The organism is Marisediminicola senii (genome assembly GCF_011057645.1).
In the GTDB taxonomy this organism is placed as follows: domain Bacteria; phylum Actinomycetota; class Actinomycetes; order Actinomycetales; family Microbacteriaceae; genus Marisediminicola; species Marisediminicola senii.
Genome location: NZ_JAALGE010000025.1, coordinates 1 through 41,597, shown reverse-complemented (window position 1 = coordinate 41,597; position 41,597 = coordinate 1). Strand labels below are relative to the sequence as shown.

General features: G+C 63.9%; 38 protein-coding genes and 2 pseudogenes. 7 read left to right on the top strand and 33 right to left on the bottom strand.

The window, feature by feature from the left end:
• Positions 1–499: 499 nt before the first annotated feature.
• The gene (locus G5S38_RS09400) at positions 500–997 is read left to right on the top strand and encodes a hypothetical protein (RefSeq protein WP_165067732.1); all 498 of its coding nucleotides are present in this window, start codon (positions 500–502) and stop codon (positions 995–997) included.
• Positions 998–1,091: 94 nt separating this feature from the next.
• Here G5S38_RS09400 and G5S38_RS09395 read toward each other — a convergent pair whose 3' ends face one another.
• From G5S38_RS09395 to G5S38_RS09380, 4 genes and pseudogenes are all read right to left on the bottom strand, one after another.
• Positions 1,092–1,433: a ribbon-helix-helix domain-containing protein gene (locus G5S38_RS09395; RefSeq protein WP_165067729.1), complete on the bottom strand. Its 342-nt coding sequence runs from the start codon at positions 1,431–1,433 to the stop codon at positions 1,092–1,094.
• A gap of 13 nt (positions 1,434–1,446) precedes the next feature.
• On the bottom strand, positions 1,447–1,659 hold the full coding sequence (locus G5S38_RS09390) for a hypothetical protein (protein ID WP_201276642.1): 213 nt from the start codon (positions 1,657–1,659) through the stop codon (positions 1,447–1,449).
• A 1,605-nt stretch (positions 1,660–3,264) separates the two neighbouring features.
• Positions 3,265–3,528 carry a hypothetical protein gene (locus tag G5S38_RS09385; RefSeq protein WP_201276641.1) on the bottom strand — a complete coding sequence of 88 codons (264 nt, stop codon included), beginning with the start codon at positions 3,526–3,528 and terminating at the stop codon, positions 3,265–3,267.
• 68 nt (positions 3,529–3,596) lie between these two features.
• Positions 3,597–4,561: pseudogene (locus G5S38_RS09380) on the bottom strand (IS481 family transposase).
• A gap of 376 nt (positions 4,562–4,937) precedes the next feature.
• Here G5S38_RS09380 and G5S38_RS09375 point away from each other — a divergent pair.
• Positions 4,938–7,055, top strand: coding sequence for an RICIN domain-containing protein (locus tag G5S38_RS09375; RefSeq protein WP_235928989.1), 2,118 nt, complete (start codon positions 4,938–4,940; stop codon positions 7,053–7,055).
• A gap of 77 nt (positions 7,056–7,132) precedes the next feature.
• Here G5S38_RS09375 and arfA read toward each other — a convergent pair whose 3' ends face one another.
• From arfA to G5S38_RS09360, 3 genes are all read right to left on the bottom strand, one after another.
• Positions 7,133–8,659: an arabinosylfuranosidase ArfA gene (gene arfA / locus G5S38_RS09370; protein WP_165067724.1), complete on the bottom strand. Its 1,527-nt coding sequence runs from the start codon at positions 8,657–8,659 to the stop codon at positions 7,133–7,135.
• Between the two features lie 72 nt (positions 8,660–8,731).
• Positions 8,732–9,586, bottom strand: coding sequence for a carbohydrate ABC transporter permease (locus G5S38_RS09365; RefSeq protein WP_165067721.1), 855 nt, complete (start codon positions 9,584–9,586; stop codon positions 8,732–8,734).
• Positions 9,586–10,536: a carbohydrate ABC transporter permease gene (locus G5S38_RS09360; protein WP_165067718.1), complete on the bottom strand. Its 951-nt coding sequence runs from the start codon at positions 10,534–10,536 to the stop codon at positions 9,586–9,588. The genes G5S38_RS09365 and G5S38_RS09360 overlap by 1 nt, the downstream gene beginning before the upstream one ends.
• A gap of 238 nt (positions 10,537–10,774) precedes the next feature.
• On the opposite strand from G5S38_RS09360, the gene G5S38_RS09355 reads away from it, so the two are divergent.
• Together G5S38_RS09355 and G5S38_RS09350 are read left to right on the top strand one after the other, a co-directional pair.
• The gene (locus tag G5S38_RS09355) at positions 10,775–12,031 is read left to right on the top strand and encodes an extracellular solute-binding protein (protein ID WP_165067716.1); all 1,257 of its coding nucleotides are present in this window, start codon (positions 10,775–10,777) and stop codon (positions 12,029–12,031) included.
• 75 nt (positions 12,032–12,106) lie between these two features.
• The gene (locus tag G5S38_RS09350; RefSeq protein WP_235928988.1) at positions 12,107–13,315 is read left to right on the top strand and encodes a family 1 glycosylhydrolase; all 1,209 of its coding nucleotides are present in this window, start codon (positions 12,107–12,109) and stop codon (positions 13,313–13,315) included.
• A gap of 11 nt (positions 13,316–13,326) precedes the next feature.
• Here the strand turns inward: G5S38_RS09350 and G5S38_RS09345 are convergent, their stop codons facing one another.
• The 6 genes from G5S38_RS09345 to istA form a co-directional block, all read right to left on the bottom strand.
• Positions 13,327–14,361, bottom strand: a complete 1,035-nt coding sequence (locus G5S38_RS09345) for a LacI family DNA-binding transcriptional regulator (protein WP_165067711.1) — start codon at positions 14,359–14,361, stop codon at positions 13,327–13,329.
• 149 nt (positions 14,362–14,510) lie between these two features.
• Positions 14,511–15,032, bottom strand: a complete 522-nt coding sequence (locus G5S38_RS09340) for a prepilin peptidase (protein ID WP_165067709.1) — start codon at positions 15,030–15,032, stop codon at positions 14,511–14,513.
• A gap of 133 nt (positions 15,033–15,165) precedes the next feature.
• Complete coding sequence (locus G5S38_RS09335) at positions 15,166–15,411, bottom strand: hypothetical protein (RefSeq protein ID WP_165067707.1); 246 nt, start codon at positions 15,409–15,411, stop codon at positions 15,166–15,168.
• Positions 15,412–15,828: 417 nt separating this feature from the next.
• Positions 15,829–16,794, bottom strand: coding sequence for a DUF2599 domain-containing protein (locus G5S38_RS09330; RefSeq protein WP_165067704.1), 966 nt, complete (start codon positions 16,792–16,794; stop codon positions 15,829–15,831).
• Positions 16,795–16,955: 161 nt separating this feature from the next.
• Positions 16,956–17,765: an IS21-like element helper ATPase IstB gene (istB, locus tag G5S38_RS09325; protein WP_165067702.1), complete on the bottom strand. Its 810-nt coding sequence runs from the start codon at positions 17,763–17,765 to the stop codon at positions 16,956–16,958.
• Positions 17,762–19,426, bottom strand: a complete 1,665-nt coding sequence (gene istA, locus G5S38_RS09320; protein ID WP_165067699.1) for an IS21 family transposase — start codon at positions 19,424–19,426, stop codon at positions 17,762–17,764. The genes istB and istA overlap by 4 nt, the downstream gene beginning before the upstream one ends.
• A gap of 178 nt (positions 19,427–19,604) precedes the next feature.
• Here istA and G5S38_RS09315 point away from each other — a divergent pair, with 178 nt between their 5' ends.
• The gene (locus tag G5S38_RS09315) at positions 19,605–20,075 is read left to right on the top strand and encodes a hypothetical protein (protein ID WP_165067697.1); all 471 of its coding nucleotides are present in this window, start codon (positions 19,605–19,607) and stop codon (positions 20,073–20,075) included.
• Between the two features lie 58 nt (positions 20,076–20,133).
• Here the strand turns inward: G5S38_RS09315 and G5S38_RS09310 are convergent, their stop codons facing one another.
• The 12 genes from G5S38_RS09310 to G5S38_RS09260 all read right to left on the bottom strand — a co-directional run bounded on the left by G5S38_RS09310 (position 20,134) and on the right by G5S38_RS09260 (position 30,965).
• Positions 20,134–20,709 (bottom strand): recombinase family protein, encoded by a 576-nt coding sequence (locus G5S38_RS09310; protein WP_165067695.1) that lies wholly within the window; start codon positions 20,707–20,709, stop codon positions 20,134–20,136.
• Between the two features lie 327 nt (positions 20,710–21,036).
• Positions 21,037–21,333 carry an ArsR/SmtB family transcription factor gene (locus G5S38_RS09305; protein WP_201276640.1) on the bottom strand — a complete coding sequence of 99 codons (297 nt, stop codon included), beginning with the start codon at positions 21,331–21,333 and terminating at the stop codon, positions 21,037–21,039.
• A gap of 40 nt (positions 21,334–21,373) precedes the next feature.
• Positions 21,374–22,654, bottom strand: coding sequence for an MFS transporter (locus tag G5S38_RS09300; protein WP_165067691.1), 1,281 nt, complete (start codon positions 22,652–22,654; stop codon positions 21,374–21,376).
• A 209-nt stretch (positions 22,655–22,863) separates the two neighbouring features.
• Positions 22,864–24,168 (bottom strand): M23 family metallopeptidase, encoded by a 1,305-nt coding sequence (locus G5S38_RS09295; protein WP_235928987.1) that lies wholly within the window; start codon positions 24,166–24,168, stop codon positions 22,864–22,866.
• Positions 24,169–24,271: 103 nt separating this feature from the next.
• Positions 24,272–25,156, bottom strand: coding sequence for a WD40/YVTN/BNR-like repeat-containing protein (locus tag G5S38_RS09290; RefSeq protein WP_165067689.1), 885 nt, complete (start codon positions 25,154–25,156; stop codon positions 24,272–24,274).
• 68 nt (positions 25,157–25,224) lie between these two features.
• Entirely contained in the window at positions 25,225–26,094 is an 870-nt protein-coding gene (locus tag G5S38_RS09285) for a M23 family metallopeptidase (RefSeq protein ID WP_165067687.1), read from the bottom strand.
• A 115-nt stretch (positions 26,095–26,209) separates the two neighbouring features.
• Positions 26,210–26,809, bottom strand: a complete 600-nt coding sequence (locus G5S38_RS09280; RefSeq protein ID WP_165067685.1) for a DUF305 domain-containing protein — start codon at positions 26,807–26,809, stop codon at positions 26,210–26,212.
• Positions 26,810–26,895: 86 nt separating this feature from the next.
• Positions 26,896–27,297, bottom strand: a complete 402-nt coding sequence (locus tag G5S38_RS15940) for a DUF6153 family protein (protein ID WP_407943839.1) — start codon at positions 27,295–27,297, stop codon at positions 26,896–26,898.
• A gap of 131 nt (positions 27,298–27,428) precedes the next feature.
• Positions 27,429–29,732, bottom strand: coding sequence for a heavy metal translocating P-type ATPase (locus G5S38_RS09275; RefSeq protein WP_165067683.1), 2,304 nt, complete (start codon positions 29,730–29,732; stop codon positions 27,429–27,431).
• A complete protein-coding gene (locus tag G5S38_RS09270; protein ID WP_165067681.1) occupies positions 29,732–29,977 on the bottom strand; it encodes a heavy-metal-associated domain-containing protein in 246 nt (81 codons plus the stop codon). Before G5S38_RS09270 ends, G5S38_RS09275 begins: the two co-directional genes overlap by 1 nt.
• 35 nt (positions 29,978–30,012) lie before the next feature.
• Entirely contained in the window at positions 30,013–30,294 is a 282-nt protein-coding gene (locus G5S38_RS09265) for a metal-sensitive transcriptional regulator (protein ID WP_165067679.1), read from the bottom strand.
• 104 nt (positions 30,295–30,398) lie between these two features.
• Positions 30,399–30,965 carry a manganese efflux pump MntP gene (locus G5S38_RS09260; protein WP_165067676.1) on the bottom strand — a complete coding sequence of 189 codons (567 nt, stop codon included), beginning with the start codon at positions 30,963–30,965 and terminating at the stop codon, positions 30,399–30,401.
• Positions 30,966–31,314: 349 nt separating this feature from the next.
• Here G5S38_RS09260 and G5S38_RS09255 point away from each other — a divergent pair, with 349 nt between their 5' ends.
• On the top strand, positions 31,315–31,965 hold the full coding sequence (locus G5S38_RS09255) for a dihydrofolate reductase family protein (protein WP_165067673.1): 651 nt from the start codon (positions 31,315–31,317) through the stop codon (positions 31,963–31,965).
• Positions 31,966–31,986: 21 nt separating this feature from the next.
• On the opposite strand, the gene G5S38_RS09250 is transcribed toward G5S38_RS09255, so the two are convergent.
• The 4 genes from G5S38_RS09250 to yczE all read right to left on the bottom strand — a co-directional run bounded on the left by G5S38_RS09250 (position 31,987) and on the right by yczE (position 36,345).
• Complete coding sequence (locus tag G5S38_RS09250; RefSeq protein WP_165067670.1) at positions 31,987–33,015, bottom strand: CNNM domain-containing protein; 1,029 nt, start codon at positions 33,013–33,015, stop codon at positions 31,987–31,989.
• Positions 33,012–34,439 carry a hemolysin family protein gene (locus G5S38_RS09245; RefSeq protein ID WP_165067668.1) on the bottom strand — a complete coding sequence of 476 codons (1,428 nt, stop codon included), beginning with the start codon at positions 34,437–34,439 and terminating at the stop codon, positions 33,012–33,014. Before G5S38_RS09245 ends, G5S38_RS09250 begins: the two co-directional genes overlap by 4 nt.
• Positions 34,440–34,648: 209 nt before the next feature.
• Positions 34,649–35,710 carry an alpha/beta fold hydrolase gene (locus G5S38_RS09240; RefSeq protein WP_165067666.1) on the bottom strand — a complete coding sequence of 354 codons (1,062 nt, stop codon included), beginning with the start codon at positions 35,708–35,710 and terminating at the stop codon, positions 34,649–34,651.
• Positions 35,707–36,345, bottom strand: a complete 639-nt coding sequence (yczE, locus tag G5S38_RS09235) for a membrane protein YczE (protein ID WP_165067664.1) — start codon at positions 36,343–36,345, stop codon at positions 35,707–35,709. The genes G5S38_RS09240 and yczE overlap by 4 nt, the downstream gene beginning before the upstream one ends.
• 61 nt (positions 36,346–36,406) lie before the next feature.
• On the opposite strand from yczE, the gene yczR reads away from it, so the two are divergent.
• Positions 36,407–37,891: a MocR-like transcription factor YczR gene (yczR, locus tag G5S38_RS09230; RefSeq protein ID WP_165067662.1), complete on the top strand. Its 1,485-nt coding sequence runs from the start codon at positions 36,407–36,409 to the stop codon at positions 37,889–37,891.
• A 21-nt stretch (positions 37,892–37,912) separates the two neighbouring features.
• Here the strand turns inward: yczR and G5S38_RS09225 are convergent, their stop codons facing one another.
• The 4 genes and pseudogenes from G5S38_RS09225 to G5S38_RS09210 form a co-directional block, all read right to left on the bottom strand.
• The gene (locus tag G5S38_RS09225) at positions 37,913–39,805 is read right to left on the bottom strand and encodes a glycoside hydrolase family 127 protein (protein WP_165067660.1); all 1,893 of its coding nucleotides are present in this window, start codon (positions 39,803–39,805) and stop codon (positions 37,913–37,915) included.
• A gap of 92 nt (positions 39,806–39,897) precedes the next feature.
• Entirely contained in the window at positions 39,898–40,773 is an 876-nt protein-coding gene (locus G5S38_RS09220; protein ID WP_165067658.1) for a carbohydrate ABC transporter permease, read from the bottom strand.
• Positions 40,770–41,444, bottom strand: coding sequence for a carbohydrate ABC transporter permease (locus G5S38_RS09215; RefSeq protein WP_165067656.1), 675 nt, complete (start codon positions 41,442–41,444; stop codon positions 40,770–40,772). Before G5S38_RS09215 ends, G5S38_RS09220 begins: the two co-directional genes overlap by 4 nt.
• Positions 41,445–41,485: 41 nt before the next feature.
• Positions 41,486–41,597, bottom strand: a pseudogene (locus G5S38_RS09210) (IS982 family transposase); the annotation flags it as partial.

Here is a 41,597-nt window from a genome sequence, read left to right as displayed (position 1 = left end):
GTCATCGTGATGATGCCTTTCGAGTGGGATGTGAGAGTTTCCTCGAAGGATCACGCGGTGGCCGCCTTCATGTCCATCAGTACGACGAACCCGGCAACCGCGCTACACCACTATGCGGGACGCAACTGATCCTTCGAGAGGAGCTCCGCACTGGTCGGGCGCGTCTGGTGGGCTGGCGTGATGACCCTCTCGACCAGAGACTATTGCTCGGTCAAGTCCGAAAAGATCGGGTGTATGTCGTTCCGGGCGTCGCTTTTGGGTCTCTCCTTCACTGTATGACGTGAGCGGTGTCTCCTCTCGTTCGGTAGCGGAGGCGCTGGATGTCACAGGGGTTCCGCTCGTGGTCCGTGACGGGAAACGCTCGGTGCCGAGACGGGTCATGGGCAACATGATGCGCGTGTGGGATCTGCCAGCCGAGTATCTATTGGCGGGGCTCTCGTAGCTCTTCGGGCCTCAACAGCTCGGCGCTATACAATCGTGAATAGGAGGTGAGGTGCACATGACGAACATCCACACAGCACCCGCGTTGGATTGGCGGAGCGAACTCGCTCGAGCGCGCACGCACCGAGACCACGGCAGCGAGGAGTTCCTCACGGCCGTTGCTCGGATTGCTGAGTCCATCCCCCAGACCGAGATCGCAGTGCAGCTCCAGGCGTCCCAGCCCCAGGTATCTCGGTGGGCGGCGAAGGGCCGCTCGCTCCTCGAACTCGTCGACGGCGGCAAGCTCGGGCGGTCTCCGTACCACGTAGCCGAGCGGTACTCCCGTGGTGAGATCACTCGCGACCAGGTCATCGACGCCCTCGCGCATTGGGAGTATGTGGCGGGTGAAACGACGACTCGGGGCCTCGACGATGATCTCCTGAATTACGTGTCTGGTTCGTTTGATGACGTAGAGGCGGCATTGCTTGACGAGTTGATTGACGGTGAGATTTACGCCGCTGCGCTCAACGGCTTGAAGGCTCAGCTCATGGCGGCTCGTCAGACCAGCGGTGGGTAGCAGCGGCGATCAGGTTGACGACTGGCGCGCGGTTCTGCGGGATCTCACGAGCGCGAACGGTGCCGTCAACGCTCTGAGACCCCCGATCGACTGATTAGTTGGCTTGGTGGGTGAGGGCGTATTCAGTGACGGCGTGACGGATCAGGGCACTTCGGGTGCGGCCCTCGTGCTTGGCGAGCTCGGTGACGATGGTGTCGAGGTTTGAGGGGGCGCGAACCTTCCAGGTCACGTTCTCGTCGCCCTCCGCTGCGAGCCGGGGCCTTCCCAAAGCGATGTGTCTCGCCTCGTCGATCGTGTCGGCGCCGGTTGCAGTGAGCAGTGCGTTCCGGCCGGCGTTCGCGGCGTCCGCGCCGTGCAGCGCGGTTCCCTCGACGGGGGCGAGCTTGCCCGCCTCCGCCTGCTTGGAGAGGTTGCTCCAGTCGTAGTTGTCGGTCATGGCGGTTTCCCTTCTAGGTGATCAAGTGGCGGTGCAGGTCGGAGAGCGGCATGGCGTGGAAGATCACGAACTCCGATCCGCGCGCGGCGGCGATGACCTCGATGTAGCGATCGGTCTGCGCGTGGGGGTGTCCCACCCAGACGCGGGTCGTCCAGCCTGGGCGCCCGTCTACCTTTTCCGAGCCGGTGGCGTGCTCCAGAGCCCAAAGGATGTCGTTGCGAGGCACGTCATGCTTCGCTGCTGTCTCAGTCCAGATCACGCCCACAAGAAAAGAGTACCACAAAAAGAGGGTTACAAAAAGAGGGGTTACAAAATGCGCGTGGGCGATTTTGTTGTCTTGCTAGATGGGAAGGCTCTGCGCGATCGCGATGAGCGCGCCTCCGATGAAGGTACGGGCCGAAAGCGATGTGGGTGTTGTGCCCCTCACGTCGCGGAGCGATACTTGCGTGGCGAGATCACTCGCGACCAAATCATTGATGCGCTGACGCACTGGACTTACGTGCCCGCCGAGACCAGGACTCAGGACTTCACGACGACGCGCTGGACTACGTCGAGGGTTCCTTCGACGATGTCCTGGCGGCGTTTGACGACGGGCTAATTGACGAGGGCATCTATGCGCTGGCTCTGACAGCTCGCGATGCTCAGACGCTCTCGTTTCAGCGCTAGCCGAGCGTCCGCTACCTCCGGTTCCAGCCGTTCGGCTCGTTCTCCGTGGTCAGCCAGGGCTCAGTTCCCTCGAGGTCAGCCAATTCGTCGACGTCAGATCTTGGTAGCCCGATCACGTTCGATTCCGCGTCGGAGTAGTGATCCGGCTCGTCCGTGTCATCGCGCCGTGCGCTGCGTACGCTGTCGAGGTAATCCTCGAATGCCGTGCGCGCGATCTCCTCGAGCGATATTCCAAGTTCGGCTGCGAGGTCGAGTGCCTCTTGCCGGGTAGCTGCGGGGATCTCGAAGCTGATGGGGGAACATGGTTCACAGTATCTGCGGACATTGACGGCCGGCCAGGTGTTCGATTTCTGCGTTAGGCGTCTCCACTCGCGGTTTCTATTGTGTAGGAATGAAGCCCGTGAGCATCACCGCCAAGGAGGAAGCTCGTCTGGTCGAGTGGATGGTGGAGCAGCTGTCTTCTGTCGGGCATGTTCAAGCCGACGTCGACTCGTTGAGCGTCCCAGTCGCGACGTTCCGGAAGGTTGCGCGTGCTGCTGGGCGTGAACTGCAGCGTCCCGTGCGCACCTGGTCTGCGGTGCACCTGGTGGGTGCGGGTTTGCAGGATTGGCCAGCGAACAAGGCGGAGGAGGAGACCCAAATGCGGCTCCTGCGGGCCGGGACCGAGAGCGTGCCTCCTCCGTGCTGGGAGGCTTTGGCTGGCCGACCCTCCGACAATGTAGGGGCTTCAAGCCCCGCGCGCCCGCACTCAGTCTCCAGCTCGAGCAGGCTCGATTTGGATCGCGAACCATGACGGTCGAGTGTCAGCAGCCGGCGAGCTGTCCCTATGACACTCTCCGGGTTTCGATGTATGCGGCTACTGCGTCGCGAACGATGTCCGACTCGGCGCGGTGCTCCCGCTCGGCTAGCGCGGTCACGTCGTCTTTGAGAGCTTGAGTTACTCGCGCGCGTATTACCGGAGATTGTCCGGCTGGAGCTCCCACCCGCGGGCGTCCGACGGAGATTCTAGCGGCTTCTTGCACAGTGCTCGCGTCAGTCGCCTGGATCAGGAGGCGCTGGATCTCGTGGTGCGCCACCTCATCACCGCGGCGTATGGTTCCGGCCTTTACAGCCAGCTCCCCGCGCTCAGCGCGATCGGCCAGCGCGTCGTGTTTCGCGCTCATATCTAATCTCCTTTGGACAGTAGGTGACGGAATGCGTCGGTGAGGGGCATGACGTCAAAGATGATGATCGTCCGTGGAGCGCGGTGCGCTGCGATGACTTCGAGGTAGCGCTCGGTCTGCCCGTGCGGGTGCCCGACGTAGACGATTGTCGTCTCGCCCGGCTCCCCCTCGACCTCTGCTGAGACCTGGAAGTGCATCATCACGTAGAGTGCGTCTTCGCGTGGCACATCGTGCTTGTCAGCGCTGCGCGTCCACTCGACTCCCATATTTAAAGTGTAGCACAAAATGCGGCTACATAGTGTGTAAGCCTCTGAAATCCACCAGTCGGGTCGAGCTAGCTGTAGTTCCCGGGGAGGTTGTGGACGCGTTCGATGGGTGTTTTGCCTTTGATGCCGGTGTGGGGTCTGTGGTGGTTGTAGTGGTGGATCCAGTTCGCGTAGGTCGCAGCTCTCGCTTCGTCGCTGGGGTAGGTCGCGGCGTAGGCCCATTCCTCGGCGAGGGTGCGGTTGAAGCGTTCGACCTTCCCGTTGGTCTGCGGCCGGTAGGGGCGCGTGAACTTGTGGGCGATGCCGTCGCCTAGGGCGGCGGTGAACGCTGCCGACCGGTAGCAGGAGCCGTTGTCGGTGATGACTCGTTTGACGGTGATGCCGTGGGCCTGGAAAAAGGCATTCGCCCGGACCCAGAACGCGCTGGCGGTCTCCTTCTTCTCGTCGACGAGGATCTCGGAGTACGCGAGCCTGGAATGGTCGTCGACAGCATGGTGCAGGAACGAGTAGCCGCGGCCTTGCTTTTTGTTGTTGCGATTCCCGATCGTGCGGCCGAGCATCCGGTGGCCACCACCATCGGGGATGCGGCCCTGCTTCTTGATATCGACGTGGACCAGGTCGCCTGGGGTCGGATGCTCGTAACGGACCGGTTTCCGTCGCCTCACCGGCAACCCGGTGGCCTGGTCGAGATATGACAATCGCGGCATCCGGTAGCGGGCCAGCACCTGCTCGACTGTGGAACGGGCCACGTGGAGGTGATAGCCGATCCGGTGGGGCCCCCACCGGCGGGTGAACCGCAAAGCGATGATGCGGTGCTCCAACCGGCGACTGGTGCGGTTCGGCGATCGGTGCGGGCGGGAGGACAGATCAGTCATCGGCAGGCCGGCACGATGCCGGACACCCACCGCGCCGCCGTCGCGGGCGACACCTGGAACCGCTCCGCGGCACGCCGAAGCGACCAACCTTCAACAGTTATCAACAGGACAAGCCGTCGACGCCCCTCCGGCGTCAAGGGCGCGTTAGCGTGAGTCACGAAGACCTCCGGTTCAGCAGTGTGAGTGTGGTAACCCACATCCTGGCCGGGGGTCTTCGCTATGTCACCCGTTCACAACCTCCCGAGGAACTACAGCTAGCGCATGACATTGATCGAGGATTGTGTGTTGTATGGGGCACCGATTTTTTACCGAGTAGACAACCTTGTCGGGAAATCTTGATCCATTTACAACGTTGTGCGAGTCTGGCTTTTTACGACGTTGTAAGAACGCGCGTGATTTTCATGGGTGACCTTTCGGGAGGATGCAATGATGCAGTCAAAAACACGGTCCAGACGAGCGGGAGCGCTTGCCTTAGCGGCTTTTACAGCCGCGGCTCTGCTGGGCTCGGGGCTATCGGCGGGGCCGGCTTTCGCTGTGACGACAGGAAACGGGTCGCTGGTGTACGCACCACCGAACGGGTCCTCGTTTAACGACGAGGGAGGCGACGCCACTGGAACTGCCTATGCGAAGATCGTGTCGTTGAAGTACAACGGCTCCTCCAATGGGCAGCTGATCTCGTCTTTCGACGATGCGCGGCTGATCCGTGACGTCAACCCGAGCACCAACCCGACGACAGACACGCAAGCTTGCCTCGCCAATCCTTCGCTCGCGTGCCATCAGGAGTGGCCGATCTTCCGAAGCACCAACAACGGAACGAGTTGGCAGAAGGTCTCATCGATCAACCCGGGTCTCCAATTTCCGGGAACGCCCGGTCAAGAGTCGAGCACTCAGCTTGACCGCACAGCGCAGCCGTACATTTACGAGCTTCCGCAGGCAACAGGTGGCCTCGCTGCGGGGACCCTTCTGTTCACCGGCCAGATCCGGCCGGCAGATCGTTATGCACCTAACTCGATCACCAAGCTGGTCGTTTACAAGAGCACTAACCAGGGAACGTCCTGGTCCTATGTCAGCACCATTGATACCGGCGGTGCGGCCATCTACGATCCCTCGTCGACGTCGACAACGACGACCGTATGGGAGCCGACCCTCATCATCGATGGCCAGGGCGGGCTGACGGCGTACTTCTCTGATGAGCGGCAGAAGGCGAACGGCGTCTTGCAGGCGGTGTCGTACCGGCGGTCGACGAACGGCGGACTCACGTGGGGCGCGCTCAGTAACGTTTCGGCGCCCAATGACAATACGCACCGCCCGGGCATGATCACGGTGGACAAGCTTCCTGATGGCACCTACATCGCAACATATGAGGTCGTGAATGCTGTTGGGTACGCGTTCTCGAACGCGTCACCGGTGTTCTTCAAGAAGTCGGTCGACGGTTTGAACTGGGGCACGACGACCAGCCTGGGAACGCCGGTCGAGCTTGCGAACGGCCGCGGCATCGGGTCCTCCCCGACGCTGAAGTGGGTGCCCACCGGTGGACCCAAGGGCATGGTGGTCGTGGCGTCAAAGTGGGGTCTGGATGCCGCGGGTAACCTCGATGGCGGTCAGAACTTCTTCGTCAACTACAACCTTGGTGTCGGCCCCTGGGAGCGTCTCCCGTTCGCCGTAACGTTTGCCGGGACCCAGTCGATCACCGGGTTCGCTCAGGGTATCGACTACAGCGCCGACGGCCGCACGCTGTATCAGGCGGTGAATGTCGAGAACTATCGACCCAACCCGAACAATCCGAGCCAGACGTACCTTTACAACGACATCCGAGTCGGCACGATCCCACTGAACGCGATTTCCTACGAGGCCGAGAAAGCCGCCCTGGCGAACGTCAGTCTGGTGCAGCAGGGTGACGCGTCTAATGGTTCGAAAGTCGGCAACATCAATTTCGCGAATAGTACGGTGACGTTCACGGTCAAGGCTCCGACGGCGGGCAGCTATACCGTGAACGTTCGCTACGCGAACGGGACTGGTGCCACGAGCAGCCACGCTGTTTCTGTGAATGGCGGCACCTCGACCTCGGTCAGCTATCCGAGAACGGCCGATTGGGGTCGATTCCTTTGGGCTCAGACCACTGTGAATTTGAACGCGGGTAACAACACGATCCGCTTCGGATACCAGGGGACGTTCGCGGAGATCGACCAGATCCAGGTGTACCAGTCGACCGTAACTCCGCCGGCGGAGTTTCAGGTGGTGAACCGCAACAGCGGCAAGCTCCTCGAGGTGTTCGGTGCAGCTACGACCGACGGAGCACCGGTGGGCCAGTACGGACCGACGAACAACCCGACGCAGATCTGGAAGATCGAGAACGTGTCGTCCAATACGCATCGGCTAATCAACAAGAACAGCCTGAAGCTGCTCGAGATTCCCGGGGCGGCGACCGGCGACGGTGTCGATGCAGTGCAGTTCGGCCCAACCGGGAATGCCACGCAGGTCTGGCGTCTCGCGCCCAACACGGCCGGGTACTGGACTATGACGAATACGAACAGCAACAAGCTGCTCGAGATCGACACCTGCTCAACTGCTGACGGGGCGGTGGCTCAGCAGTTCGGACCGACCGGGGCGGCGTGCCAGCAGTGGCGACTCGTCAAGGAAGGCATCCAGTAGGAAGCATTTATGGGCCCGGGCGGTGCGGCAAGCGTGAGCTTGACCGTACCGCCCGGGCCTTTTTGTTCGGGAGTCGCTTACGCGTTTGGCGCGACCGTCAGAGTGATGACGGTCCATGAAACGGGCGGGAGTTCGATGTTGATTTGCTCCCCGTTGAACGTGAGCGACCCGTTCGATGCCATACCCACTCGGTACGGGTCGGCCATGGTGTTGCTGGCGTAGGCATCGTCATCGGAGAGGGTTTGCGCCGTTGCCTCCGAAACTTGCCCGAGCGAAACTGTGTCGAAATTCATTTGTACGGGGCCGGACACGGATCGGTTGACGACGAAGATTGTGGTTTGCCCTGACTCCTTGTCATGGGTGGTGACCGCGTCGAGAACAGGCACGGTCCCGTAGGTCTTCGTGGCGTAGTCGTCGCACTGCAGCTGGGTCTGTACGACGTCACCCTTTGCGAGGGCTGAGGTCAGCGCGAACGGGAAGAAGGTTGTTTGGCGCCAGGCGATCCCGCCGGGCTCGGTCATGATGGGGGCGATGACGTTCACGAGCTGAGCGAGTGAGGCGCTCGTGACACGGTCCGCTCTTCTGAGAAGGGAGATGAGCAGGTTACCGACGACGACCGCATCGGCCACGGTGTAGGTGTCTTCGAGTAGCCGTGGTGCGGTCGGCCAGTTATCCGCGCCGGTGATTTTGTCCACCTGCTCGAATCGGTCGTTGTACCAGACGTTCCATTCGTCGAAGGAGATGTTGACGGTGTGGTTGCTGCCTTTGACTGCTTTGACGTGGTCGATGGTGGAGACGACCTGCTCGATGAACGCGTCCATGTCGACTGCTGAGGCTAGGAAGCTGCCGAGGTCGCCGTTTCTTTCCTCGTAGTAGGCGTGGCAAGAGATGTAATCGACGTCGTCATAGGCGTGAGTCAGTACGACGCGTTCCCACTCGCCGAAGGTGGGCATGTGTCGGCTCGATGATCCGCACACCACCAGTTCGAGCGACGGGTCGAATGCTCGCATCGCTTTAGCGGTCTGGGAGGCGAGCTTGCCGTAGTCGTCTGCGGAGCGGTGTCCAAGCTGCCATGGCCCGTCCATTTCGTTGCCGAGACACCACATGCGCACGTTGAAGGGTGAAGTGCGCCCGTTCTCGGCCCGCTTTTTGGCAAGCGCGGTTCCCGTGGTCAGGTTCGTGTATTCGAGCAGTTGTAATGCTTCGAGAGTGCCTCGGGTGCCGAGGTTCACTGCGAGCATCAGCTCGTTGCCGGTCGTCTCGAGCCAGTCCGAGAACTCGTGCAACCCGACCTCATTCGATTCCGTGGAATGCCAGGCGAGATCGAGTCGCGCCGGTCGTTCAGCCTGAGGGCCGACGCTGTCCTCCCATTGGAACCCGGATACGAAGTTGCCGCCGGGATAGCGGATGGCGCTCACTCCGAGCTCCCGCACAAGCTCCTGGACGTCTGTACGGAAGCCGCGGGCGTCGGCAGTTGGATGTGTCGGTTCGTAGATGCCGTCGTAGACGGCGCGCCCGAGGTGCTCAATGAAGGAGCCGAACAGTCGGCGGTTGATCTTCCCGATGGGGTTTGCGGTGTCGAAGGTCAGTCGTGCGGTGGCCATGTGCGCCTTTCGTGGGTCATCTGTGCTGGGTCGCGTACCGCGAGCGTGCTATTCACCGGTGGATGGTGGCTTCTATTTGAGCCCGGTGCTGGCGACGCTTTCGATGAATCGCCGCTGCACGAGAAGGAACATGATCGCCAGGGGGACGACCGCGATCAGGGAGCCGGCCATCATCACGCCGTAGGGGATGATCCCGCTGGGGCCGGTCAGGAGCGTCAGCCCGGAGGTGATGGTGCCCATCTCTTGCTCCGTGGTGAATACGAGTGGCCAAAGTAGGTCGTTCCAGTTGTTCACGAACGTGTAGATGCCCAGTGTGATGAGCGCTGGGATAGCGTTCGGCAGCACAATGCTGCGGAAGATCCGCACCTCGGAGGCGCCATCGATCCGCGCCGCGTTGTCGAGGTCGCGGGGTAGCGAGAGGAAGAACTGACGGAGGAAGAAGATGCCGAACGCGTCAGCTGCCCTCGGGATGATGAGACCCCAGAAGGTGTTGATCCACCCGAAATCCGCCACTAGTTGGTAGATGGGGATGAGGGTCGCCTGGAAGGGAATCATCAGGCTTGCGACGATGATCAGCAGCAGGACGCGGTTGCCCTTGAAGTCGACGCGGGCGAGCACGTAGGCGGCCAGCGAGTCGAAGACGAGAGCGCACAGCGTTACACCGCCGGCGAAGACGAAGCTGTTCACGATCAGCCGGGCGAAGGGTAACTCGGTGAAGATGCGGGTGAAGTTGTCGAGCGTCCATTGGCTGGGCACCAGGGATGGCGGAAATGCATTGACTTCAGCCACCGGCTTGAAGGCCGTGAACAGGATGATCAGAATCGGAAGCAGCACCAGTAAGGCGATGACGAGCATTCCTGCGAAGAAGACCCAGCGGATGAGTGCATCGCGGCTTGATCGGCGACGGCGGGCGTTGACGAGAGTCATCAGCTGGCCTGCTTTTCGCCGCGGCCGGTGAAGAAGAACTGGATGAGACTGAGGATCAGGGTTGCGATGAGGAGTATGTAGGACAGGGCTGAGGCGAATCCGAGCTCGAGGTCTTGGAAGCCGGACTGGTAGATCTGCATCACTACCGTCTGTGTGCTCTGGTACGGACCACCACTGGTCAGCACGTAGATCTGGTCGAATGCTTGGAGGGCGGCGATTGTCGCGATGATGAGAACGAAGCCGGTGGTGTTGCTAATCAGCGGGAGCGTCACGTTCTTGAATCGGGACCACGGCCCGGCCCCGTCCATACTTGCCGCTTCGTACAGGCTCGCGGGAACGTCTTGCAGGCCCGCGAGGAAGACGATCATGTAGAAGGAGAAGTTCTTCCACACGGCCACCAGCACCACGGTGGGCATGGCGAGCACTGGGTCCTGTAGGACGTTGCCGAGTCTGATCCCGAAGCCCTGCAGCCAGTAGTTGAGAAGCCCGACTTGAGGGTCGAGGAGGTACTGCCAGGCGAATGCGGCGACGGCGAGGGAGACGATGAATGGGAGAAACAGCCAGGTGCGCAACACTCCGCGGAACGGCAGCTTCGGACTGTTCAGGGCCGTCGCTAATGCCAATGCGACGCCGACGGCGACTGGTGTGAACATCACCGAGTAGAGCACGGTGTTGCCCATCGCTCGGACGATCTGTGGGTCGGTGAAAACGTTCAGGTAGTTCTCGAAGCCGACGTATTGCTCGAGCCCGAACCCGCTCGCGTCGGTGAATGAGAGGCGCAGCGCGGACAGCATCGGCCAGAAGACGAAGAGTCCCAGGATGGTGAGGGCCGGCAGAAGGAAGCCGAGGATGGTGAGCCGACGTTTCGCTTGCCCGCGTAATGGTCCCCGTCCTCCGAGCTGTGGGGCTGGTCGGTAAGTGCGGCGATCCCGCAGGGTCGTGGAGGTCATCGCTACTGTCCGCTCGTTCAATTTCTTACAACGTTGTAAGAGAAAGATATGGAAGACAGCACGGACTAGTCAAACCGGGGTCATCCCGGCTCGGTCACATTGCTCGGCGTCGTCTTGACAATTTAGAGCTCGCCACAGACCATATAATTCGTAGTTCTTACAACGTTGTACTAAAGCGATGACGAGGACGTCTTGTCCTCCCCGCGACAGAGCAGTCGAAAGTGGAAGGTCCCGAACCATGAAGAAAGCAGCAATCGGAGCGACGGTCGCATTCTGCGCCGTGCTCGCAGTGTCCGGATGTTCGTCGGCCAGCCCCGAGGCCGGCGGAAAGGTCGAATTGGCCTTCTGGCATGGCTACAGCGAGGCAGACGGTGACGTTCTGAACGACCTCGTCGGCGAGTTCAACGCATCGCAGGATGAGATCGAGATCACGCCCTCTGTCAAGCCGTGGGCGACCCTGCTTGACACGGCGCTCCCGGCGCTGAGCTCGGGGAACGGCCCAGAGCTTGTGGCGCTGCCGCCGGAGAACATTCCTGTCTTCGCGTCGAAGGGGGCATTGCAGCCACTCGATAGCTGGTATGACAGCGCCGATAGCGGCTCATCGACACTCAACGAGCAGGCTGTCGAGACCGGGGCCGTCGATGGGGAGCGCTTCGGGGTGCCGCTGAGCTTCACCCCGTTGACGATGTTTTACAACAAGGCGATGTTCGACGCAGCGGGTGTTGCCGTGCCGACCACGTGGGACGAGTGGGTCGCAGCTGCGAAGACGCTCACCGTTGACGACAACGGTGATGGCACCCCTGAGCAGTACGGGTTGGCGCTGCAGGACAACGTCACTGTCGGAAACGGTGTGTGGCCTTCCCTGTTTAAGAGCGGCGGCGGCGATGTTGTCACCGGTGACGGCGACGTCGTGATCGACTCCGAGGAGAACGTCGCGACTCTTTCGTACTGGGCTGACGCGATGCAGTCCGGCGCTTTCTCGCCGACAGGCATTTCCGGCGCCGACGCCGACGGTCTCTTCAGCGCCGGCAAAGTCGCCATGACCCTCGGCGGTCCGTGGATGGCCACCGTCTCGAAGGAAGCCGGGATCGATTACGGCATCGCTGCGCTTCCCGCAGGTCCCGCTGGGGTGAAAGCATCCGCCCTGGCGGTCGATATGAGCGTCACCACACAGGCCACTGAGGAAGAGAAAGCCGCAGCGGAAACCTTCTTCACCTGGTTCTACCAGAACGACAACATGGTCACCTGGTCCCTCGCCTCCGGATGGCCGCCGCTCACCTCGGACGTCACCCCGGACGAGGTTGCTGAGAACCCGGTCGTCGCCGCCCTCACCGAACAGTCGCCTGACGGCGTCGCCCTCCTGCCCGGAGTGATTGCGACCACCGATGTGCTGACCGCTCTCGACACTGCCACGCAGAAAGCCCTTGCCGGCGGAGACCCCGCAGAGCTTCTCGCCGCCGCGCAAGACGAGATGACCGCTGCCCTCGATTCCTGATCTATCGACTACCGACTGGAGAAGTCAGCACAAATGAAGTGGTTCGATGAAAGTGTCCTCCGTTTCGCTATAGGGGTGGAGGACACTTTCATCCCACAAACCCGGCCAGGAGAGCGGGCGCTGGACGAATACGACCTCATGCAGCACTACCGGTTCTGGAAAGAGGACCTTACGTACTGCGCCGAAGTCGGCAGCGAGATGGTCAGGTGGGGTATCCCTTGGTACCGCATCAACCCCGAACAGGGGAAGTGGGATTGGGACTGGCTCGACCGTGTCATCGACACGTTCGATGACCTACAGCTCGACCTCGTTGCTGACCTTGTGCACTATGGCACGCCGCTCTGGGTGAAGGACGAGTTCGTCAATCCGGACTATCCGCAGCGAGTTGCCGAATACGCTGCGGCGGTGGCTGATCGATACCGGGGGCGCATCAAGCACTACACGCCGCTGAACGAGCCCCTGCTCAACATCATGTACTGCGGGGAGTTCGGGCAATGGCCCCCGTACCGCACCGGCGACCGCGGCTTCGTCGACGTGCTTCGTGGTGTGTCTCGCGGCATCGTCACAGCCCAGACTGCCATCGAGGAGACGGATGCTCATGCCGACTTCATGCACGTGGAAGCATCATTCCGGTTCGCCGGCGACTTCGACGCCCACCGTGAGACGCACGAGCACCTGAAGCACCGCAACTACTTGGTGCAAGACCTGGTCATGGGTCTCGTGGGGCAGGACCATGCGCTCGTCCCCTACCTCGAGCGCCACGGTTTTTCCGATAACGACCTGGAGTGGGCACGGACGAATACGGCGCAACCAGATGTTGTCGGCGTCAATTACTACCCGCAGCACTCGACCGAGATCTTCGAGAACGGTGTCACTCACAGCGGCGGGCCAACGGACCTTCGCCCTCGGTTCGACGCAGGCACCGACGGGATGAAGGACGTTCTCACCTCCTTCGCCGAGCGCTATAAGAAGCCGGTTTTCCTCACCGAAACGAGCTATACGGGTACGGAAGAGCAACGGATTGACTGGATGAACCGGTCTCTTGCAGCTGTGCACGAACTCCGGAGTTCGGGAGTCAATGTGCTCGGTTACACATGGTGGTGCATCACCGACATGATGGAGTGGTCCTACCGCCCGGGCACCGGACGTCCGATGGACTACCTACTCAAGATGGGACTCTGGTCACTCGAGGAAGATGACGCGGGAGTTCTACAGCGCGTGAAAACTCCGGTTGCAGATAACTTCTTGCGTCACGCGGTGATCGCTCGGCAGCCCGCCAGCTAGCTGGCCCGACGCTAAATCCGCCGGGCAGTTGCGGAGACGTCGCTAGTCGACTCCCGCGCGACGACTTTGAAGTCGACCAAGATCTCCTGCGGATCGGCCCGGCTTCCACTCTCTTCATCGATTCGACGGATGAGCAGATCAACGGCGATAGCGGCGATTTGGCCTCGGCCAGCGTCCACCGACGAGAGGCTAGGCATGGCGTACTGGGATTCCTCAATGTCGTCGAAGCCAATTACGGCAATTTCTGGCACCCGGGCGCCCTTCTCCTGGAGCGCGCGCATCGCGCCGAGTGTCAGCGCATCGTTTAGGCCGAAGACCGCGTCAAACTCGACTCCGCTGGCGATCAAGGCTCGCATCGACTCTGCACCGTTGGACCGGTGCCAAAGCGTTGTGTAACTGACCAGGGCGGGGTCGAAGGGAATTCCCGCTGTTTCAAGCGCCTGGCGGTACCCCTGCAAGCGAAGAGCTGCAGACCCGACCACCTCTTCGAGATGGGCACCAATGACCGCGATTCGCCTGCGTCCACCCTGGATCAAGAACTCGGTCGCCGCGCGGGCAGCTTCGACATTGCGCATCGTGACGTGGTCAACCTGACTGCCGAAGATCCGCTCCCCGAGAAGTACAAGGGGATAATCCAGAGGGAGCAGGTGGGCGTCCTCCTGACTCATTCCGAGAGGGCTGAAGATAAGGCCGTCAGTCAACTGCATCCGTGGGCTGGAAAGTACTGCAAGCTCACGATTGCGGTCACCGCCCGACTTCTCGAGCAGCACGAAAAGTCCGTGCCTTTCGGCCTCCGCAATGACATCGTCCGCGAGCTCCGCAAAATAGCTCAAGCTCAGCTCCGGGAGCAGCAATCCAATCACCCCGGTACGCCCCGACCGTAGATTTCGTGCGGTGATGTTGGGCCGGTAGCCGAGCTCGTCGATGGCGAGCTGCACTCGCTCACGCGTTCCAGGCTTCACATACCGATAATCGTTGACGACATTGGACACGGTCTTAGTCGATACACCAGCCAGGCGCGCAACGTCATGAAGTGTGGCTGACAAAATGCTCCCTGCTACGAAGATGTTCGCTTGAGACTTTTAACAATAGTTGGGACGAGGAGTCGCCGTCTGCGGTTGAGTCTTCTCAGCCTCTTGAGAGCAAGCTGTGTGGAGCCGGTCCCGAGGCGGATCGAAAACAGCGTCGGTAGACATCAACGGTTCCCGAGGTGCTGAGCGATCGCTATGAGCGCCCCACCGATGAGGTACGGGCCGAAAGCGATGTGGGTGTTGCGCCCCTTCCCGGCGATGAGTAGGACGATCGCGACGACGAAGGCTAGGAGGAAGCCGAGGACGGGGCCGGCGATCGCTGCACCCCAGCCAGCCCAGCCGAGGATGAGGCCGAGCAGGATGCCGAGCTTCACGTCGCCCAAGCCCATGCTGCCCCAGCGGTTCATCACGGCGTAGAGGAAGCCCGTGAGCGCCGCTGTGATTGCTGCGCGCCCCAGGGCGGCGACATCTGACCCTGACAGCACATGAAACGCCAAGAGAGCCGCCAGGACGCCGTACGAGGGGAAAACGATGCGGTCGGGGAGTCTGTGAGTGCGGAGGTCGATGATCGCGAGCCAGGCACCCACCAGGGCGATGTATGCGGCAGCGACGAGGAAGATCGTCTCCGACCCGTTTCGGGTGATCGCGAGGGTCCCTCCGACTGCGAGGGTGACTGCTGCGAGCACGGGGGTGGCCCAGTGAGTGAGAGCTGGAGGGCGCTCCCGATCGATGGGCGTGACGGATAGCTCGGTGCGGCTGGGAGCTGGGGGGGTGTTCGTTGTGCGCCGTCATGGGCTTGTCGGTCGTGGTCATTCTGGTCTAGCTCGCGATCCGCTGGCTACGGAGTTCGTCGATGAGCTGCTGGGTCTCTTCCTCGGGCTCTTCCTCGTCCAGCTCGGCGAGGTGGAGATCCAAGCGGGCGATGACGCGCTCGACGCCGTCGACGTCGTTCGCGAGTGCTTCGGCGCGGAGTCGATCGCGAACGGGGATTTCGCTGGCGGGGTCGACCTTCTCCCCCACGATCGAGGCGAGGCTGGTTATATCAACTCGATTCGGTACCACCATGACGGCTTGTTTCGGACTCACCCACATCGAAGGAAGGGGGCTCCGACGGAGCGATCTTGCCCGCTACCCGCTTCGGGTGTCCTCTAGGCCGAGCGGGTTTTGCTGTGTGCTTGAGCAAAGAAAACTGCCCCACTCGAAGCCGAGGGGGCAGTCTCTTCGGTTTAATCAGGTCGTCCGGCCTCGCCTCTTTCGCATGAGGATTAAAGCCGTTATCACGCCAGCAAGGAGGAGAGCGAGCCCGCCATAGAAGAGGGAGTTTTCTAGGGCGGTTGCATACCCGGTAGTTCCGGCGGCATCGACTTCGATGCCGCGCATAAACCACACGACGCCCATGGCCGCTACCAACATCGCTCCGAGAGTGACAGCGGCGATGTCACTCGTGAGGAGCATTTTTCGCGTTGATCTCTTCATGATTACTTAGCCCCAATTACATTGGTGGGCGAGGGCACTGGCGCCCCAGTCGCTCTTATTCGGTCGCCATTTCTCGAGGTTCCAGGAGTCGGGCTTGAGAAGAGCGTAGATGGAGTGGCAGTCGTATTGCTCGTGCAGGCTTGTTTTCGAGAGAAGAACCGGCCACTTATTCTTGGCCTCGTCCCATCCAGGGCCAAGGAACACTGGAACGGCGCTGGTGCTCGTGCTCATTGCCGCTCCCCAGCCACTGCGGAACACCAGGTAGCGAGGTTGACCCCTATCCGACGACGTCGTCATCTTGTTGAACAGATCCTGGCCGAGCCACGGGTCTGCGACGATGGGATAGGTGTATGAGCCGTTGGCGTGGTCAACGACCTGCGTGACGGTTGAGCCACTCGCCTCGTAGTGGGTGGGAACTGCCGTTCCGGCGGCGTCCATTGCCCATGCCGGTGCAATCGCCCCTGCGAACTGTCCCTGATCATCACGCACGACGATGATGTCGCCGTCTGCTTGCAACGTCGCTGCTCCGCCGACGTCGTAAGAGTAGCGATCCGGTGCGTCGGACGATTCGAGGACAGTTGCGACCTGAACCGAACCATCAATTTTCGCGATGGGAACCGTGTGAGAGCCGTCTCCGTTGTCGTAAGCAACGATTCCGGGCTGCAACTCCGTGGCGTCTCCTGCTTCATCCGCTCGGGGTAGGCCTACAGTGAGCTTGCTTCCCGTCGCGGACACAACTCGCAGTCCTAAAGAGGGATCCTCAGGGATCGACGCGAGGGGAAGCCGGCCTGATGGCTTGCTGGTGGAACTTATCCCGAGGTTGCCAGTGAAGAGCCCCGCTGAAGCCGGTATGGACTTCAACGCTGCAAGGACCGGATCAGCAGAGGCAGCGGTCGCTGCTGGTGCCGCCATGCTGACCAGCAGCACGGAAGCGCTGGCTATCGCCGTCGTCAGCATCAACTGACGTTTCATAGAGCCGGGCCGAAACCTATTTCGCATGATCGGTTCCATTCGTGAGCCGCGCCTGCACCGATGCAGACGCTCTATATGACTGAAACTAGCGTTTCATCGAGATAAGTGAAGTCGGCGTTTAGGGGGACACAGACAAGAAAGGTGTCAGACAGTGACGATCGCTATTCCGTTGTCCTCATTCGCTGACGGGTGTGGGCGAGGCGGTAGGAGTCGGTGCCGGTTTCGATGATGTTGCCGCCGAAGGTGAGTCGGTCAACGATCGCGGCGCAGAGTCTGGGGTCGGTGAAGGTCTTGGTCCAGCCGGAGAACGATTCGTTAGATGCGATCGCGACGGAGTTCTTCTCCTCGCGTTCGGTGAGGACTTGGAAGAGGAGCTCGGCGCCGCGGCGGTCAAGTTCCATGTAGCCGAGCTCGTCGATCATCAGGAGATCTACCCGTCCGTAGCGGGCGATCGTTCGAGCAAGTGTCTTGTCGTCGGCGGCTTCGACGAGTTCGTTGACCAGCCGAGTGGCGAGGGTGTATCTCACCCGGAATCCTTTCTCGGCCGCGGCTGTGCCGAGGCCGATGAGGAGGTGAGACTTCCCGGTCCCGGAGTCACCGATCAGGCAGAGGGGTTGTCCTTTCCGGACCCAATCCCCGGTGGCGAGGGTGTTGATGGTTGCAGGGTTGATGTTTGGGTTTGCGTCGTAATCGAAATCTCCGAGCCATTTGTCTCTCGGGAATCCGGCGGCTTTGACCCGGCGGACGGAGGAGCGTCGGTCGCGGTCGTCGCACTCCGCGAGGAGCAGTTCGGCGATGATCCCGTTATAGGACAGCTGCTCTTTCTGAGCGATCGCGACTGCATCGGCAACCAGGGCGCGGATCGTTGGGAGCCGCAGTCGGCGGCAGGCCCCGTCGATCGCAGCGATCGCAGCTTCCTCGGTCATCCCTCGCCGACGCCGGAACGGTGGCGGTGGGCTAGTGGTGGTCATGAAGCAGTTTCCTTCTTCAGCGTCGATGAATCGATCGAGGAACGGCGGAGAGTGAGCAGCTCGTCGTAGCCGGCAACCGACGGCGCCGGTCGTGTATCGGCAGGGAGTCCGGCGATCACCGCGGCGGGATCGGTGAGCCGGCGCTGGGTGAGACTGACAACACGGTGCTCGACGACCGGAGCCTGATCGACACGATGACGGTCTGATCCGGACCCACCGGCGGCGGCATGCCGCCGAGCCTCGACAGCGACGACATCCGCTGTCACGGCGCCGACCCGCAGAGCTGCGACCAACCCAGCAATGACATCATCAACAGCCATCGAACGGTGTAACAACAGCACGTCGATCAGCTCGCGGGTTCCGGCCGCGTCGCCGTTACTCTTCCGTGTCGAGGCCCAGAATGCTTCATGCGCTGAGGTGAACGCGCCGGTGGAGCGGGCGTGCGCGAGGGCTGTCGAACCCGGCAACGCCCCGGGCTTCATTTTCAGCACTTCAAGGTAGTGATCCAGATTCATTGACTCGCCGCCGCGGGCGACGATCCGAGGATGCCTTGCGATGGGGGTGCGTCCGTCGAAGACGACCAGCTCCGATGCGCGAAGAGACACTCGAACCTGGCGTCCGATGAACCGTGCCGGCACCGAATATCTCGCCATCCGGACGGTGATCAGAGCAGACCGGTCGACCCGTGGATGCACCGTCAGGCCGGGATCAAAGCTCTCAGCAGGCAACGGCCTCAGCAGTGATCGTTCGGCAGTGAAGTCCGCCGCCACCGATCTCAGCCGCGAGCCGATCCGCCTGATGTCATCCGCTTCATCCCATTCCCGGATCTTCTCGTTCAGGTCCGCCAGGGTCTCCACGACCGGCATTGGGGACAAATGGGTCCGGCGGAACCTGCCGACGTCTCCCTCGATGCCGCCCTTCTCATGCGCACCCTTAATGCCGGGCTGGCAGTAGAACGCGTCGAACCCGTAATGCGAGCGGAACAGTAGCCACCGTTCGTTCTCTGTCCGTCGCCTGTTCGTCCCGTAGAGCACCGTCGTGACCGCGGCGGTCAGATTGTCGTAGCGGATGTGTCTGGTCGGAATACCGCCGATCGTGTTGAACGCATCGATGTGGCCCTCGAGAAATGCCTCCTGCCCCTGCGTCGGGTAAACGCGGTGCACGGCTTTGCCCGAGTTCGAGAGCCGGAACGCGAAGAGGTGACACTTCGTCTTCACCCCAGCGAGGATCACCCACACCTCCCCGAAATCGACCTCCGCCTCCGCACCCGGTGCGTGCTCCTGCGGGATGAACACCTCTTGCCGGCGGTCCGCGTCCAGCTGCGGTCGGCGCAGGCGGACATAGTCGCGGACGGTCGAATACGACAACTCGGTGGCGCCGTGCTCCTCCGCCAGGCGGGCGAGGACACGGCGTGCAGTGTGGCGCTGCTTTCTCGGAGCCTCGACATCCTCAAGCAGCATCGCGTCGATCGTCGACTTGAACGCGTCCAACCTCGGAGATGCTCGGACCGGTGTCTTCCGTGGCGGTGGTTCGGCGGTGGCCAGCGCGGTCCGCACCGTTCCGCGGCCCACCTGATGGCGACGCGCGAGCTCCCGAATTGAGAGCCCGTCGACCCTCGCATCGCGTCTGATCTGTGCGAACAGTTCCATACGAGCCCTCATCCCTGCGCCTCCCACCGCCGGCATCAGCACCGGATGAGAACAACGCTGAAGTGGGCTCCAGGCAAACCGTCGCACCGACCCGGCGAGTCACCGGCTGGGTCCGAATGAAGCCGTCACAGTGGTACTAGATCAACCTGTCACACTCATGGGGGCGTTAACGACATACGGCGTTGCGAGGATGCAGATCCGTTCTCACGATTTGGAGCGGAGGCAAGAACGTCGCGAACGTGAGGAGGAGCGGCTTCGACGAGAAGGTAAGGAAGCTGAGGAGGCTCGAGCAGACATCATCGAAGGCATCGTCTCCGCCATAGCGGAATACTCAGATCCTGTGTCGAGAAGACTTGGAACTGGTGACCACCGAATCCGGGTGGAGCTAGCGAAGCTAACCACTCGCGCCGGTGCTGAACATCTCTCTCATCATTACCTTGGCTACATTCTGGACTCCCACCAGTCTCCCCATGAAGAAACTCTGCTTGAAACTTTGAATGACATTCAGGGTCGGCTTGAAGGGTGGCATATCGGGCATCTGACCCTCTGCGAAGTCAATGGTCACATTGCAGACGGACGGACGCAGGTGCGGGAATTCTTGAGGCGTCACGGGATAACCCCGGCCACCTACTTCGAGCATGATGGCCTGCCGGCGGCGTGATTTCTCCTTTCGGCAGCTCTCTGTGGCTGCGTTCCGCGCGCTGCTGCTGCTCTAATCGTCAGGGTGCGACGGCCGTCGGCTGCAAGCTGAGGTAGCGATACACCGTTGCGCGGCTGGCCCCGATAACCTTCCCGATGTCAGCAGGTGCGAGCCCCTGAGCTTTCAGCTCCTGCGCACGTTTGACGTCAGCGTCATCGGTAGTGACTTCACGTCGGCCCGCTTTCCGCCCATGCTCTGCGGCGGCCGCCATTCCTGCCTTGGTGCGCTCGGCGAGCTGGTCGCGCTCGAGCTGCGCGAACGCTGACATCTCGGTGAGCATGGCTCTGCCCATAGGGCCTGTGGTGCTAATGCCTTCGGTGACGCTTCGAAAGTGCACATCCCGGCTCTCTAGGTCGTCGATGAGGGTGAGCAGGTTGCGGGTGTTGCGTCCAAGCCGGTCGAGCTGCCACACCACCACCTCGTCACCGCTTCGCAGGTGGTCGAGGAGCCTGTCGAGCTCGGGCCGGCTGGCGGTCGTTCCGCTCACGCCATGGTCGGTAAAGATCCGACTGCACCCTGCTGCTGTGAGCGCCGCGTGCTGAAGGTCTGCGTTCTGGTCTAGGGTGCTGACCCTGGCGTATCCGATGCTTCCCATGTCGACGCTCCTGCACTCATCAAAGGCCCTATCTCGTCTTGTTGAGAATAGTCGACGTGCGACACATTGTTGAGACAACTTGCGAGTGGAGTGAGTGCCGTGAGGACGGCGGGCTCAGACTTCTTCGCGGGAGCTTGGGTCTGTCCGGTCAAGGGATCCTTTGTTTGGACAGCAGATGGTCCGAATGCAGCGACAGCGGCGATGTCTGTGAGCCGCAACGGTATTGGGCCGTTTACCGTCAGCGGTTAATGGCCGATAAGTGGTGCTTCGCGTGCGGCGTCGATGAGGGCGGGGGTGAGCGTGCAGATGTTGTTGAAGGGTCAGTGCTTATGTGTGGACGGGTTCGCCGGTAACCCGGTGGTCTGCGTGGTTGATGGTTTCCTGGATGAGTCTGACGAGGTGTCCGTCATGGAGTGAGTAAATGACATGCCGGCCGTTCTTACGTGTATCTACCAGTCCGCTCAGACGCAGTTTGGCCAGGTGCTGGCTGACGACGGTACGGGGGACGTCGGCGGCGGTGGTGAGGTCCGTGACGCTCTTGGGGCCCTGGGCGAGCTGCCAGAGCAGGTGCAGCCGGGTGGGTTCGGCGAGCATCCGCAGGGTTCCGGCGGCTGTTTCGAGCAACTCCGGTCCAGGAGCGACCGCGTGGACGAGGGAGGGTTCATCAGCGGCGCGCTGAGGATCGATCGGTTGGCTTCTCAACGGCCTGCTCCTCGGTGACGGACGGGTCTGTCCCCGTTTCGCTCCGGGGCCAGGACAGGAAAGCTCCTGCGCTCCCCAGTATCGCAACGATCGTCAGTGTCAGCGCAGCCCAGCCGAGGCCGGCGGTCGCACCCACCCATCCGGCAAGCGGGTAGGCGATGATGTAGCAGGCGTGGGAGAGCGAGAACTGCGCCGTGAACACGTACGGGCGGCTCTCCTCGGTGGAGGCGTCCCTGAGCAGGCGAGCCGAGGGAGTCTGGATGGTCGAGTTGCCCGCGCCGAGGATGAACCACAGTCCCAGCAGCCACCACCACCCGGAGTCCGGTTGGGCGAAAGCGATGACGCCGGCGACTGCGGCCAGTGCAACTGGAACCAGGGCCGCGCCGGTGAGCATCACGAGGCGGTCACCGAAGCGATCAAGAACCCGGGGCGCGCACAGCGCCACCAGCATCGACCCGATGCCGAAGCTGGCAAGGGCCAGCGCCAGGTCGGTCTCGGGGCGGCCCAGCACGTCACGGACGTATACGACCGTGTTGACCAGCACCATCGCGGTGGGGGCAGCGACCACCACGTTCAGGGCCAGCAGGGATCGTAGCCGCGGAGTGCGCCAGAAGATACGCGAACCCAGAGTGGTTCGCTGCCACAGGGATGTGGCCGGCCCGCCCGTCGCCTGGAGCTTCGGCAGGACGGTCACCGCGACCATCAGGGCGGAGAACAGGAACCCGAAGACGGTGCCGAGGAACAGGTTGTTGTAGGTGGTCACACTCAGCAGGAGCACCGCTGCCGCGGGGCTGACGAGCGCTTCCATGTCATATGCCAGGCGGGACAGGGAAAGGGCCCGGGTGTAGTCCCGCTTGTCTTCGAGTACCGAGGGAATCAGCGACTGGAACGCCGGCGTGAAGGTTGCCGATGCTGACTGCAGCAAGAACACCACTAGGTAGATCTGCCAGGTCTCCGTGATGAACGGCAAGCACAGTGCCATCGCGGCACGCACCAGGTCCGCAGCGATCAGCACCGGTTTCTTCGGCAACCTCGCCACCACAGCATTGATGACAGGCGCGAAGCCCACATAGGCCAGCATCTTGATCAGCAGGGCGGTGCCCAACACGGCGCCAGCATTGCTGCCGGCTAGATCGAAAGCGAGCAGGCCCAGCGCGATCGTCAGCAACCCCGTACCCAATAACGCCACCACCTGGGCCCCGAACAACCGGCGATAGGTACCGTTCCGTAAAACCGTCAACATGTATATCGTCTTCCCGTGCATATGTTCATCAGTGTGCACTTATGAGCATACGCATCACGAACATGCACCGCAAAACGGCGGTATGCCGACCGGCTTGCGGGCAGCTACTACTAGCAAATGCGAGACGCTTTCGGGCAATTGCGGCGCTTACTCGGCCCGCGACCAGTGAGGCCCGCATTTCTGTGGGCGTCGGGCGCGGCAGACGGGTGCTAACCCACGCCCTTGGACTGAAGGAATGGCGCGGGAGAGATGGCCACGCCCCCGCGTCGGATCTCGAAGTGCAAGTGGCATCCGGTTGATACGCCGGCGTTGCCGACGGCCGCGATGTGTTGGCCAGCGGCGACTTGGGTGCCGGTGCGTACGAGAAGTCCGTTGGCGTACATGTGGGAGTAGCTGCTGGTGATGCCGTCGCCGTGGTCGATGACGCTTTGGTTGCCGTACCCTCCGGCTGGTCCTGAGGCGATCACGGTGCCGGCGGCGACGGCGAAGAGGGGTGTGCCGCAGCTGCTTCCGTAGTCATCGCCTGCGTGTAGTCGCCATTGTTTGTATACGGGGTGGAGGCGGTTGCCGTACCCCTGGTAGCTGCCGAAAGACACGATGGGGTTGGTCCATCCTTGCGCGGATACAGAACCGCTCCTGCTTGGGGCGGCAGTACTGCTTGCTGATGCACCACTTGCAGCTGATGCGGAGGGGGCGGCTGACGCGGCTTTCGCGGCGGCTGCAGCCGCAAATGCAGCTTGTTTCTGCTCTTCTAGGGCATATCCCTGCTCCACGGTGATGCGGGTGTCACGAAGTGTCGCGAGCTGCGCTTGCAGTTGCGCGTCGCGAGTCTGCTGTTCCTGTAAAGCTGCTTCGGCTACGGTCTGGGCCTCTGCAGCTTCTGTCAGGGCCTGCTGAGATGCGGTAGTGAGTCGAGTGAGTTCTTCCTCTGCGACGCTGGCTTGATCGCCAAGAGCGCCAGCTGTCTGTGTGGCGATTGTCGCCCGGGTGAAGAGTGATTCGTTGCGCTCCGCCAGTTTTGTTGCGGTGCTGAGGCGGTCGAGGAGGTCGTTGTCGCGGTCTCCGGCGAAGAACACCTCAAGGGTTGTCTCGTTTGTTGCGCGAGCCATCATTGCCGCTTGCTGTCCGGCGTCTTGCTTCACCTCCGCGGCCTCATCTTCGGCTTCAGCGGCCTCCTCTTGGAGCGCCGCAGTTTTGCCTGTGGCGCTATCGAGCTCGTCTTGGGCTAGTTGGAATTCTGTTCCTCGACGCTCAGCCAGCGCAGAGGCTTCATCGACGCTGGTCGACAAGGCGGCCAGCAGACTGGTGATGCGCTCGATCTCGACGCGGGTAGCTTCTTCGTTGCCTCGAGCAGCTTCCACATCAGCCCAGGTGGGATTGTCGGGCTCGGCATGCGCGGGCGCGAGTGGGCCGACGATCACGGTCGCGAGCAGAGCCACCACGGCCGCCACGGTCAGTAGGACGCGTCGTCGTTTGCCTATGGCCCTGGGCCTGGAGTCGACCGAGTTGGTCATTACAGGCCTCTCGGGCTCAGTTGTAGGAGGTGCTGCGCAGGATTGGCGCGCCGATCGGTATTGGGTCGGTGGGCTCGACCGCACTTACTTTCCAGGGGCTCGGTCATGGGGTCCTCGTCACGAGGGTTTGCCAGGTGGCGCCGAAGTCTTCGCTGGTGCTTACCCCGCGCGCATCAGCTGTGACGAGGAGAGGTTGCGCTCCGCCGCGGACCGCAAGGGCTGCTACCTGTCCAGAAGTCTTCCCGGTTTCCTGCCAGGTGCCTTCCGGGGACTTCAGCCACACGGCGCCGGAAACGTCGGTGCCGACAAGACGACCGCTTCCGTCGTTGAGCGCCTCGGCAAGATAGAGCGCTGGACCCTCGGCGCTGACGAAGGTGGTTCCTCCGTCCGTGCTGGTTGCTACGCCGTCCTCGGTGGTTGCGTACAGGGTGGAGCTGGCGGTGTCGAACGTGAGGTCTCGTGCGGAGATGGTTGCGCCTTGGGCCCACGATTTACCGCTGTCACGGCTGGTTTGCACTGATCCCGCTGTCGCGTCGTATGCATACACGTCATGACCGCCGGTGCTGTTCTGCACCGCTGCGATGTCGTGAAAGTCAGCCTCGCCGGTGAGAGACACGGCCTCCCACGTTTGGGCTTCGTCGGTGCTTGTGATCAAGCCGAGGGAGGGAAGGTGCGATTGTGTACCGGTGGGGTCAGGGTGGCCGGAACCGAACATGGTGCCATCCACCATGGTGAAACCCATGGTGTCTTGCGCGTTGTTCGCGATCGGACCCTCCAATGCGTCGAAACCCCCGCGGGTACCACTGGGGAGACGGTAGACGCCCGTGTGGGTTGCCACGAATAAATCGCCGCTGTCGCTGATGCCCAGTCCGTGGATATGACCGATGGAAGACTCGGCGAATTGGGGTGGTTCCGTTTCCGGTACGCCCGCCACCAGTGAACACCCGCTGATCGCCGCCCCTACAGCGGCGGCGGCGGCGATGGACACGACGAGACGGTGTGTAACTCTCTCGTGTGTGCGGGAATGGGCACCGGTGTCGCGCACGGGTTTGCTGTTCATGAGCCGACCTGTGTTGTGAGCCATGCGAACGGGTCGACCGGGAGGGTTCCGCCGAGGAGGATCTCGAAGTGGAGATGCGCACCCGTGCTGTTTCCGGTGCTTCCGACGGCGCCGATGGACTGTCCGACAGTGACGGTCTGACCGATTGACAGTGTGAGGGAGCCGAGGAGCATGTGCGCATACATACTGTTCACTTTCTGCCCGTCGACCACATGCTCGATGACCACGAATACCCCGTACGGGCCGCTGGGATTACCGAGATCCACCACGACGCCATCAGCTATTGCCTGGATGGGAGTCCCGGAACCGGGGTTCAGGTCGAGTCCCTTGTGGTTGGTGGAGCAGAACCCGCAGCCGGGGACATTTCGCGGCCCGAAACCGCTACTGATGGGGACACCCTGGGTGAAAGGCCACTGCACCGCCGAGGCTGGATCATTGACGAACGTCGCTGCAGTGCTGCTGTACCCCACCTCCGATGCGGGGTTTGGGGCCGCGGCGACGGCGATTGGTTGGGGTTTGGCGGTGACGGTGTAGCCGTCCCGGTTGATCGCAGCGGACTGCGTCGCCTGTACTGACATTGTTTGCGTATTCAACGGTTGGATCTCAACAGTCCGTGCGGTGACCGGGTCGGGAACGTACGCCTGCGGCGGGACAAGAGAGGGGAAGGCCAGTAGTGCGACCGCGACCGCGGCGGCCGTTCCGCGAACTGGTCCCGGGATGGTGCGGGCGCGGCGCCGCGACAACGCATGATCCGTGCTTGCGACAGCTGTGCGTGGCGCCGCCCGTTCTTCACGGATGATGTCGCGGCGATGGAGCTGCGTGTGCTTTTGTGGTTTTTCGATGGGCAGGTCAGGGTTGGGGAGCATTGTTTCCTTGATGACGCCGGAGAGCGCAGAGAGTTGACGGTGCGGAGGGGTCGCTGCGCGCTGTAGCGGTGGCGCAGCGACCCCCATTCATCGGAGTGAGTCAGTCTTCGAGCTGTTACAGCCCGGAGAGGAGCTCCTGCATCTGGTCGATCTCTGCCTGCTGGGTGTCGACAATGTCCTGCGCCAGTTCGAGAGCGTCGGGGTATTCACCGTCGTCAAGCTCGGTCTGGGCCATGTCGATGGCACCCTCGTGGTGTTCGGTCATCTGCTCAAGGAACAAGCGGCTGGCGCTTTCGGCGGAGGACCCTTCCAGGGCTTCCATCTCGTCGTCCGACATCATCCCGTCCATGCTGTGGTCCATCCCACCCATGTCGTCCATACCGCCCATGTCACTGGACGCGTCCCACTCTTCGAGCCAGCCGTTCATCTGCTCGATCTCTGGACCCTGGGCGTCCTTGATCTGCTGGGCGAGGTCGAGGACTTCCGGGTCGACGTCGTCTTTCGCGAGGATCATGTCGGACATCTCGACGGCTTGTTCGTGATGGGGAACCATCATCTGGGCGAACATCACGTCTTGGTCGTTGAAGCCTGCTGAGCTTTCCGAGGACGAGTCCTCAGATGTTGCGCTTTCGCTGCTGGTCGGGGTGCATGCGGCGAGAGTGAGCGACGCGGCAAGGACGCTGGCGATTGCGAAAGAGGTGCGGCGGATAGTCATTGTTGTACCAATCAGTAGAGGTCATAAAAGGAGCCCGAGCGCGGCGCGTCGGGTATAGCTCGTCCGTGAATGGACCGGGCTCTTTTTTAGGTTCTACTGATGGACAAGACGGTGAGAGAGGGCGGTTCGATGCCTATCGTGCGCCGAGGAATGATGCGTGCGAAGTCGACAAGGTGGGCCAGCTGCAGTATCCAACCGCCTGATGCCCGACGCCTGCGGAACAGCGCAACGGTCAGAAGCGCCATCGCGCACGCCATCCCCAAGGCAAGGCAATCGGCGGCACACATACCACCGGTGCAGTCGCTGCCGTCCTGCGCCGGTGCGGGCACAGATTCGGCACTGACACCGGAGGCAACGGAGGCCTCCGATTGCGCGTGGGGCGTATCGGCAGCGCTGTGGGAGTGACCAGCGGGCGAACCGGTTGAGGGTTTGAGGTCTACAGCGTGCATTGCAAGAAGTCCGAGGAGAATCCCGGTGACGGCCAACATCAGAACGAGAACGCGCCGGGCGCTGTCCGACCCGAACCGGAGGGTGCGGAGTGTGTCAGAACGCATCTCAACCCTTCCTATCCGGACCAACAACTCATCACAGTAACGCACGCCCCTTTTTTGACTCTGTTTCAGTCGGGGCCGAGGCCGGCGCTAGGGTCCAGCATTAATCGCCTTGACGAAGATCCGCGTTCAATTGCTGCGCTGCCACGATCGGCCCTGAATCGTCGCAGCCGCAGGCTGTTGGTGACGACGAATACCGACGAGAACGCCATGGCGGCCCCGGCGAGCAGCGGGTTGAGCAGCCCGAGCATCGCGAGCGGTATGGCCGCGACGTTGTAGGCGAAGGCCCAGAACAGGTTGCCCTTGATGATGCCGAGGGTGCGCCTGGCGAGACGCATGGCGTCGGCGACCGCGAGCAGGTCGCCGCTGACGACGGTGATGTCGCTTGCGGCCATCGCGGCGTCGGTTCCGGTGCCCATGGCGATGCCGAGGTCGGCTGCGGCGAGGGCGGCGGAGTCGTTCACGCCGTCGCCGACCATCGCGACCACGCGACCGTCGGCCTGCAGGGTGCGGATCAGCTCGAGCTTGCCCTCGGGGGTGACGCCCGCGTGCACGTCGTCGATGCCCACCACGGCGCCGATCGCCGCGGCGGTACCCGCGTTGTCTCCGGTCAGCAGCACCGGGTGGAGCCCCAGTGCCCGGAATCTCGCGATCGCAGCGGCGCTGGACTCCTTGACCGTGTCGCCGACCGTGATCAGGCCGCGCAGTACGCCGTCCCACCCGATCGCGACGACGGTACGCCCGGCGGCCTCGTCGGTGGCAATGGATGCCGCGGCCTCCGCGTCGAGCTCGATCGACCATTCCCCGGCGAGCCAGCCCGCGCGCCCGACCACCACGAGGCGCCCGTCGACGACAGCGCGCACACCCTGGCCCGGCGTGGACTGAAAGCCCTCCGCTCCACGGGTCACGAGGCCGCGGCGGTCACCGTCCGCGACGATGGCGCGCCCGACCGGGTGCTCAGACCCGTGCTCGGCGATGGCCGCCACCGAGATGACGTCATCGATGGATGCGTCGGCGAACGCCACCGCAGAGAGCACCGCCATGCGCCCCGAGGTGATGGTGCCGGTCTTGTCGAGCACGATGGTGTTCACCGTGCGCGTCTGCTCGAGCACCTGCGGTCCGCGGATGAGGATCCCGAGCTGCGAGCCACGGCCGGTCCCGACCAGCAGCGCGGTCGGGGTCGCCAGCCCCAGCGCGCACGGGCACGCGATGATCAGGGTCGCGACCGCGGCGGTGAAAGCCGCTTCGACCGTTCCGCCCGCCACGAGCCAACCGGCGAAGGCGATCACGGCGAGCGCGATGACGACGGGAACGAAGACCGCCGAGACGCGGTCGGCCAGTCGCTGCGCCTCGGCCTTTCCGCTCTGCGCCTCCTCGACCAGTCGGCCCATGCGGGCGAGTTCGGTGTCGGCCCCGACGCGGGTGACCTCGACGACCAGCCGGCCGCCGGCATTGACCGTCGCACCGATCACGCGGTCGCCGACCGTGACCTCGACGGGCACGGATTCGCCGGTGATCATGCTGAGGTCGACGGCCGATGCCCCGTCGACGATGAGGCCGTCGGTGGCGATCTTCTCGCCGGGCCGCACGACGATGGTGTCGCCGGGAACGAGGCGCGACACGGGCACGAGCGACTCCGCCCCGCCTACGAGCAGGGCCGCGTCCTTGGCGCCGAGCTCGAGCAGCGCCTTCAGTGCGGCACCCGACTGGCGCTTCGCCCTCGCCTCGATGTACCGGCCGAGGAGGATGAAGACGGTGACGGCGGCGGCGACCTCGAGGTAGATGTCCCCGGTGCCTCCTCCGCCGACGAGGCTGAACGACATGTGCATGCCGGGCATGCCGGCCATGCCGAAGAACAGCGCGTACAGCGACCAGCCGAATGCGGCGAGCACCCCGATGCTGATCAGCGTGTCCATGGTCGCGGCGCCGTGGCGGGCATTGACGAATGCCGCCCGGTGGAACGGCCACGCGCCCCACACCACCACGGGGGCGGCAAGGGTCAGCGTGAGCCACTGCCAGTTGGCGAACTGCAGCGCGGGGATCATCGACAGCAGCACGACGGGCACCGTGAGCGCGACCGAGATCCACAGCCGGCGACGCAGCTCATCGGTCTCGCGATCACCGGTCTCGGCGGGCGCGGCGGCACCGTCGGAGACGGGCGGTGCGGGGGTCGCGGCGGTGTAGCCGGCAGACTCGATGGCGCCGATGAGAACGGCGGTGTCGACATCGCTGGCCTGGATGCGGGCCTTCTCGGTGGCGTAATTGACCGTGGCCGTGACGCCGTCGAGACGGTTCAGCTTGCGCTCGATGCGCGTCGCACACGACGCGCAGGTCATCCCCCCGATGTCGAGCGAGATGTCGGTGGTGCTCATCAGCGGCTGGGTGCGAGCTGGTATCCGGCCTCGGTGATGGCGGCGTCGATCAGCTCTGCGGCGATGGGCTGTGCGCTGACGACCGTGACCGTGGAGCTCCCGCCGACGTTGAGGTCGACGCTGACGCCCTGCACGCCGTCGATCTCGGCGACCTCCTCGGTGACGCTGGCCACGCAGTGGCCGCAGGTCATCCCGTCGACGAGGTAGCTGGCCGAAGCGGAGGTGTCGGGGGTGTTCGTGCTCATGGCGGTGTCCTTCGGTGGGGAGTTCAGGGGTCGGGCTAGGAACGCACGAGGCGTGCGATCGCGGCGGACGCCTCGCGGATCTTCTCGTCGGCGACGTCACCGCCCTGGGCGCTGGCCTCGGCGACGCAGTGGGTGAGGTGGTCGTCGAGCAGCGCCAGGGCGACCGTCTCGAGCGCCTTGGTCGCGGCCGACACCTGCGTGAGCACGTCGATGCAGTAGGTGTCGTCTTCGACCATGCGGTGAATGCCGCGAACCTGGCCCTCCGCGCGGCGAAGCCGTTTCAGGATCTGCTCCTTGTTGTCGACGTATCCGACCATGTCGTGTCCTCCCCGCGGTGACGGTGTGGCGAACTGTTCGCACCCCCCACTATACCCTCCAGGGGTATCAGGTGTCCCGTGTGCCGCCCGCTGCGGCACGACCCTCACCAGATTGCGAGGTGGTCGAGCAGGATGCGGGTGCCGATCGCGATCAGCACGATTCCGCCGACGATCTCGGCCGGCTTGCCCAGGCGGGCACCGACCCGTCGCCCGATGACCACGCCGAGAAAGGCGAGCACGAGCGTGGTGATCCCGATGAGAACGACGGCCCCGGTGATCGACACGGGTACGAACGCGAGGGTGATCCCGACGGCGAGCGCATCGATGCTCGTGGCCAGGGCCAGCACCAGAAGCTCGCGCACCCTGAGGCGATCGAAGTCCTTCTCGGTGTCTTCATGGGTCGAGGAGGCCTCCCACAGCATCTTGAGCCCGACGAGAAGCAGCAGCCCGAAGGCGATCCAGTGGTCGAAGTCGGTGATGTAACGGGCGAACTGGCTGCCCAGCATCCATCCGATCAGGGGCATCACGGCCTGGAAGACCCCGAATGTCAGGGCGATGATGAGAGCGTGGCGCAGGTTGAAGCGCCGCATGTGCACGCCCTTGGTGAGTGCCACCGCGAAGGCGTCGGCCGAGACGCCGAGCGCGATGAGAAGGAGGGCCCAGAAGGTCATGGTGGAGTGCGGCCTTTCGTGCGATTGGCCGAACGGCAGCGAAGGGTGCGTTCGGCATGGTCGATGCCGAAGGTCTCGTTCGCCCGGCATGATGCCGGGTGGCACGCCGGGTGAAGAATCACCAGTATGTCGACGTACCTCCGCGCCCCGGTCATCGGGGCGGGTCGGGAACTACTCCCCTTCGCACCCCAATCCTGTCACACGCGCGGTCAGCCGCTGGTCCAGGCCCGGCCGCACATGACCGCGATGTGGTCGATGGATGCGTCGGCTGACGCTTGCCCAGGAGACCCCGTGTCCTCCACCCTTGAACCGCTGCTCTCGCAGCAGCCCACCCACCCCAGGAGCCCACATGTCCCTCGCCCGCGTGCACAACTTCTCCATATCACTCGACGGTTTCGGCACCGGCGAGGGCCAGACCATCGATGCCCCGTTCGGTCACGCCTGCCATCGGCTCATGGAGTGGGCTATAGCCACGCGCACCTTTCGCGATATGGGCATGCACGGCGACACCCCGGCTACGCGGGGCGTCGACGATGCGTTCGCCAGCAACTGGGCGCCCGGTATCGGCGTCGAGATCATGGGACGCAACAAATTCGGCCCGCAGCGCGGCCCGTGGGAGAACGAGGACTGGACGGGATGGTGGGGTGACAACCCGCCGTTCCATACCCCAGTAGTGGTGCTGACGCACCACCCGAGGCCGCCGTTCGAACTCGAAGGCGGCAACGCATTCCACTTCGTCGGCGCCGACCCGGTGTCTGCGCTCGCGCAGGCGCGTGCCATGGCCGGCGACCTCGATGTGCGTATCGGCGGTGGCGTGCAGACGGTGCGGCAGTTCCTCGCAGCAGATCTCATCGATCACATGCATGTCGTCGTCGCACCCATCGTTCTCGGCCGGGGCGAACGTCTGTGGGATGGACTCGAGGGTCTGGAGGATCGCTTCGAGATCGAAGCAACCCCATCGCCCAGCCGCGTCACCCACCTGACGTTCACCCGCAGGTAGCCCGGGCCCGACGCCGCGCCGTCACACCGGCGCCACGGCCTCCTCGGGGCGCGGCAGCAGCCGCGGCAGCACGTCAGTCAGCGTCACGACACCGCGGAACGCACTGCCGTCGAGCACGACGACGAGCTGCTGGCTCTGCGCCCGCATCAAGGCGAGGGTCTCATAGACGGGGGTCTCCCCCTCGAGCGCCAGCACGTCGCGGGCGAACGGTGCGGCCGGCGCCTCGGGGGCGTCGAGCAGCGTGTCGCGCACGTGCACGACACCGGGAACACCGGTGGCGAGGTCCCCGATCAGGATGCGCATGTGGCCGGATGCCGCGGCCGCGCGCTGCACGTCGGCAACCGTCGCACCCGCGCCGACGACCGTGGGCGTCGCGCTGACATCGACGAGCTCGTCGAGGCGCAGGGTCTCGAGTTCGATGGCGCTCTCGAGCTGCTCCTGGAACGAGACGTCGAGCATGCCCGACTTCGCCGAGAGCTCGACGAGGTGCCGGATGGTCTCGGCGTTCTGTCCGCCGACCGCGGCACTCTCCACCGGCTCCACTCCCGATGCGCTGACGAGCTTGTTGGCGATGCTGTTCACCCACATCAGGAGCGGGCGGAACGGCCAGATGAAGATGCGCGACGGAATACCGATGACCTTCGCCGCGGTCTCCGGGTGGGCGATCGCCCACGACTTCGGCGCCATCTCACCCACCACGAGGTGCAGGAAGGTGACGATCAGCAGAGACAGGGCGAATGCGAGAATGCCTGCGGCCCACTCCGGCAGTCCCCAGCCGGAGAATATGGGCCCCAGCCAGTAGTCGAGCGCCGGCTTGGTGACCGCGCCGAGGGCGAAGGTGCACGCGGTGATGCCGAGCTGCGCACCGGCGAGCATGAGGGTCAATTCGTTGACGCCCTTGAGTGCGGCGCGGGCGGAGCGGTCGGTGGCCGCGGTGACTTCTAGGCGGTGCCGACGGGCACCCAGCAGGGCGAACTCGATGATCACGAAGAACGCGCTGAGCGCGATCAGGATGACGGTCACGATCGTGACGACGATTCCGTCGCTCATCGGTCGACCTCCTTCATGTCGTCGACGACCGGGATGGCGTCGTCGTGCTCCTTCGTGTCGTCGTCGTCGTCACCGAGGGTCTCGATGAGGGTCACTCGCACCTCGCTGGGAACGTGGCGCTCGATGCCCAGTACCTCGATCTGAAGGGACCTGTGCACCTCGTCGTCGCGCACGAGGTCGGCGGGGTCGTCGGGGAGGGCGACGTGGATGGTGTCGCCCGCGGCCGGGAGGCCCCCTCGCTCGGCGATCACGAGGCCAGCCACCGTTTCGAAGTCCCCCTCCGGCAGCTCGTAGCCGATGGCGCGGTGCATCTCGTCGACGTGCACGTCTCCACTCATCAACCAGACGTTGTCGCCATCCGGGTCGACGGAGGGCGCGGCATCCTCGTCGTGCTCGTCGGTGATCTCGCCGACGATCTCCTCGGCGAGGTCCTCGAGGGTCAGCACGCCAGCGAAACCGCCGTACTCGTCGATCGCGCAGGCGAGCTCGTTGCGGGTGCGGGTGAGTTCTGCCATGGCATCCGGCAGCTTCATCTGGGTGCTGATCACGGCAGCGGGACGCATGAGCTCGGTGACCACGGCATCGTGCGGCAGGGTCGACCCCAGCACGTCTGCGAGTTGCACGACCCCGAGCGGCTGGCTCTCGTCGTCGACGACGGGGTATCGGGTGTGTGCCCGAGCCATTAGGGTGCGCACCTCGCCGATCGTGGTGTCGGGTCGAACCGTGGCGACCAGCGAACGCGGAATCATGGCGTGCTCGACGTCCTGCTCCGGAAATTCGAGGATGCGGTCGAGCATGAGGGACAGCTCGGCCGGCAGGTCGCCGCTGTCGCGCGAGTCGGAGACGATGCGCTCGAGGTCTTCGGCGGTGGCACTGGAATCGACGTCGTGCACCGGCTCGATGCGCAGCAGGCGCAGCAGGGCGTTCGCGGCCTGGTCGAACACGGCGATGAGCCAGCCGAACACGGTCAGGTAGATCGTGGTGGAACGGGCCAGACCCCTGGCGAGCGGCTCGGGGTTGGCGATGGCCAGGTTCTTCGGGTACAGCTCGCCGAAGATCATCTGCACGACGGTGGCGAGCACGAGCGCGAGAACGGTTCCGATGGTGACGCTGATGGCCATCGAGATACCAGCACTACCGAGCAGTGTGCCGATCGCCTCGCCGATCAGGGGTTCTGCGACGAATCCGACGAGGAGGCCCGTCACGGTGATACCCAGCTGGGCTCCGGACAGCATGAACGAGGTTCGCTTGGTCACCGCGAGCGCGCGTGCGGCAGAGGCATCCCCCGCTGCGGCCTTCGCGCTGAGCTTGTTGCGGTCCACCGACATATAGGCGAACTCCTGGGCGACGAAGTAGCCGTTGGCGGCGATGATCGCCAGGGTCACGACGATGCCGAGGAGCAGCAGGAGGACTGCTTCGATCACTGGGGTGTCACCCCGTTACGGTGCGATGCTGACGATCGCGTCGGAGAGGATGAGGTGTTGCTTGGCCGGTCAATGGCCCCGAGGGCCATGGCTGGTGAAACCACAGTGGTGGTCAACGCCTTTCGGGTTGGTCGAAGCAGTTCAGGAACCGCCAGATTACTGGGACCTTCCTGAATAAACGCACGGCGGAGGTGTCGCGAACCGGGCGGTCATTCCGCGTCGGGCGGATCCGGCTGCGCGGACTTCTCGGCCTGGCGGCGATCGTACGCGGTCTTCATGACCTCGGCGTGGTCGGTCTTCGCCTCGGCGAGCGCCCGGTCGTCTCCCTTGATTGCAGCCACCGTCGATCTCACCCGGGCGACGAATGCCGTGATCACATCGGCCGCGCTGGCGCTGTAATCGTGTCTCTCGTCACCGCCGCTCGCTCCGGCGTAGAACTGCAGGTCACCGCCCTCGTCGGCGCCGATGGGTACTTCGGCGTGGCTGACGCTGAGCTTGGCTACCTCGTCGGCGTGGGCATGCATCACCGAGTGCGCGGCCCCGGGAATCTCCCACAGTCGGGACGACGGCAGGAGGGCGCCGACCTGTTCCACCCACTCGCGGGGGGAGACCGCATCGTGCTCCCCGCGGATGACCAGGGTGTCGGCGGTGATCTTCGGCAGTTGTCGTTCGATGGGGTAGCTCATCATCTTGGGCAGGATGTTCGAGAACCACCGCACCCCGCACAGGGCGTAGGCGCCGAGCGCGAGGCTCTTGATGCGGCCCGGCTCGTGCCAGGCCGCGGTCGCGAACCGCACTGCCTGCGTGAGGATTCGCCGTTCGTTCGCGTTCACCACGGGGCCGATCAGCACGATCGACGAGAGGTCGGAGCGGCGCGACGCCAGGTCGACGACCATCTGGGTGCCCATGGAATGGCCGACGACGATCGGATCGTTCAGGGCGAGGTCGTCGATCACGGCACCGACCAGATCGGCGTACTGCCGGATGGTCAGTGCCGTGCCGGGGTGGGGAACGCCGGCGAAGCCGGGAAGGTCGAGCGCGTGCACCGGGCCGAACCGGTTCAGCACCGGAGCGAGGCGTTCAAAGTAGTCCGACGACACTCCGATGCCCGGCACCAGCAGGAATGGCCGATCCCCCGCATCGCCGACGGTGCTGACCCGAGCGTAGAGGCGACCGCGCGTGACCCGGCGCACCGTCACGGTGGTTTCGGCGTCGTCTCCACCGTCGGGTCCGTCGTCGTGCCGTGCGCCGCGTGATCGACCGAATTTCATCGCACCAGTGTGTCAGGCGACGCGGCCGGGTCCTTCCGTGGAGGTACCGGTTGCGGAACGCGCAGCAGCGGCAGCGTCGTGTTGACCATGGACCCGATGAGCAGGGCGAACGCCACCGTGCCGACACCCACCGTTCCCCCGAGCACCCAGCCGATCGAGAGCACGGTGAGCTCGATCGCCGAGCGCACGATCCAGATCCGCACGCCCCAGCGCTGGTGGATGCCCGTCATCAACCCGTCGCGCGGCCCGGGCCCGAACCGAGCGCCGATGTAGAGCCCCGTCGCGACGGCGAGCATCGCGAGGCCGCCGGCGAAGACCAGCGCCTGCGACCACAGCACCGTCTGCACCGGGATGATCGCGAGGCCGACCTCGATACTGGGACCGATCAATAGCACGTTGGCGATGGTGCCGACCCCCGGCCGTTGCCGGATGGGAATCCAGAGCAGCAGCACGAGTGCACCGATGATGTTGGTCACCCAGCCGAATCCGATGCCCGTGCGCAGCGACACCCCCTGGGACAGCACATCCCAGGGCGACACCCCGAGGCCCGACTGGATCATCATGGAGATCGCGAAGCCATAGAGAAAGAGCCCGACGAGCAATTGGGTGACGCGGCGGACGAAGAGAAGCGGCATATGAGTATCCAATCTCCTTATTGGACTGCAGCAAAGAGGCCACTTTGCCTACACTGGCCTGATGACCGGGGTTTCAGCACGTATTCTCGACTCGCTTCTCAGTGATTGGCGCGGCACAAGCACTCTCGGGGTACCCGCGCCGGCAACTGGCATGCCCGCGTACAGCGCGCTCGCCGACCGCATCCGACTGCTCATCCTCGACGGCCGCATCCAGGTCGGCGCGCGCCTCCCCGCCGAGCGCGACCTCGCGCAGCGCCTGGGCGTCAGCCGCACCACGATCACCTCGACCTACGCGGAGCTGCGCGCCTCCGGCTACCTGACAAGTCAGCGGGGGTCGGGCAGCATCGCGGGACTGCCGGGACTGCCGGGGCGGCCCGTCGCGATGGCGGAGGCCGAAGCATCCACAATGCTCGATCTGAGCAAGGCGGCGCTGCCCGCCACCCCGCTGCTCGCTGACGCCGCGGTGCGTGCCGCGCAGCAGTTGCCGGCATACCTCGGCGAGACCGGGTTCGACCCGGTGGGACTCCCCCGGTTGCGCCAGGCCATCGCCGACCGGTACACCGCACGCGGGCTGCCCACCGAGCCGGGGCAGGTCATGGTGACCATTGGGGCGCAGCACGCGATCGCCCTGCTGTCGCGGGTGCTGCTGCACCGGGGTGACGCAGCGCTCGTCGAATCGCCGAGCTACCCGCACGCGTTCGAGGCGCTGCGGGCGGCCGGCGGGCGGCTCGTGCCCGTCGGGGTCTCGACTGACGACGGGTGGGACGACGACGCACTGGAACAGGCCCTGCAACGCTCCAGCCCAGCGCTGGCCTACCTGATGCCCGACTTTCACAATCCAACCGGGCGGGTAATGGATGCCGCGACCCGCGAGCGACTGCTCGACCTGGCCGGGCGACAGGGCACGGTGGTCATCGCCGACGAGACCATGGCCGAGCTCGACATCGACTTCGGCGAGCGCCCCCTGCCGCTCGCTGCGTATGGCGGCGACGGCGGGCCAGGCGCGGTATCCGCGTCAACCGTGCTTGTCGGGTCCTTCGGCAAGACCGTGTGGGGCGGCGTACGCATCGGATGGCTGCGAGCCGCCCCCGCGCTGATCCAGAAGCTCGTGCGCGCACGGCCGGCGGGCGATCTCGGCACCCCGATACTCGAGCAGCTGATCGCGATCGACCTGCTCGGGCACTACGACGAGGTGCTCGAGTTGCGGCGCGAACAGCTGCGGCGGGGGCGCGACCACCTCGAAGCCGCCCTCGCCAGGGAACTGCCGGAATGGAACGTGCCGCACGTGCACGGCGGGCTGACGGTGTGGGCGGGCCTCGGCCACCCGGTCAGCTCGCAACTCACGATGGCCGCGCGCGGCGAGGGACTGCTGCTCGCGTCGGGACCGCGGTTCGGAATCGACGGGGCATTCGAGCGATTCCTGCGCATTCCGTTCAGCCACACGCCCGAGGAGACCGACCGCGCGATCGCGGCGCTCGCCCGGGCGTGGGCATCGCTGACCCGCCACTCGCTCACCGACCAGGAGTACCTCGCCGAGGTGGTCTAGGCGGGTCACCACCGGGAGCGCTCACCCGGTCGGCATCCACACGCGCATGGTCGACGGACCTCGGTTCGCCCACGCGTGGTAGGGCGTCAGGGTGGTCGGTGCCATTTCAGTTGTAGGCCCTGTCGGCGCTCCCATCACTGCCGGGTCCAGGTACGGCCACTCGTCTGACACGTCGCCGATCGAACCGATCGAAACTGTGACTCGACCGGAGTCGTCGGTCAGTGAGCCCCGGTCGACCGTCGCCGCGTTGACATCGCCGGACTGCAGGTCCACCGACTCCAGGCACATGACGAGTGGGCCTCGCTCGACTGCCAACTGGCCGCGCAGGGAGTCGATCCGTGGGTCGGGTTCGACCCAGTGCGCCTCGACGGGGAGCGACAGTTGCACCGTGTCGCCTACGGCGAAAGTCTCCCGCAGGGTGACTGTTCCCGGTCCCGCGTTTCGAATGGTGCCGTTCACGTTCACGGTGGCGCCCTCCTTTGCCCACGCGGGTACCCGGAGGGCGATATCCCACGGTTCGTCAATCGTGTCCGTGACCTCAATAGTCACCTCGCCGTTGTTGGGGTACTCGGTCGCCACCGAGATGCCCACCGCTCCCCCGTCGAGTTCGGTGGTCACGGTGCCGGGCGCGTACTGGTGCAATTGGATACCCTCCGCCGTTGCGGTGGCGAAATAGGAGCCGAGCGAGGCTAGGGTGCGCGCGACATTGGTCGGGCAACACGACACCTCGTACCACGGGGCCCGCAGACTGGAGGCCGCCCGCATGCTGGCTTCGTCGGTGGGGGCGATCTCGCCAGGTTCGCGCTGGTGGAGAGTGTTCGTGTAGTAGAACGACTGCCCGTCATCCCCCGGGGCGGTTGCGATGACATTGAACAGTGTGCGCTCGATCAAGTCCGCATACCGCGGCTCGCCCGTTGCGAGGAGCAGACGGTAGTTGAGCATGATCGAGCCCACGCCCGCGCACGTCTCGGCGTAGGCGCGATCCGACGGGAGCTCGAAGTCGCCCCCGAAGGCCTCGCCCTCATGACGTGACCCCATACCCCCAGTGAGGTAAGTGCGCGCGGCGACAGTGTGTGCCAGCTGATCGATGACGCTGTGCAGGAGTTCTTCGTCGTCCGTCTCGACGGCGACGTCGACGGCGCCGGCAGCGAGGTAGGTCGCTCGAACCGCATGGCCGGCAAACGCTCGGGACTTTCGGATCGGAATGTCGTCCTGAAAGTAGCTCCGCCCCAGCTCCAGGTCGCCCAGAACACCGTGGCCTCGGCGGTCGATGAACAGCTTGGCCTGCTGCAGGTACTTGGGCTCATTCGTATAGCGGGCGAACTCCACGAGACCGACCTCGATCTCGGGGTGGCCACAGACGGACTCGATACCGCCGTCGCCGAAGACCTCGCAGAGGTGGTCGGCGGCGCGTCGAGCGATCTGCACGAGCAGATCGTCACCGGTCGTTCGACCCCGCGCAACCGCAGCCTGCAGCAAGTGGCCGTAGCAATACAACTCGTGTCCGTGCGGCAGGTCTTCGTAGCGGCCAACCTGGCCCCGGCGACCGAAGTTGGTATTGAGGTACCCATCGGCTTCCTGCACGGGGGCAATGCGATCTACCAGAGCGCGGAGACGTTCGTCCATGGCCAAGTCACCAGTGCGGCCGATCTCCCACGCCATAGCCTCGATGAGCTTGTATACGTCGGAGTCGGCGAACTGTCGGCCGGTCCGCGCTCCGGGCAGGCGACCCGCGATCGCCGCGTCGAAGTTGCCCACCCAACCCATCTTCTCGACCCATTTCTCGCAGTGTTCGATGATCGTGGTCGCGTTGAGCTGTTGGCGCTCGCCCCAGAACCCCCCGGTGATGCGAACCTGGTCGATACCCAACGGCTGGAGGGTTCCGGTCGACGGCGAAACCAGGTGTTCGGACATGGTGGAGGCAGTGTTGACGTGACTCATTGAAATTCCTTAGCTCTAGTGGAGAGTGATTTGCGCGATTGGCGCTCGGGGGTGAAGGCCTGCCATCACTTGACGGCGCCCAACGTGAGGCCCTCGCGCAGTAGGCGATAGGTGAATCCGAACAGGCTGAGGATGGGGACGGAGGTGATTACGGCGAGCGCCATCAGACCCGGCCAGTCGATCCCGAAGGCGGACACCTGTTGGGCGAGGAGTGCGCTCAGCGGGTACTTGCCCGGGGAGAGGAAGAAGTTGACCGAGTAGAGGAACTCACCCCACGACATCAGGAACACCAGCGTTCCGGTGGTTGCGACCCCGTTCCGCGCGACCGGCAGCATCACGGAGAAGAAGGTGCGGAACGTTGATGCACCATCGATCGCTGCCGCCTCCTGCAGCGCCTCGGGCACGGAGCGGAAGAACGGCCTGAGGAGGATGATCGCGAACGGGATCAGGTGGGCCGTGTTCGCGAGTACGACGGTCGATGTCTGGTCGAGTATCCGCCAGCTTCCGAAGATTTGGAACAACGGAATCACGCTCGCGGTCTGCGGCAGCATCTGCAGCACGATGAGCAAGCCCAGGGCGACGGTTGTCACGCGGCCGTCGACCCGGGCCAACCCGTAGCCCGCGGGTACGGCGACCATGAGAGTCAGAACCGTCGTGCCCGACGCGATGAGCATGGACTGGGTGAACGCGGAGAAGAGACCGCTGTCTGCCAGTGCCGCGACGTACGCATCCACCGTGGGAGTGAAGAGCAGCGAGGCCTGCGATGTGATCACTTCCCTGGGGCTCTTCAGAGAGGTCAGGACGATCCAGAGGATGGGAATCCCGTAGACGAGGAACAGGACGAACCGGAGGGGGCCGGCGACCGGTTCGAAGCGCCGGGTACGCCTGCGGCGAGGCCGTTCCGGCATCCCGTCGGTCAGCGGTATCGGGGTGACTGTCATGTGTCCTTCTCCTCGCGACGGACGCTCCGGGCATAGACGAACGCCAGCACCAGTACGAGGAGTACCGAGATGACCGCGGTCGCTGCCCCGAGTCCGAAGTCGTATCGGGCGAATGCCTGGAGGTAGCTCAGGAACGGCAGGGTGTTCGTTGCGATACCCGGGCCTCCGAACGTCATCACGTAGATGAAGTCGAAGGAGCGAAAGGCGTAGACGATGGTGAGTACCACCAGGACCAGCGTCGTAGGACGGACCGCGGGGAGAATCATGTGCCGGATCTCCTGCCAGCGGTTCGCCCCGTCGATACGAGCTGCCTCGAAAATCTCGCCAGGCACGTTCAGGATCGCGGCCCGAAAGACGAGGGCGTTGAAGGGTACGACCGCCCAGGAGTTCACGAGCGCGACGGATAGCAAGGCGAACCGGTCGTCGTAGAGGAACGGCACGGCGGACTCGGCCAGACCGAGTCCGCCGAGCATCCCGTTGATCAACCCGGCGTCACCCAGCAGGAACTTCCACACGCTGCCGTTCACGACTGGTGGCAGTGCCCAGATGAACACCATCAGGCCCAGTACGAACGCCGAGGCCCTCGTCGAGGATGCGAGCACTATCGAGGCCACGAGACCACCGACGAGACCGATGGTCGTCACGACTGCGACGAATATCGCGGTGTTCACCGAGGCCGCTCCGAGTCCCCCTTCGTCTAGATGAGTGAGTCCTAATGGTCGTAGGCGATGAGGGAGCGTTTGTTGGGTGCTCCGATGAGCCAGTTGTGCCAGATTCCTGCGGCGAGGGCGAGTAGTCGGCCTGCGATTCGGGAGTAGACGCCG

What these genes read in the sequence shown, in the direction of transcription:
- G5S38_RS09400 (WP_165067732.1), top strand. Translation starts at nt 500, where the DNA reads ATGACGAACATCCACACAGCACCCGCGTTGGATTGGCGGAGCGAACTC.
- G5S38_RS09395 (WP_165067729.1), bottom strand. Translation starts at nt 1,433, where the DNA reads ATGACCGACAACTACGACTGGAGCAACCTCTCCAAGCAGGCGGAGGCG.
- G5S38_RS09385 (WP_201276641.1), bottom strand. Translation starts at nt 3,528, where the DNA reads ATGGGAGTCGAGTGGACGCGCAGCGCTGACAAGCACGATGTGCCACGC.
- arfA (WP_165067724.1), bottom strand. Translation starts at nt 8,659, where the DNA reads ATGGCCACCGCACGACTGACCTTCGACACCGCAAACCCCATCGGGAAG.
- G5S38_RS09365 (WP_165067721.1), bottom strand. Translation starts at nt 9,586, where the DNA reads ATGACTCTCGTCAACGCCCGCCGTCGCCGATCAAGCCGCGATGCACTC.
- G5S38_RS09360 (WP_165067718.1), bottom strand. Translation starts at nt 10,536, where the DNA reads ATGACCTCCACGACCCTGCGGGATCGCCGCACTTACCGACCAGCCCCA.
- G5S38_RS09355 (WP_165067716.1), top strand. Translation starts at nt 10,775, where the DNA reads ATGAAGAAAGCAGCAATCGGAGCGACGGTCGCATTCTGCGCCGTGCTC.
- G5S38_RS09335 (WP_165067707.1), bottom strand. Translation starts at nt 15,411, where the DNA reads ATGGTGGTACCGAATCGAGTTGATATAACCAGCCTCGCCTCGATCGTG.
- G5S38_RS09330 (WP_165067704.1), bottom strand. Translation starts at nt 16,794, where the DNA reads ATGAAACGTCAGTTGATGCTGACGACGGCGATAGCCAGCGCTTCCGTG.
- istB (WP_165067702.1), bottom strand. Translation starts at nt 17,765, where the DNA reads ATGACCACCACTAGCCCACCGCCACCGTTCCGGCGTCGGCGAGGGATG.
- istA (WP_165067699.1), bottom strand. Translation starts at nt 19,426, where the DNA reads ATGAGGGCTCGTATGGAACTGTTCGCACAGATCAGACGCGATGCGAGG.
- G5S38_RS09315 (WP_165067697.1), top strand. Translation starts at nt 19,605, where the DNA reads ATGCAGATCCGTTCTCACGATTTGGAGCGGAGGCAAGAACGTCGCGAA.
- G5S38_RS09310 (WP_165067695.1), bottom strand. Translation starts at nt 20,709, where the DNA reads ATGGGAAGCATCGGATACGCCAGGGTCAGCACCCTAGACCAGAACGCA.
- G5S38_RS09300 (WP_165067691.1), bottom strand. Translation starts at nt 22,654, where the DNA reads ATGTTGACGGTTTTACGGAACGGTACCTATCGCCGGTTGTTCGGGGCC.
- G5S38_RS09295 (WP_235928987.1), bottom strand. Translation starts at nt 24,168, where the DNA reads ATGACCAACTCGGTCGACTCCAGGCCCAGGGCCATAGGCAAACGACGA.
- G5S38_RS09285 (WP_165067687.1), bottom strand. Translation starts at nt 26,094, where the DNA reads ATGCTCCCCAACCCTGACCTGCCCATCGAAAAACCACAAAAGCACACG.
- G5S38_RS09280 (WP_165067685.1), bottom strand. Translation starts at nt 26,809, where the DNA reads ATGACTATCCGCCGCACCTCTTTCGCAATCGCCAGCGTCCTTGCCGCG.
- G5S38_RS15940 (WP_407943839.1), bottom strand. Translation starts at nt 27,297, where the DNA reads ATGTTGGCCGTCACCGGGATTCTCCTCGGACTTCTTGCAATGCACGCT.
- G5S38_RS09275 (WP_165067683.1), bottom strand. Translation starts at nt 29,732, where the DNA reads ATGAGCACCACCGACATCTCGCTCGACATCGGGGGGATGACCTGCGCG.
- G5S38_RS09270 (WP_165067681.1), bottom strand. Translation starts at nt 29,977, where the DNA reads ATGAGCACGAACACCCCCGACACCTCCGCTTCGGCCAGCTACCTCGTC.
- G5S38_RS09265 (WP_165067679.1), bottom strand. Translation starts at nt 30,294, where the DNA reads ATGGTCGGATACGTCGACAACAAGGAGCAGATCCTGAAACGGCTTCGC.
- G5S38_RS09260 (WP_165067676.1), bottom strand. Translation starts at nt 30,965, where the DNA reads ATGACCTTCTGGGCCCTCCTTCTCATCGCGCTCGGCGTCTCGGCCGAC.
- G5S38_RS09255 (WP_165067673.1), top strand. Translation starts at nt 31,315, where the DNA reads ATGTCCCTCGCCCGCGTGCACAACTTCTCCATATCACTCGACGGTTTC.
- G5S38_RS09250 (WP_165067670.1), bottom strand. Translation starts at nt 33,015, where the DNA reads ATGAGCGACGGAATCGTCGTCACGATCGTGACCGTCATCCTGATCGCG.
- G5S38_RS09240 (WP_165067666.1), bottom strand. Translation starts at nt 35,710, where the DNA reads ATGAAATTCGGTCGATCACGCGGCGCACGGCACGACGACGGACCCGAC.
- yczE (WP_165067664.1), bottom strand. Translation starts at nt 36,345, where the DNA reads ATGCCGCTTCTCTTCGTCCGCCGCGTCACCCAATTGCTCGTCGGGCTC.
- yczR (WP_165067662.1), top strand. Translation starts at nt 36,407, where the DNA reads ATGACCGGGGTTTCAGCACGTATTCTCGACTCGCTTCTCAGTGATTGG.
- G5S38_RS09225 (WP_165067660.1), bottom strand. Translation starts at nt 39,805, where the DNA reads ATGTCCGAACACCTGGTTTCGCCGTCGACCGGAACCCTCCAGCCGTTG.
- G5S38_RS09220 (WP_165067658.1), bottom strand. Translation starts at nt 40,773, where the DNA reads ATGACAGTCACCCCGATACCGCTGACCGACGGGATGCCGGAACGGCCT.